The following is a 57,671-nucleotide window of genomic DNA, read 5'->3' as shown; positions in this document are numbered from 1 at the left end:
GGCTTGGGGGACTTACTTCAGGCCGAGTGCGTCGCAGGCGGCCTTGTACTTCGCGGTGCAGATCTGGGCGGCCGTGTACACGCCGTCCTTGATGACCGTGTCGTTGATGTTGTCCTTGGTCAGCGAGACGACCGGGACGAGCACGGACGGGATGCCCTTGTTGGTGGGGCTGTCCACCTTCTCCTTGGCGATGGAGTCGAGCTTCTCGCCCTTGGCGAGCGCGACGGCCATCTCGGCGGCGGCAGCGGCCTCCGGCGCGTACGGCTTGTAAACGCTCGCGTACTGCTCACCCGCGACGATCCGCTGCACACCGGCGAGCTCGGCGTCCTGGCCGGTGACCGGCGGGAGCTTCGCGAAGCCGCCGGCCTTCAGGGCGGTGATGATGCCGCCCGCCATGCCGTCGTTGGCGGAGTAGACGCCTATGATCTTGTCCTTGCCGAGGGCCGAGATCGCGGCCTCCATGTTGGCGTTGGCGTTCTCCGGCTTCCACTCCTTGGTGTCGTACTCCTTGCCGATGTTCACCTTGCCGTCGAGCTCGGCGTGCGCGCCCTTCTTGAAGAGGGCGGCGTTCGGGTCGGTGACGGCGCCGTTCATCATGACGATCTGGCCGTCCTTGGCCTTGGCACCGAGCGCGGTGAGGAGCGCCTTGCCCTGGACGTGGCCGACCTCTTCGTTGTCGAACGAGGTGTAGGCGTCGATCGGGCCCTCGGCCAGGCGGTCGAAGGCGACGACCGGGATGTTCGCCTCCTTGGCCTTCTTGACCGAGCCGGCGATGGCCTTGGAGTCCACCGCGTCCACGATCAGCGCGTCGACCTTGTTGGTGATCATGGTGTCGACCTGCTGGTTCTGCAGCGTCGCGTCCTGCTTGGCGTTGGCGTAGATGACCTCGGCCTTGCCGTTGGTCAGCTCGCTGATCTTCTTCTCGATGAGCGGCTTGTCGAACTGCTCGTAGCGCGCCGTCTGGTTCTCCGGCAGCAGCAGACCGATCTTGATCGCGTCGCCCTTGCCGGCGCCGGTCTCCTTGGTCTTGTCGCCGGACTCCTTGGCGCTGCCACACGCGGCGAGGGAAACAGCCATCGTGGTGGCTGCTACAGCAACGGCGGCACGACGCATTCGCATGTTCATCTTCGAAACCTCCCTGACGAGGCCGCGTCGTTGCGGCCGAGGTGGCTGGAAGTCAACTCGGCCCCGCTGCCAGCGTCAAGGAGTAAATCCTTAACGAGATGACAACGGTGCCATTCGTTATCTAAGTGAAGGCAGGTGCTCCGACGGGGAGCGGACTGTCCAGAAGGGTCGAATCGCCCATTTCGCTGAGTACCAGGGCCAGTGAACCCAGCACTTCGGCACGTGCTCCGAGCGCCCCAGGAAGGACGGACAGCTGACGTGCCGCGCTGGGAATCGCGTAACGCGAGACCGACTCCCGGATCGGTCCGAGAACCAATTCTCCCGCCTCCGCAAGATTTCCGCCCAGCACGACGCGACTCGGGTTGAGCAGGTTGCACAGATTGGCCACACCGCTCCCGATGTGCCGCCCCACATCGGCGACCACGCGGCGGCAGCCGGGGTCGCCCTCGCGCGCCAGCTGCACCACACGCTCCATGGTCAGATCGGGTCCATGGCTGGACTGGAGCAGCGGCAGTACGTAGCGGGCGGCGGCGAACGTCTCCAGACAGCCGCGGTTGCCGCAGCGGCAGACCGGGCCCGATTCATCCAGCGTGATGTGGCCGATCTCGCCGGCCGTGCCGCCCGGGCCGCGGTAGATCTGGCCGCCTATCACCAGACCCGCGCCGACGCCGCTGGCGACCTTGATGTACGCGAGGTCCTTGACCCCCCGGCCACTGCCCCAGACCAGCTCGCCCAAGGCGCCGAGGTTGGCGTCGTTGTCGACGTACACGGGCACGCCGAGCCGCCCGGAGAGCTCCTCGCTGGGGTTGATCCCGGTCCAGCCCGGCAGGATCGAGGTGGAGCCGAGGGTGCCGGACTCCACGTCGATCGGACCCGGTACGCCGAGACCGACGCCGATCACCTTGTCCTGGCCGATCCCGGTCGCCGCGATCAGCCGGTTGACCAGCTGTTCGGCCCGGCCGAAGCCCTGCGCGGACGAGGCGTCCACATCGAGCGGTTCGGACTCCTCGGCGAGCACCTGGTGGGCGAGGTTGCCGATGGCGACGCGCAGATGGGTGTGGCCGAAGTCGACGCCGATGACGATGCCCGCGTCGCCGCTGAGAGAGACGCTGCGGGCCCTGCGACCGCCGGCCGAGGTGGGGGTGACCTCGACGGTTCCGCCGTCTTTCAGTTCGCGAACGATATTGGAGACCGTTGCTGCGGAGAGGCCTGTGCTCCTCGCGATCTCCGCCTGCGTGAGCGAGCCCGCCATACGCACAGCGCGTACGACCCGCTCTAGGTTGGCCCGGTGCAGAGATGTCTGCGACCCCGGAGTCTCCATTGACTCATCCACTCCTGCCCCCGGTGGGCGGCACGACGGCCGCCCCCGGCCGGGGCCACCGCGAAGCGGCACCCGACGTTTCTCCAACTTGTGAACTCTAAGCTCAACTCTCGGGGCTTATCCCGTCAAGACCTTGAGTGGGGGCAACCACGGATGAGCGAGGCTGGGCGGCAGCTGGGGCAGCAGTGGACGAAGGGGTATTTTTCGGGCGCCTAGGCGCCCGCCAGCTCGGCGTTGGCCCGGGCCGTGACCAGGGTCAGCAGGCGGCCCGCGGTCGCCAGGTCGTCGGCGGGGAGGTCACCGTAGAGCCGCTCAGTGATCTCGGCGACGGCCGCCCGGATCCGCCCGTTCAGCGTCCGGCCCGCTTCCGTGAGGCGAAGGCGGGACGTGTCACCGGGCAGGGTCTCCAGCAGCTTCGACTCGGCGAGCTCGCCGATGGTCGCCAGGACCGCCGGCTCGTCGATCTTCAGGGCGCCGGTCATCCGGGCGACGAGGGCGCCGTGCTCGACGGCCTCACCGCCGTCGGCGACGGCGTTCAGCGCCACCGACTGATCGAACGTGGCACCGGCGGGAGCCAGGACTGTCTTGAGAAGGGCCCGCGTCGCATAGTGGGCCTGGCCTATGACCTGGCCGTTGAGGGTCGGCGCTGTGGACATCGTTACTCCTCGGTCGGGAAGTCGAGTGGTGCGTCGAGCAGGAGCGCCAGTTCGCGGGAGAAGACTTCGGCACGTGAACCGTGCAGTCCCCCCAAGGGCTCCAGAAGCTGATCGAGGAGCCGCTGGACGACGGCGATCGCGCGCCGGGTGACCGCACGCCCATGGGCGGTGAGCGACAGCTGGACCGCTCGCGTGTCGGCGGGGTCCGGGGCGCGCTCGACGAGACCGGCCGCCTCCAGGGCGCGGGCCAGCTTCGACACGTAAAGCGGTTCGAGGCCGGTGTGGTCGGCGAGCTGCCGCTGGCTGGGCCGGAGCCCGGAGCGCTCCATGCCGAGCAGCGATGCGACCAGTGAGTACTGCGCGTGGGTCAGGCCCAGCGGCGCGACGGCCCGGTCGACGGCGACCCGCCACTTCATCGACAGTCGCCAGACCAGGAAGCCGGGCGTGGGGCCCTCGGATGCTGCACTCATAGCAAATACAGTACATGGATACTATGTACATGGCTACTGTTATGAAACACGGAACCCCGACCCCCGCGAGGGCCGGGGTTCCGGGGTGGTGCTCCTACTTCAGCGCACCCGCGGTCAGACCGGCGACCACCTGCCGCTGGAAGATGATGTACGCCGCGAGCACCGGCAGCATCGCCATCACCAGACCGGCGAAGAGACCGGACCAGTCACCCTTGTAGCCCTGGCTGACGGCAAGTTCGACCAGGCCCTGGGAGAGCACCTTCTTCTCCGGCTCGGTGTTGAGCACGGTCGGCAGCATGTACTGGTTCCACTGCCCGAGGAAGTTGAAGATGGCGACGCTGATCAGGCCCGGCTTCGCCATCGGCAGCATCACCTGGAAGAACGTCCGGGTGTGGGAGGCCCCGTCGATCAGCGCCGCCTCGGCCACCGAGGTCGGCAGCGTACGGAAGAAGGCGGTGAGGAAGAAGACGGTGAACGGCAGGGAGTAGGCGATGTACACCAGGATCAGGCCGTGCAGCGTGTTCAGCAGGGCGACGTTGTTCAGTACGAAGAACAGCGGCACCAGCGCCAGCATGACGGGGAAGCTCATTCCTCCGATGAAGAGGAAGTAGATGAAGCGGTTCCCGGGGAAGTCGAAACGCGCGAGAACGTATGCGGCCATCGAGCCGAACAGCAGCGTGCCGACCAGCGAACCGCCCACCACCAGAACGGTGTTGAGGAAATAGTCGCTCATGTGCGCCTGGCTCCAGGCGCGCGACCAGTTCTCGAAGTGCAGCGAGTCGGGCAGTGACCACGGCGAGGTGAAGATGGCCTTGTCGGTCTTGAACGAGGTCATCACCGCCCAGAGCAGCGGCAGGACGACCATGATCGCCCAGATGACGAGCACACCGTGCGAGAAGACGTTGAGGATGCCGCCCTCGGTCCTCTTCGTCCTGGCGGGCGGGGCTGTCGTCTTCACCACCGGCGGGCGGTCCTCGGAGATGCCGGCGGGCGGGGTGTCAGTCGTCTTCATGTCAGAACTCCAGCCGCTCACGCCGGCCGAGCCGCATCACGACGGCCGCGAAGGCCAGCGTGACGACGAGCAGGGCGACACCGATCGTTGTCGCGTATGCCGCCTGGCCGTCGCGGAACGCCGTTTGGTAGACGTACAGCGTGAGCACCGTCGTCGAATAGTCGGGTCCGCCAGGGCCCACGGTCATGATCTGTACGACCGCGAAGGACTCCGCGCCCAGGGCCAGGATTCCCATGTAGACCCAGCCCGACTGCACGGTGTCCCACAGCAGGGGCAGGGTGATCCGGAAGAAGGTGGTGAACCGGTTCGCGCCGTCCAGCAGCGCCGCTTCGTAGAAGTCCCTGGGGATGGACGCCATGCCCGCGGAGAACAGCACGACGAAGAAGCCGACCGTGCTCCAGACCAGGACCGCCATGACGCACCACAGGGCGAGATCGGGGTCGCCGAGCCAGCCCGGCTGGATGCTGTCGAGGCCCACGGCCCGCAACGCTCCGTTGATCGCACCCTCGTTGGGGTTGTACGCGAACTGGAACAGCAGGGCCACGATCGCGATCGAAAGCACCTGCGGGAAGAAGTACGCGATCTTGTAGAACGACGAACCGCGCACTCCGGCGATGGCGGCGCCCTTACGGCGCCGCCCGCCGACATTGAGCATGAAGGCGAAGAACAGCGCGAGGCCGAGCGTCACCAGCGGCAGCAGCAGCGCGAACCACAGGCTGTGCTGGAGCGACTTCCAGAAGATGTCGTCGTCCAGCATTCGGCTGTAGTTGTCGAAGCCGACCATCTTGAAGTCCGGGCTCAGGCCGGTCCAGTCCGTGAAGGAGTAGTAAATGGACTGGATGAACGGCCATACGACGAAGATTGCGTACAACGCCAGTGGGGCCGCCAAGAACCCCACGATGAACCGGTACTTGCCGTGTTGCATGGTTACCGACCCCGATCTTCCGGCGAATGCCGCCGCTGGTGACGCGAGCTCACTGGTGCTTGTAGTGCTTGATGGACTGGTCCTTGGCCGCCGCGTCCGCGAAGCCCTGGATCTTCTTGATGGTCTCGGCCGGGGTCGCTCGGCCCGCCATCATCTCGCCCAGACCGGCGACGCCGATCTGCTCCTTCTGCAGCTTCACGTACCAGTCCTGCAGGCGCGGGTTGACGACGTTCTCACCGGCCTTCTTCAGCGCGTCGACACCGGACTGCATCGCCGTCGACAGTGTCAGGCCGTCGGTGCCGCCGTTGAACGCCGTCAGCGACTTCACCTGCTGGGTGAAGCTCTTCGACGAGGCCTCGCTGAGCATGATGCGTAGCTGCTCCATGCCGCCCTCGGCGTTCTTCGCCTTGGCCGGGACGACGAAGGGCTCACCGCCGGACGCCCAGATGGTTCCGAACGGCAGTTTGTCGGACTTGTCGAGGCCGGTGGGCGCGGCCACCATCATCTTGAAGTCCTTGGGCGTGGTCTTCGCTGCCTCGTTCTCCACCCACGAGCCGTTGGGGATGAAGAGCGCCTTGCCCTCGGTCCAGGCCGTCTGGGACTGGATGTGGTCGATGCCGGGCGTGCCCTTGAGGATGTAGCCCTTCTTGAAGAGCTCGTAGTACGCCTCGAAGGCGGCCTTGACGGCCGGGTGCTCCCAGGCCTTGGGCTCGAGGTTGTCGATGGCGTCGAGGACCTCACGGCCGCCGATCTTGGCGATGAAGGGGTACAGCGAGAACGGCAGGTAGTAGGGGTGCTTGCCCGCATACGTCCAGCCGGCGATGCCCTGCTTCTTCGCCTTCTCGCACAGGGCGAGCATCTCGTCCCAGGTCTCCGGGTACGCGGAGTCGAGCTTCTCCAGGGCGGTCTGGGAGTACCACACGCCGTACACGGTGTACGCGTAGTAGAGGATCCAGACCGGGTCACCGTCGAACTGGCCCATCTCGACGATGCCCGGGCGCAGCGTGTCGCGCACCTTCTTGTTCGGGTCGTCGATGGACGGCGCGTCCAGCAGCGGGGTGAGGTCTGCGAGCTGCTTCTTGCCGACCAGGACGCCCATGTCCATCTGCTGGGCACCCGAGTTGTCGATCAGGTCCGGCGGGGTGCCGCCGTTGAAGCGCGGCTGCAGCTCCGACTGGATCTTCTGCGTCGCACGGTGCTTGACCTTCGGAGCCTTCGGGAAGGCTTCCTGGTACTTCTTCTCGGCGTCCAGCGCGTACTGCTGGCCGAAACCACCGTCGAAGATGACGACCTCGAGCTGCGCCGTCTCATTGACACCGAGCGGGTTCTTGGCGGTCTTCTTGCCCTTTTCGACCTTGTTCTCGCTGCCGCCGTCGCTGCTCGCACACGCGGACAGGAAGCTCATCGTCGGAACGGTGATCAAACCGATTGCTGCGGAACGCTTGATCAGATCGCGACGGCCAAGGCCCTCATTGTTGTGGGCGGAGGTGGATCCCATGCTCAAGTCCTCGCCTTCTCCAGGACTCAGGCGGTGTACCGGTCGCCCGTCCTTCTCGCCTGAGGCGAAGGGCCCCGCCACCGCAGTCAGTTGCTGTGTCTTCCCGGGGGGAAACTCAGTGAAGCTTGGGTCGTGCACGGTCGGCAGCGGGAACGGATCTTCCGCGGACGGCAGTCGCTGTTGCAGATGCCGGTCCGCTGTCCCCCGTCCCCCCTGGCCCGCTGCCATATGTGGAACAGCTATGCGGGTGCCGACAGGTATAGTCCACTTCACATCGGGTGAGCAAGATCGAGAGCAAGGTTGGGCAGCAGTCTTTCCCGAGTTGAGACCTCGCGGACACCTGAGTCCCCTGCGCGCCCAAGTCCCGTGCGCGCCCATACGATCACAGCACTCTTCGCCGAACGGCTGAAACCGGCCGCCTCACCCCGTCAACACCCTTGACACCGTATGGCACTTACCTCCCTACTGGAGCCTGCGCATCGCGCCTGACAACGTTGTCCAACGCGACTCCACTGGAGGAAAGGCCCCGGGATGCAGCCCACCCCCAGACCTCGGCAGAGACATTTCCACGCGGCAGCCTTGGTGGCTGCCGCTTCCATGCTCGTGATGACGGCCCAGTCGGCCGCCGTCGCACTGCCCGCGCCGTCCGCCCAATCCCCCTCGGCGGACCGGGAATTCACCTCGTCCTTCGAGGCGGACGAGCCCCAGCCGGACTGGCGCAATACCGTTGACGTCGGAGCCGATGGACAGAAGCGGTCATCCGGTATCGATGGCGGATTCTCCAGCGGAATACCGGGCAATATCACCGATAAGGTGATAGAGCTGCGTGCCAGCGACGAGAACACCGGCGCCGGTGAGACCAAGGAGAACCTGGTCGATCTGCAGCCGGGTACCAAATGGCTGGGATTCCAGCCGACTGCCTGGATCGAGTTCGACACGGACGCGCCGGTCAAGGTCGTCACGTATGCGCTCACTTCGGCGAACGACCACGCCGAGCGCGACCCGAAGGACTGGACCCTCAAGGGCTCGGCCGACGGCAAGGAGTGGAAGGTCCTGGATTCCCGCGAGGGCCAGACCTTCGAGAAGCGCTTCGAGACGAAGACGTACAACATCGGCGACGGCACGAATGCGACGGCGTACGCCCACTACCGGCTGGAGATCACCAAGAACAACGGCGCCGGCGACGCCACCCAGCTCGCCGATGTGCAGTTCTCCAACGGTGACACCAGCACGCCAACCCCCGAAGACATGCGCAGCCAGGTCGACCGCGGTCCCGGCGGCTCCCCCACCGCCAAGTCGAACGTCGGATTCACCGGCAAGCGGGCGCTGAAGTACGCAGGCACCCACAAGCCGGACGGCCGGGCCTACTCGTACAACAAGGTCTTCGACGTCAATACGGCCGTGGGCCGCGACACTCAGCTGTCGTACCGGGTCTTCCCGTCCCTGCCGGAGACGGATCTCAACTATCCGGCCACGAATGTGTCGGTGGACCTCGCCTTCACCGACGGCACCTATCTGAGTGATCTTCGGGCGCTCGACTCGCACGGCGGGCTGCTGACCCCGCAGGGCCAAGGCGCGGCCAAGCGGCTCTACGTCAACCAGTGGAACCATGTCGCGTCCAGGATCGGCTCGGTCGCGGCCGGCAGGACGGTCGACCGGATCCTGGTGGCGTACGACTCCCCGAAGGGCCCGGCGAAGTTCCAGGGCTGGATCGACGACATCTCGCTGGCGCCCAAGGCTCCCGAGAAGCGGCTCGCCCATCTTTCGGACTATGCGTCGACCACCCGCGGCACCAATTCCAGCGGCTCCTTCTCGCGCGGCAACAACTTCCCCGCGACTGCCGTCCCGCACGGCTTCAACTTCTGGACGCCGGTGACCAACGCCGCGTCCAGGAGCTGGCTGTACGAGTACGCGCGCGGCAACAACGCGGACAATCTGCCGACCGTGCAGGCCTTCAGCGCCAGCCATGAGCCGAGCCCCTGGATGGGCGACCGGCAGACCTTCCAGCTGATGCCGTCCGCGGCGGCAGGCACACCGGACACCGACCGCGCCAAGCGCGCTCTGCCCTTCCGGCACGAGAAGGAGACCGCCCGCCCGCACTACTACGGGGTCACCTTCGAGAACGGCCTCAAGGCCGAGATCACCCCGGCCGACCACGCGGCGATGATGCGGTTCACCTATCCCGGTGACGACGCGAGCATCATTTTCGACAACGTCACCAAGGAGGGCGGACTGACCCTCGATCCTGCCACCCGCTCCTTCACCGGTTTCTCCGACGTCAAGAGCGGTCTGTCCACCGGCGCCACCCGGCTCTTCGTTTACGGCGTCTTCGACGCACCGGTCACCGCATCGGGCGCCGACGGAGTGAGCGGCCACCTCCGCTTCGATGCGGGCGAGGACCGCACCGTCTCTCTCCGGCTGGCCACCTCGCTCATCAGCGTCGACCAGGCGAAGAAGAACCTCGCCGACGAGATCCCGGCCGGCACGGGCTTCGAGCGGGTCAAGGACCGGGCGCAGGACGCCTGGGACGAGCTGCTCGGCAAGGTGGAGGTCGAGGGCGCGAACCACGACCAGCTCACCACGCTCTACTCCAGCCTGTACCGGCTGTACCTCTATCCCAACTCCGGTTTCGAGAACACCGGCACCACGTCCCGTCCCAAGCACCAGTACGCGAGCCCGTTCTCGCCGATGACCGGGCCGGACACCCCGACCCACACCGGCGCGAAGATCGTCGACGGCAAGGTGTACGTCAACAACGGCTTCTGGGACACCTACCGGACGACCTGGCCGGCGTACTCCTTCCTCACCCCGGAGAAGGCGGGCGAGCTGGTGGACGGCTTCGTCCAGCAGTACAAGGACGGCGGCTGGATCTCCCGCTGGTCCTCGCCCGGTTATGCCGACCTGATGACAGGCACCAGTTCGGACGTGGCCTTCGCAGACGCGTACGTCAAGGGCGTGGGCTTCGACGCCGAGGCGGCGTACGAGGCGGCGCTGAAGAACGCGACGGTGGTCCCGCCGAGTTCGGGCGTCGGCCGCAAGGGCATGGAGACCTCGCCGTTCCTCGGCTACGCCTCCACCGAGACCCATGAGGGGCTGTCCTGGTCGCTGGAGGGCTACCTCAACGACTACGGCATCGCCAAGATGGGCCAGGCCCTCTTCAAGAAGACCAAGAAGGCCCGCTATCAGGAAGAGTCCGAGTACTTCCTCAACCGGGCCCGCAACTACATCACGCTCTTCGACTCCAAGGCCGGCTTCTTCCAGGGCCGCGATCTGAAGGGCGACTGGCGGGTCGAGAGCGAGAAGTACGATCCGCGGGTGTGGGGCTACGACTACACCGAGACCAACGGCTGGGGCTATGCCTTCACGGCCCCGCAGGACAGCCGCGGCCTCGCCAATCTCTACGGCGGACGCTCCGCGCTCGGCGAGAAGCTCGACAGCTACTTCTCCACCCCGGAGACCGCCTCGCCCGAGTTCGTCGGCTCGTACGGCAGCGTCATCCATGAGATGACGGAGGCCCGTGATGTCCGGATGGGCATGTACGGCCACTCCAACCAGGTCGCCCACCACGTCACGTACATGTACAACGCCGCCTCACAGCCCTGGAAGACCCAGGAGAAGGTGCGCGAGGTGCTCTCCCGCCTCTACACCGGCAGCGAGATCGGGCAGGGCTACCACGGCGACGAGGACAACGGCGAGCAGTCGGCCTGGTATCTCTTCTCCGCGCTCGGCTTCTACCCGCTGGTGATGGGCAGTGGCGAGTACGCGATCGGTTCGCCGCTCTTCACCAAGGCGACCGTGCATCTGGACAACGGCCGCGACCTGGTGGTCAAAGCCCCGAAGAACAGCGCGAAGAACGTCTACGTCCAGGGTCTGAAGGTGAACGGCAATACCTGGAACTCCACTGCTCTGCCGCATCAGCTGATCGCGCGGGGCGGCACGCTGGAGTTCGCGATGGGCCCGAAGCCGTCCTCGTGGGGTACGGGCAAGAACGCCGCCCCGGTCTCCCTCACCCGGGACGACAAGGTGCCCTCGCCGCGCCACGATGTGATCACGGCGAGCGGTCCGCTCTTCGACAACGCCTCGGCCACGGAGGCCGCGTTCGAGACGGCGGAGCTGCCGGTGGCGTCGAAGACCCGGGCCGTGCAGTACACCCTCACCTCGTCGGCACGGGCAAAGGCCCCTGCGGGATGGGTGCTGCAGGGTTCGCAGGACGGGACGGTCTGGAAGGACCTCGACAAGCGGTCCGGCCAGTCGTTCGCCTGGGACAGGCAGACCCGCGTCTTCACGGTGGGCGCGCCGGGCACGTACGCGAAGTACCGGCTGGTGGCGACGGGTTCGGCGACGCTCGCGGAGGTCGAGCTGCTCTCCTGACGTTACGAGTTCGTCACACCACCACACAGGCCCGCATTCGGATCCTCCGGATGCGGGCCTGTTTGTTCCCTTACGGACCCCTCCCGGACCCGCTGATTCCCCTTCAAACCGATTGACTCGTAAAGATGTTGTGCAACGATCCTGATGATCCTGCGATGACCTCGTGAGGCACATCGCGTCTCATCACGCACATGGAGAAAATACGTGGCCAATCTTCCCGGCCGTAAGCGCGGACGCGTCCTCTCGCGTCTCGCCGTCGCAGCCATAGCCGCTGCCCTGGTCGGCACCTCCGCCGGGTCCGCCGTGGCCGACACCCCGGTCCCCGCGCCGCTGAAGAGCGTTGACATGGGTTCGGTCGCCGACGCTGCTCCGGAGCAGGCGACCGCGGAGGCCGACGCCGCTGCCCCGGTCAACGCGCTGTTCGCCGCGGACAAGTCCGGTGAGCTCTTCCTCTACATCCCCAACGGCACGGGAGCCTTCAGCCCGCGCCAGTCCATCGGCGGCAACTGGGACCTGTTCTGGGCCTCGGCCCAGGCGGACCACAACGCCGACGGCGAGTCCGAGGGCCTCTACGCCTGGGACAAGCTGGGCAACATGTTCTACAACGACAGTGATGGCAACAGCAGCGAGGGCCGCGGCTGGAACATCTACAACAAGGTCCTCGCCCCGGGCAACCTCGGCGGCACCCAGGCGTACGACATCCTGGCCCGCGACAAGGCCGGCGTCCTGTACGTGTACAAGGGCAACGCCAACGGCACCCTGCAGTCCCGGGTGAAGGTCGGCTCCGGCTGGAACATCTACAACCAGATCGTGGGCCAGGGCGACCTGTCCGGCGACGGCAAGGCCGACATCGTCGCCCGCGACGGCTCCGGTGTGCTGTGGCTGTACAAGGGCACCGGCAACGCCGCCGCCCCGTTCACCGCCCGCACCAAGGTCGGCTCCGGCTGGAACACCTTCAACTACCTGGTGTCCACGGGTGACCTGAACGCGGACGGCCGCACCGACCTGATCGCCCGCGACGGCGCCGGCGCCCTGTGGCGCTACAACGGGACCGGCAACGCCGCTGCCCCGTTCTCGGGCCGCGTCAAGATCGGCGCTTCCGGCTGGAACATCTACAGCATGCTGTTCTGATCGCGTAGCTGATCAGCCATACGGAAGGGCCGCATCCCCGTCACCGGGGATGCGGCCCTTCTGCCGTACTGCCTTGCTCCCGTGCTTACTTGCGGATCAGGTTCCGCAGCACGTACTGCATGATGCCGCCGTTGCGGTAGTAGTCCGCCTCACCCGGGGTGTCGATACGGACGACCGCGTCGAACTCCACACCGGTGTCGGTGGTGACCTTGACCGTGCGCGGCGTGGTGCCGTTGTTCAGCTCGGTCACGCCGGTGAAGGAGAAGGTCTCCTCGCCGGTCAGGCCGAGGGACTCGGCGGACGCGCCTTCCGGGTACTGCAGCGGCAGGACGCCCATGCCGATGAGGTTCGAGCGGTGGATGCGCTCGTACGACTCGGCGATGACGGCCTTGACGCCGAGCAGCGCGGTGCCCTTGGCGGCCCAGTCGCGGGACGAGCCCGAGCCGTACTCCTTGCCCGCCAGGATGACCAGCGGGATGCCGGCGGCCTGGTAGTTCTGCGAGGCGTCGTAGATGAAGGAGACCGGGGCGTCGTCCTGGGTGAAGTCGCGGGTGAAGCCGCCCTCCGTGCCCGGCGCGATCTGGTTGCGCAGACGGATGTTGGCGAAGGTGCCGCGGATCATCACCTCGTGGTTGCCACGGCGCGAGCCGTACGAGTTGAAGTCGCGACGCTCGACGCCGTGCTCCGTGAGGTACTGGCCGGCCGGGGTGTCGGCCTTGATCGCACCGGCCGGGGAGATGTGGTCGGTCGTGACCGAGTCGCCCAGCTTGGCGAGCACGCGGGCGTCGGCGATGTCCGAGACCGGGGTGGTCTCCATCGTCATGCCCTCGAAGTACGGGGGCTTGCGCACGTAGGTGGACTGCGGGTCCCACTCGAAGGTGTTGCCGGTCGGGATCGGCAGCGCCTGCCACTGTGCGTCGCCCGCGAAGACGTCCTGGTAGGACTTGTTGAACATGTCCTCGCCGATGGCGTTGGCCACCACGTCGTTGACCTCGGCCTCGGTGGGCCAGATGTCCTGGAGGTGGACCGGCTTGCCGTCCTGGTCGATGCCCAGCGCGTCCTTGGTGATGTCCAGCTTCATCGAGCCGGCGATGGCGTACGCGACGACCAGCGGCGGGGACGCGAGGTAGTTCATCTTGACGTCGGGGTTGATCCGGCCCTCGAAGTTACGGTTGCCGGAGAGCACCGAAGTCACGGCCAGGTCGTGGTCGTTGACGGCCTTGGAGACCTCTGCCGGCAGCGGGCCGGAGTTGCCGATGCAGGTGGTGCAGCCGTAGCCGACAAGGTTGAAGCCGAGCTTGTCGAGGTAGGGGGTGAGACCCGCCTTGTCGAAGTAGTCGGTGACGACCTTGGAGCCCGGGGCGAGCGTGGTCTTGACCCACGGCTTGCGGGTGAGGCCCTTCTCGACCGCCTTCTTGGCCACCAGCGCGGCGGCGACCATGACGTACGGGTTCGAGGTGTTGGTGCAGGAGGTGATCGCGGCGACGGTGACGGCGCCGTGGTCGATCTCGTAGGTCGAGCCGTCGGGGGCCGTGACCAGGGTCGGGCGGGTCGGCACGCCGTTGGTGGCGGCCGGGGCGTCGGAGGCCGGGAAGGACTCCTTGCCCGCCTCGTCGTCGTCCTCGACGTAGTTCCGTACGTCCTGCGAGAACTGGTACGCGGCATCGGCGAGCACGATGCGGTCCTGCGGACGCTTCGGGCCGGCGATCGACGGGACGACCGTGGAGAGGTCCAGCTCCAGCTTCTCGGAGAAGTCGGGCTCGGCGGCCGGGTCGAGCCAGAGGCCCTGCTCCTTGGCGTACGCCTCGACCAGCGCGAGCTGCTGCTCGCTGCGGCCTGTCAGCTTCAGGTACTTGATGGTCTCGTCGTCGATCGGGAAGATCGCGGCGGTGGAGCCGAACTCCGGCGACATGTTGCCGATGGTGGCGCGGTTCGCGAGCGAGGTGGCAGCGACGCCCTCACCGTAGAACTCGACGAACTTGCCGACGACGCCGTGCTTGCGCAGCATCTCGGTGATGGTGAGGACGAGGTCCGTGGCGGTGGTGCCCGGCTTGAGCTCACCGGTCAGCTTGAAGCCGACGACGCGCGGGATGAGCATGGAGACCGGCTGGCCGAGCATCGCGGCCTCGGCCTCGATGCCGCCGACGCCCCAGCCGAGCACGCCGAGGCCGTTGACCATGGTGGTGTGCGAGTCGGTGCCGACGAGGGTGTCGGGGTACGCCTGGCCACCGCGGACCATGACGGTACGGGCCAGGTGCTCGATGTTGACCTGGTGGACGATGCCGGTGCCCGGGGGGACGACCTTGAACTCGTCGAAGGCGGTCTGGCCCCAGCGCAGGAACTGGTAGCGCTCCTTGTTGCGGCCGTACTCCAGCTCGACGTTCTGCGCGAAGGCGTCGTTGGTGCCGAACTTGTCGGCGATGACGGAGTGGTCGATGACCAGCTCGGCCGGGGCGAGCGGGTTGATCTTCGCCGGGTCGCCGCCGAGCTCCTTGACGGCCTCACGCATGGTGGCGAGGTCCACGACGCAGGGCACACCGGTGAAGTCCTGCATGATCACGCGGGCCGGCGTGAACTGGATCTCCTGGCTGGGCTGCGCCTGGGAGTCCCAGCCGCCGAGCGCCCTGATGTGGTCGGCGGTGATGTTCGCGCCGTCCTCCGTGCGGAGCAGGTTCTCCAGCAGCACCTTCAGGCTGTAAGGGAGGCGCGCGGAGCCCTCGACCTTGTCCAGCTTGAAGATCTCGTACGACTCGTCGCCCACGCGCAGCGTGCTGCGGGCGTCGAAGCTGTTCGCCGACACGACAGTCTCCTTCATCAATGTGCGCGTACTACCTCAATGCTGCCGCCACGGCTTCTCGCCGATCCGCTAAGGTAAGACTTAGTTAGGTAACCCTTACCGGATGGCGGCTGCGGTACGCCTTCGGCAGATATCTCGATGTCGAGATAACTCTAGTACATGACCGCTGCCGGGTCATGCCCCGACCTCGCCCATCGCCGCTGCGTGGATGCCGAGCGGGGCCGAACTACCGCTTTTACGAGCCGCGACACCCGATTGCCCACAGCCTGTCACCCCAATGGCCTATCTCCGCGCGATCACATCTCATATCTGAGATAGCCTGCGGCCATGGCAGACGATTACCTCGTACGCATCGGCAAGCTCATCCGTGACGCCCGTCAGCATCGGGGCTGGACACAGACGCAGCTTGCCGAGGCGCTCGGCACCAGCCAGAGCGCCGTGAACCGCATCGAGCGCGGCAACCAGAACATCAGCCTTGAGATGATCGCGCGTATCGGTGAGGCGCTGGACAGTGAGATCGTCTCGCTCGGCTACGCCGGGCCCATGCACCTTCGAGTGGTCGGCGGCCGCCGGCTGTCCGGCGCGATCGACGTCAAGACCAGTAAGAACGCCTGTGTCGCGCTGCTCTGCGGTTCGCTGCTCAACAAGGGTCGTACGGTGCTGCGCCGGGTGGCCCGTATCGAAGAGGTCTTCCGGCTGCTGGAGGTGCTGAACTCCATCGGGGTGCGCACCCGCTGGATCAACGAGGGCGTCGACCTGGAGATCGTGCCGCCCGCGCACCTCGACATGGACGCCATCGACGCGGAGGCAGCCCGCCGGACCCGGTCGATCATCATGTTCCTCGGGCCGCTGCTGCACCGGATGGACACCTTCCGGCTGCCGTACGCGGGCGGCTGCGACCTCGGCACGCGGACCATCGAGCCGCACATGATCGCGCTGCGCCGCTTCGGCCTCGACATCACCGCGACCGAGGGGCTCTACCACGCGAAGGTCGAGCGCACGACCACGCCCGAACGCCCCATCGTGCTGACCGAGCGCGGCGACACGGTGACCGAGAACGCGCTGCTGGCCGCCGCCCGGCACGACGGGGTGACCGTCATCCGTAACGCCTCCTCCAACTACATGGTCCAGGACCTGTGTTTCTTCCTGGAGGCGCTGGGCGTCAAGGTCGAGGGCGTCGGGACGACGACGCTGACCGTGCACGGTGTGCCCACCATCGACGTGGACGTCGACTACTCCCCCTCCGAGGACCCGGTCGAGGCGATGAGCCTGCTGGCCGCCGCGGTGGTCACCGAGTCCGAACTCACCATCCGCCGGGTGCCGATCGAGTTCCTGGAAATCGAGCTCGCGGTGCTGGAGGAGATGGGCCTGGACCACGACCGTACGCCGGAGTACAGCGCCGACAACGGGCGTACCCGGCTGATCGATCTGACCGTGCGGCCCTCCAAGCTTGAGGCGCCGATCGACAAGATCCACCCGATGCCGTTCCCCGGCCTGAACATCGACAACGTCCCCTTCTTCGCGGCCATCGCGGCGGTCGCCCAGGGCAAGACGCTGATCCACGACTGGGTCTACGACAACCGCGCGATCTATCTGACGGACCTCAACCGGCTGGGCGGCCGCCTCCAACTCCTGGACCCCCACCGGGTCCTGGTGGAGGGCCCGACCCGCTGGCGCGCGGCGGAGATGATGTGCCCGCCGGCGCTGCGGCCCGCGGTGGTGGTGCTGCTGGCGATGATGGCGGCGGAGGGCACGTCCGTACTGCGCAATGTGTATGTCATCAACCGGGGTTACGAGGAGCTGGCGGAGCGGCTGAACTCGGTGGGCGCGCAGATCGAGATCTTCCGCGACATCTGACGCATCCCCAGGTCAGGAGACCTTTTCTCCTTCCTGGGCCGTCTGTGGGCCGTCGGCCGTGTCATCGCCTTCGCGAAAGATACCGTCGATGGCCCTTCGCGCCCGGGCCTGGCTGTTCGGCATCGAGTGCGTGTACGCGCGCAAGGTGAGCCCGGGTCGCCATGCCCGAGGTACTCGGTGGGCCGTCCGGCGTCTTCCACGGCAGGGTGACTTCGAGCGGCGGACGCTCAGTGATGTGTTCGGAGGGCGAATGCCACCGCATCGGGCAGGGGGACGTCCCGCAACTTGCCGCCCTTGGGCGGAGCGAACACCAGCTGCGCCTTGACCATCTTCACCTGGCGCACTACGTGCACAACCCCGCTCAAGAAGTCCACCTCGTCGACGGCCAAGCCGAAGATCTCCCCTTGCCGCAGCCCGCACCCTGCGCCCAGATCGACCACCTTGCGGTAGGCCGGCGGCAGAGTGTCGCGGACGGCGAAGACACGTTCCTCGGGCCAGGGCTTGAGCTTCCGGATGTCGGCCCGCTGCGGCCGTACCGAACTCGCACGGCAGGGGTTCCGGACGATGACGCCATCGTCGACCGCCGCCCTGAATACGGACGAGACGTTGGCGAAGATGACGCGCTGATACGAGGGGGCCGCCGCTGGCGCCACCCTCCCAGCGGGATGACGCTTGAGAGTGCACCGCCGCACCTCTGTGGCATTTATCGAGCACACAAATTGAAGCTCATTTAGAGGGTGTCTCACGTGGCAAGTTTCGCGAGCTTCTTGTAGCAGGTCAGGGCGGCGGCCAGGCCGAGGAAGGCGAGGAAGTGCGAGCCCTTTCGTTCGTATCGGACGGTGAGGCGGCGGTAGCCGAAGAGCCAGTGGATCGACCGTTCGATCTTCCAGCGGTGCCGACCGAGGCGTTCGCCGGACTCGATGCCGGGCCGCGCGATGCGCGCGACGAGCCCGCGCTCGCGCAGCCAGGCCAGGTGTTCGGCGGAGAAGTACGCCTTGTCCGCGCGGAGTTTGACGGGTCGGCGCCGCCGTGGTCCCCGGCGGGACCGGACGGCGGGTATGCCGCGGATGAGCGGCTTGAGGGCGAGGCTGTCGTGCATGTTCGCGCCGGACACGGCGACGGCAAGTGGGATGCCCTGGGCATCGGACAGCACGTGCAGCTTGCTGCCCTTCTTGCCGCGATCGACCGGGTTCGGCCCGGTCAGCGATCCCCCCTTTTGGCGCGAACGGAGGCCGCGTCGACGATCGCCGAGGTCCAGTCCACCTCGCCGCGGGCCCCGAGTTCGTCCAGCACCGCCCGGTGCAGCCGACGCCACAGGCCGGCCTCGGTCCATACCGTGAAGCGGCGATGCGCGGTGGCGGGCGACGTGCCGAACGTCGGCGGCAGATGCCGCCAGGCACAGCCGCTGGTCAGCGCGTACACCACTGCCGTGAACACGGCCCGCTCGTCACACGGAGCGGTCCCACCACCTTGCGGACGAGCAGCGAACGACGGCAGCAACGGGGCGGCCAGCTCCCAGAGTTCATCAGGAACCAGACGCTTCGACAGATCAGCACCCACGACCGGCAGCATGCCGCACGAACATCAAGTCACGTGAGACAACCTCTAAGCCTTGATTGGTGCGGCCGACCTGGCGGCCTGCTCGATCTTCGCGCAGTAGGCTGCACGGGCTTCCTCGTCGATCTGCTTCTCGAGTTCGGCGCGCAACCCGGTCCGGCCGTCGAGGCCCTCGCGCAGGATATCGGCGTGCCCGGCATGCCGGATGGACTCGCCGAGGACATGGACCATGATGGCGAACAGGTTCGTGTCGGCATAAGGCTCCGGCCACCACGGCACGTGGCCGGGGGCGTCGAGGGGAAGCTCGTTGATCGTCGCGTCCGAGTGTTCCCACGTGCGCCGGTAGAACCCGATGATCTGATCGCGGGTCTCGTCCTCGGTCGCCCACAGATCGCTGCCGTTGGAGTCCTGCCACCGGGGCAGCGGTTCCGGGGAAGGGCGGTCGAAGACCTCGCCGAAGTACCTGGCCTCGACGGTGGCCACGTGTTTGACCAGGCCGAGGAGGTTGGTCCCGGTCGCTGTCAAAGGCCGGCGGGCGTCGTATTCGGACAAGCCGTCGAGTTTCCAGAGCAGCGCCTTGCGGTCCCGCCGCAGTCTCCCGTGCAGGTTGTCTTTCGCGAATTCATCGATCATGCGGCATGAGCCTGCCATGGGCTGCTCGTGGTCTCAAGATCCCGTACGTGGTCCGCAACGACTGGCAGAGCCGAGGCCTGGCCATGGCCGCCGCCCTGACCTGCTACAAGAAGCTCGCGAAACTTGCCACGTGAGACACCCTCTTAGCGTCGCATCGAACACCCGCGTAATTGACCAGGCCAAATGTTGAAATAAGAAGGTTTCTATCGGTCGGGCACCGCCTGACCCCTCGTGGCCCCGGAATGGCCAACTATAAGAATGCCGAAGTAAGCGAACTTTGCCCGTGGCTCACCTAGCTAACGACGAAAACAGCTCATTGAACTAGAGATCGAGATGCGAGTACGCCTCTCTGCGCGCACGATGACAGTAGGAACACACACCTGCTATGGGAGTGGCCATGCGCTTCGTAGACTCTCGAGCGTCAAGAAGGCTACGCAACGGTTCATGCGCTGCGATTCTGAGTATCGCCCTGGTGACTATTAGTGGAGGAGCAGGGTACACCGCGCAGCCTGCCAAGATCCCTGGAGAGCTAATCGGCAGCTGGATCGCTGAAAATAAAGCCTACGGTATGGAATTCGAAGTAGACGGAACCTACGTGTTTACCCACACTGAAGAAGATTACGCTGAGAGCGGGTCCTTCGAGGTGCAGAAGCAGAAAATCCAGTACCGGCCAAAAGTGGCAATATCACAAGGTCAGCAACAAAGTCCCCCAAGCCCATACATAGAAACTTGGAAAGTTGAAACACGCAGCGACGGCCCAGACGTGCTGGAAACCGAGGGGAAAGATGCCAGCTGGTCACTCCTTGAAATGGATATCACCCAATGCGGCACATCATAGGTCGGCGCAACTAGTGGCATCAAGCTCTTTGAGCCCCTTCTCCCATTTCTCGATAAGCGGTACCGTCTTTTTGGACAGGTCGATTGCTTGCTCTAGAGTGCCAAATGACTTCAAGTGTCCAGCCACCTGATTCATGTTCCGACTCACCCGCAATCCGTCGTCGACGACTTCTTCAACCTCATCCTTAATCTTGTCAGGGCGTTCGATCGCTCTAAGCTCTCCGTTGAGCTTCCGCAGAGCGGCTGATGCCTCTTCAAAATAGGAAGCGGCATAAGCCAAGTTTTGATCGGTAAGTGAGTTCGTGCTCCAGTTTGTTTGCACGACACTCAGAGCCGCACTTGCATTCTTGGTGGCAGTACTAAAATCCCTAAATTCACGTTCACAAACAGCATTAGCGTCAGAGGTCCAATCCGCCGGCTTCAATCGCTCCGGGCGGTCCATGACTTGAATAACAACCGCCGCAATGGCTGCGAGGCCGGCCAGAACGCCGATCAAACCTACGATGCGCTTACGCAGGCTCCATCGTCGCCCCTGGGTGGGCTCGCCAGTTGAGTTGCCTCCCTGGTCCATAGGCTTGTAATTCCACAAATCCAGGCATAAATATCTTGAAGCGCGAGACTTCATCCATGCGGCGGACGATGACGGACACCGCGATACTCATGGATTGATCTTGCCAATGAAGCCGGAGCGGCTCGCCTGTCGCCCCCGAGGTCGTCAAGGAGCTCGTTACAGATCATGAGCGGGCCTTCTCGTTGACCTCGAGCAGATGAGGCTGCAGGCCAACGAGACGAACGCCTTGTGCCCACCGTCACCTGCGCGTCAGAACCCTGCTGCCCCGCGGCGCCGCCGCTGCGGGGCAGGCGGTTCCTCCAGTGCCCGTGTCATGTCTCGTGTCCATGCACCGCTGCCATCACGGGCCTGGCAAGTCAGTCTCAGGTGCAGAGAGAAGGGGAACTTGCGTTCACGAGCAAGACCTACGTAGAGGATTGCGGTGCCGCCCATAGCGATTGGCCCGATGTCCACTGAGTCGCCGCCTCTCAGTTCCTGAACGTAGTTGCCGTTGCGCCTGGTCCTCTCCCAGAAAGAGATACTCCCCGCGTAGGTGCCCTCCGCTACTGCGAGCAGATTCGACAGTCCTGCTCCGGCAGTCTGGCGCAGCTCGATCAGCGCGTAGTCATCGGGCCCCGACGGAACCAAGTCCAGGGGAGGGCGTCCGTAGTTGACGGACACTATCTCGAAGACCGGCCCCCGCCCTTCGTGCCGAGCCAGCTCCTCATCGTCTAAGGCTTGTCCCGTAACCCCTAGTCAGGGGTGAGATGATCTTGATGTGGCTGGTGTGATCACGGCGTTGGAGCCGTCTTGGATAGCCCCGTTCACCGGGATGAGCCCGCGCTGCTTCGGCAAGTTGGTGACCGCTATACAGCGCGAGCAGGCGACCAACGTGCATCGCGGACGACCATGGAGCCTGTCACTGGAGGACCGCATTCTGTTGGTCGCAGCGTACTGGCGCACGAACTTGACGATGCGCCAGCTCGCGCCGCTCTTCGGGATCTCCAAGTCGGCCGCCGACCGAATCATCGACCATCTCGGGCCGATGCTCGCCGTGCAACCACGCAGGCGGTTCCGTAAGGACACCGTCCTCATCGTCGACGGCACGCTGGTGCCTACTCGGGACCACACCGTCGCTGAGCAGTCGAAGAACTACCGCTATTCCACAGCCCACCAGGTCGTCATCGACGCCGACACTCGCCTGGTCGTGGTGGTCGGCCGGCCCGTGCCGGGCAACCGGCACGACTCCCGCGGCTGGGAAGAGTCCGGCGCCAAGGCCGCCGTCGGCAACACAATGACCATCGCTGACGGCGGCTACCAGGGCACCGGACTGGTCATTCCGCACCGTCGCCGCAAGGGCGAAGAACTCCCGGACTGGAAAGAGGAACACAACCGGTCCCACAAGCAGGTCCGCGCCCGCGTCGAGCACGTCTTCGCCCGGATGAAGACCTGGAAGATCCTTCGTGACTGCCGCCTGAAAGGCGACGGCGTTCACACCGCCATGCTCGGCATCGCCCGACTGCACAACCTCGCCCTCACGGGGTAACTCCCGCCCCATACGAGACCGGAGAGGCCCAAGAGAGGCGGCCCCCACCTCCCCACCACCCCGGCTCGGAGAATGCTCAGTCGATACAGAACTCGTTGCCCTCGATGTCCAGCATCGGGATGCACGCATCATTGCCGTCATACAGCGTTTGCACGTGTACCGCACCGAGAGGAACCAGCCGCGCGCATTCGACCTCAAGCGCGGCGAGACGCTCCTTACCCACGAGACCGGTGCCGACCCGCACATCAAGATGCACCCGGTTCTTGACGGCCTTCCCCTCGGGAACGCGCTGGAAGTACAGTCGCGGGCCCACACCTGAGGGATCTATGCAGGCGAACCATGAATCCCGCTGCTCAGGTGGCTGCGCACGCTTGAAATCGTCCCAAGTGGCAAACCCTTCCGGCGGAGGCGGTACGACGTACCCCAACGCTTCGCACCAGAAACGAGCGAGACGCTCAGGTTCTGCGCAGTCAAAGGTGACTTGGAACTTCTTGATCGCTGACATCGGCGCACCGTAGCAGGCGGACTCTGCCGCACGTCTCCCCAGGTGGATCAGCCCGCCCCCCATCGCGCCCTGGGCCGCTTTGGACACCAAGCGATCAACCCAGACAGGCCACAGAACGACGCGACTGTCGTGGAGCCCACCGGTGGTCCCCGCGATCCAGTCCTTACCAACGCCCCGGATGCTAAAGATCAGTTACGGGACAGCCCTTAGCTGCTTCTTCATCAGCGCGAGCTGTTCTTGTGCGCTACGAGCCTGCGATCCGGAGATGCCAGCGGCCAGCAAGCTCACACCCGCAGCGACGATGGCGACGACTGTCTCTGTGTCCAACTTTCCCCCTGAACCTCAGTGCTTCGCCGACTCGATACCCTGACGCGCGGTCCAGGAACCGCACTTCGTAACCCGTGCACCGTTGGTGCCCTCCGAGCGCAGCACGAGGCATCAGCCCATCTCACCGCTCTTGCGAAAGATACTGTCGACGGCCTTTCGCGCCCGAGCCTGGCTGTTCGGCTGCGGACCCTGGCGTGCTTGTGCGGGGAGAAGTTGTCCAGCACCACGTACAGCTTCTGGCTGGGCCAGCGGGCCCGCAGGGTCTTGAGGAGACCGAGGAACTCGCGCCATCGCTTGCGCGGGCGGATGCGGTAGTACAGCTTGCCGGTCGTCAGGTCGAGGGCGGCGAGCATGTGCCTCACGCCGTTGTAACGGTTGTAGGTGGCCCGCAGCCTGCGCGGACGCCGTACCGGCCCCCATGCCTTGCCCTTGCGGGGCATCAGGTTCAGCGGCCCGAACTCGTCGACGCATATCACCCGGCCGTCGGCGGGCGGGGTGTCGTACAGCGCCAGGACGCGGTGCATTTTGGCGATGAACTCCGGGTCGGTGGACGCCTTCCACGTGGTGGTGGTCTTCCAGGAGACCTTGCCGTCGGCCAGGATCCGGCGCAGGGTCTCCCGACTGATGGCCACGGTCACCTTCTGTTTGACCAGGTGCTCGGCGAGCTTGCTCAGGCTCCAGGTGGAGAACGCGGTGATCTTCCAGTCGGCAGGGGACGTCCGGGCGATCAGGCAGATGTGCTCGCGCACCTCGTCACTGATCGTCTTGGGGCGTCCCCCGCTCCATTTTGGGTCCAGCGCGTCGAACCCCCGCTCGTTGAAGGCGTGGATGACATCGCGGACGTAGTCCTCGCCGACCTGCATCAGCGTGGTCCTTGACCGTCTGGCCCTGGGCGGACATCAGAACCACGATCGCCCGGCGGAGTCTCACCGGGTCCTTCGCAGTCCGGCTGATTCGCTGCAGCCTGCGGCCCTCCTCCATGCTGACCGGCCGGACGAACACACTCGGTCGACGCCCCACAACCACCTCCAAGATCAGATCCTGGAGACAGTCTGCTGACCGAGGGGCAGCACGTCGATTACCCAGCTAAGGCTGCGTGACGAGCCACTAGCCCAGGTGGCTGGCCATGCCTACGGCACCTAGAGGCGCCAAGACCGAGGAGTCCGGCCTTCCCTGTCGAATGCGCGTCGAAGTCTTGGTGGGCAGCAGGGGTGAGGGTGCCGTTTTCCCATGTCAATAGCTATCTGTAGCAGCTGAGGCCCAGCGCCTGCTAAGCGCCTGTCCCAGCATGACGGGAAGCTCTCTGCCCTCACGGGAGCGATTGTCGGTGCCCGTCTGTACCGTCCCGCTCATGACTAAGAGACCCTCGAAGCACTGGCGCGACGGAGTGGAGGAGGAGGCCAGCAAGCTGGCTGCCGGCACGTTGAACGCTGAGGACGCGTTCATGGCAGACCTCTACCCTGTGTCGCTTCTCGACGCGACCGACGCAGCCCTGGGCGCGTTCGAGAGCGAACTGCGGACGCTCCGCAGCCCCTCCGACAATGAGGTCTTCGAAGCAGTTGAACGTGTGGTGCTCGCCCTGAACGTCATCAATGATCAGCATGACGGGGCCGCCTACGAGACCGGCGAACGCGAAGAACTCGGCGACTACATCGACCAGGCGCTCACAGAGTGCGGCGTGGACGTTCCTGCGCTCACCGCACGCCATGGGCTGGGCCGGTACGAGATCACCGACAAGTGGCGGGCCTGGTAGGCATCCGCGGCGTGCCATTGCCGTGCCAGAACACCAGGGCAGTAGCGGTCAGTCGGGGGTAGCGGCGGCGTCAGCCTGCACCCCGTGACGGCAGCCGCGCGCAGGCGGGATGAGCTGGGCGAACGTCTCAGAGCTCGGTGCCAGGCTTACAAAGCAGATGTCGGCTGTTCGAAACCGTCCTCGCCCCTGATCCGGATCTTCGCCGAACCGCTCGAGATAACGTCCCGGCTGGCCAGCTGGGGCCGTCGCGGGGCCGTGGAACGTCGCTCAACGCTGGCCAAGGACGACCGTCAAGACAGCCCCGCCGCAGGTGGGAGGGGCTGTCGTTGACGAGTCGGGAGGTCGGAAACCCTTTGCCTCAGTTCCGCGACATTTAAACGGGGAACGCCGCCATACCCAGCCTGACCAGCAAGAATGCCCACCAGGAGGGGGTGCGGCGGCACCCGTGGGACTCCCGAGCCGGACATTGACGAGATGCTCAAACAGCGGCCGGGAACGCTGGCGATAAGTGTCCCCGGCACAGGCCACGACCTGCCGCGTGCCGCGCGTTCACCCGGACGAAGTCCGGGTGAACCTAGCGACGGGCGCGTTCGAGATCGTCCCCGGCTCCGGCTCCGGCTTCCCCTGTCTGCGGACGACCCGGCGGCAGGGTTGCCCGGAGCCCGGGTGCTGGGCCATGAGGAGGCACTGCGCGCCGAGCTACAGCCGCCGTCGTCGACCACGTCCGCCCCCTGCTCGTCCGGCACCGCCCAGGCGCTTGGGCGTGCGTTCGGGCCGGCCGCGCTGGTCGACCGGCTCCAGGGTGTCGGGGTTCAGGCGACGGGTTGCGCCGAATCAGCTGCGGCCCTGGCCCGGATCGCGTCGGCCGGATCCCAGCCCTCGTGCGGTGCGGAGGCGAGGAGCAGACGGGTGTACGGGTGCTGGGGCATGCCGAGCACGCGCTCGGTCGGGCCCTGTTCAACGACGCTGCCGCGCTGCATCACCACCGTTTCGTCCGTGATGTGCTGGACCACGGCCAGGTCGTGGCTGACGAAGACGAGCGCCACGCCGGTGTCGTCCCTGATCTCACCGAGCAGTTGGAGGATCTGGGCCTGGATCGACACGTCCAAAGCGGCGACCGCCTCGTCCAGGACGAGGATCTGTGGGTCGACGGCGAGGGCCCGGGCGATGGCCAGTCGCTGGCGCTGCCCGCCCGACAGCTGGTGCGGGCGGGCGCCCGCCTCGCGGGTGCCGAGGCCGACCTGGTCCAGCAGTGACTGGATCCGGGCATCCGTCGAGGGATGTCCGTGCAGCCGCAGGGCGGTGCGCAGGCACTGGCGGGCCGTCAGGCGTGGGTCGAGCGAGACGTACGGGTCCTGGAAGACCATCTGGATCTCGCGTGCGCGCGCCAGCCGGGCGGCCGGGCGGTGCCGGCTGAGGGCCGACGGCCGCGAGGCGCGGTCTCTGCCGTTCACCGTGACCGTCCCGGCGTCCGGCTGTACCAGGCCGCCGAGCATGCGGGCCACGGTGCTCTTGCCCGATCCGGACTCGCCCACGATGCCGACCGATGCGCCGCGAGGCACGGTGAACGAGACGCGGTCAGCCGCGGTGAGGCTCGCGCCGCCCGGCAGCCGGTAGGTCTTGGTCAGGGCGTCGACCACCAACAGGGGCGCGCCGTGCGGCGGATCGAATGCGGTCACGGTGTGCTCCTCTTGGCCAGGGGCGAGGGGACGGCAGCGGGCGACGCGGACGCCTCGGCCTGGGCGTCGCCCCCGTTCGGGTCCTCGTGGCTGTTGTGGGACGGCTGTCCGGTCGGTTCCGCCGACACGTCGGACGCGTCGGACGCGTCAGGCAGGTCGGGGAGCCGTCGGCAGGCGGCGGTGCCCCCGCCCGGAACGGGGATGGGCTGCGGAATCCACGTTTCGCATGCGGACTCGGCGTACGGACAGCGTGCGCTGAAGGGACAGCCGGTGAAGCTGTCTGCCAGGGAGGGCGGGCGGCCGGGGATCGGGTGGAGCGTGCGGGTGGTGTCGCCGAGGGCGGGGGAACAGTCGAGCAGGCCCCCGGTGTACGGGTGCTGGGCATGTGCGAAGAGCCGATGCGCGCTCTGCTGTTCGACGACGCGGCCCGCGTACATCACATATACGCGGTCGCAGTACGCCGCGGCGAGGTGCAGGTCGTGGGTGATGAACAGCAGGCCCAGCTCGCGTCGTTCGCGCAGGCTGCGCAGCAGGGCGAGGATTTCCGCCTGGGTGGTGACGTCCAGTGCGCTGGTCGACTCGTCGGCGAGCAGCAACCGTGGCTCCGTGGCGAGCGCGCCGGCGATGACGACGCGCTGCAGCATTCCGCCGGACATCTCGTGGGGGCGCTGGCGGATGCGCCGTTCGGGGTCGGAGATGCCTACGGCGTCGAGAAGCTCGACGGCCTTCGTCCGCGCCGCGCGCTTGTCGCTGGTGCCGGTGCGGACGAGCCGTTCGATGAGGAAGTCGCCGATCCGGCGCACCGGGTTCAGGGCGGAGCGCGGGTCCTGATGGACCATCGCGACCGTACGCGCCCGGTGGTCTCGCAGCTGGGCATCGGTCATGGAGAGTACGTCCACGCCGTCGACCAGCACCTTCCCCTGGGCTCGCGCCACTTCCGGGAGGATGCGCAGGGCGGTCTTGGCAGTGGTGGACTTGCCGGAGCCGGATTCGCCGACGAGGCCGACGACCTCACCGGTGCGGATCTGCAGGCTCACGTCCGCGAGCAGTGGCCGCGCAGCACCCGGCAGGTGCAGGGTCAGGTTCTCGATGTCGAGCAGCATGAGCGGCTACCTCCTGGCGCCGAGCCGGTCGGCGGCCCAGACCCCGACGACGTTGAAGGCCACCACGACGGCGGCGATGGCGATACCCGGCACGAGTGCGGGGAGCAGGGCGCCCTGGACGATCGCGGACTGCCCCTCCTGAACCATCAGCCCCCAGTCGCTGCTGGGCGGCTGGGCACCGAAGCCGAGGTAGCTGAGCGTCGCCAGACTCATCAGTGCCTCGCCGAACAGGACGACGAGATAGCCGACGATCGAGCGCGCGAGGTTGGGCACGAGGTGGCGCACACATATACGCGTTCCGCCCATGCCCTGCACACGGTAGGCGTCGATGTACGGCTTCGCCCGCTCGGCCAGCGCCACGCTGCGGGTGTACTTGGCGATCGTGGGAGCGAAGGCCAGCCCGAGTCCCAGCACGGACGTGGTCATGCCGGCCCCGAACACCGCGATGATCAGCACGACGAACAGCAGGCCCGGGAAGGCGTACATCACGTCGGTGACCCGGGACAGCAGCGTGTCCACCCAACCTCCGCGCCAGGCAGCGACGGTCCCGATGGTGACGCCGAGGATCGCGGCGAGCGCCAGGAGCACGATCGGGGCGATCAGGCTCGTACGGGCCCCGAACAGCACCCGGGAGAGCAGGTCCTGCCCCGAGGCGTCGGTGCCGAGCAGATGGTCGCCACTGGTGCCGGCCAGGGAGGACGACAGATCCACGGCGTCGGGGGCGTACGGCGCGAGCAACGGGGCGAACACGGCGGCGAACACCACGAGTCCGAGGAATCCCGCCGCGACGGCCACCCCGATAGGTCGGCGGGCGCGCTCCCCGACGGGCAGCAGCGGCCCGGTGGTGACGGCGGTCGTCATGCTGAACTCCTCACGGCCTTGACGCGGGGATCGAGCAGCGGGTGCACGAGGTCCACGACGGTGGTGACGACGATGTAGCAGGTCACCATCAGCAGCAGGACCGCCTGTGCGACGGGGAAGTCGTGGCTGTTGATGGCGCCGACGAGCAGAGAGCCGATGCCGTTCAGCCCGAAGACGGTCTCGATGGCAACGGTGCCGGCAAGCATGCCCGCCGTGACCAGGCCGCACATGGTGACGATCGGCCCCCATGCGTTGCGCAGGACGTGCCGCCGAACGATCTGACGCTCGGGCAGCCCGGAAGCGCGCGCCACCTCCACATGGTCGGCGGCCCCCGCCTCGACCATCGCCTGCCGGGTCACCCGGCTGATGACGGCGAGCGCGCCGAGCGCCATGGCCACCGCGGGCAGCGTGAGGTGGTGAATCGTGCCCGCGAATCCCTCACCACTGCCCGTCACCGGGAACCAGCCGAGCTGGACACCGAACAGCGCGACGAGAGCGATGCCGCCGACGAACGAGGGCACGGACGCGGCGAGCGTGGTGCCGCCCACCACCGCCGAGTCGACCCAGCTGCCGCGGCGGACGGCGGCGAGGATGCCGGCGCCGACACCGAGGACCACGAACAGGACGGTGGCGTAACCGACCAGGGCCAGGGTGGTGGGGAAACGGCCGGCAAGCAGGTCGGAAACCTGGTCGTTGTACTGGAACGAGCGGCCGAGATCGAAGTGCAGACCGTCCCAGAGCCAGCGGCCGTACTGCACGACCAGCGGCTCGTCGAGGTGGTACTGCTCCCGGACCGCGGCCAGCCGCTCAGGGGTGAGTTTGTCGCGGCCCCCGGCGAGGAAGACGGCGGGGTCGCCCGGGGCTGCGTACACGGCGGCGAAGATGACGAAGGACGCGGCCAGCAGCGTGGCCAGCAGTCCCCCGATTCGTCGGCCGATTGCGGCGCTCATGAGTGCTCAGCCTCGCTTCGCACCGAGCGCTGCGGCCCAGGGGTAGTAGAGGTACGCCATCGAGGCGGGCGGGCCGGTCAGCTTGTCGTCGATGACGAGCGCGGTGGGCACTTGGGCGATGGGGATCCACACGGCGGCGTCGGCGAACTGCCGCTGGACGTCGACCATGAGAGCGGCGCGCTTCTTGTCATCCAGCGTACGCATCGCGTCCTTGACCTTGGAGTCGTAGGCAGGGCTCTTGAAGCCGACCCAGTTGTTGGAGCTGTCGGACAGCGCGTTGTCGTAGAAGCCGACCGGATCGCTCTTGGAGATGTACCAGTCGGCGACCAGGACATCGATCTCCGCACGGGCTTCCGCGTCGCCGTAGAACTCTCCGTACTCGGCGGGCGGCACGGTCTTGATCTGGCTCTTGAGGCCGATCTGGGTCAGTGCCGCGCGGACGGCGTTGGCGATGACCATGCGGCCCTGGCTGTTGTCGGTTCCGATGACGATCGGCTTGTCCGGAGCCGCCTTGGCGTTCTCCACCAGCTTCTTCGCCGCGGCGATGTCTTCGGCGTCCGGATGGGCCGGCGCGCCGGTGAGCTGCTTCTGGGCAGCGGCGAAGGTGGCCTTCTCGTATCCCCAGGAGCCCGAGCCGACAGGTGTGGCCCAGGGCTCGATCAGGCCGCCGTAACCGGACTTCGCGATGCCGCTGCGGTCCAGGGCGAGGGAGAGTGCTCGGCGGATGTCCGGGTCGGCCAGGCCGCCGCGTTCGGTGGGGATAAGGGAGAGGGCGGCGGTGCTCGGTCCGTAGTGCTGGTCGAGGCCCTTCTTGCCGCGCAGCGCGGCGGCGGTGCTGATCGAGTCGGCGTAGGTGCCGTCGGCTGCTCCGGTCCTCAGGGCGTTGACCATGGCGCTGTCGTCGGCCCAGCGGAAGACGACCTGCTGGGTGAGCGGCCTGGTGCCCCAATAGGTGTCGTTCCGGTCGATGACGATCGAGTCGCCGGACGTCCAGTCGGTCAGCTTGTACGGACCGGAGCAGGCGTCGGGCTGACCGGGGGTGCCGAATTCCTTGCCGGCCTTCTCGACCTGCTCACGGTTGTAGACGAGTCCCGCGTCCCCGGCGAGTGCCTTGGTGAACAGGGCGTCAGGCTGCTTGAACTTGACAGTGATCTCGAGATCGCCGCTCTTGGCCATGGTGGCGACGTTCTCGAACTCGTCGGACTGCTCCATTTCCGGCTCCGCGTGCCGCTTCAGGCTGAACAGGACATCGTCGGCGGTCATGGCGGAGCCGTCGTGGAAGGTGACGTCGTCGCGCAGCGACAGGACGAGCGTCTTGGGGTCCGGTGTGGTGGCCGTCCGGACCAGGGAGGGGCGGACCATCATGTCGGGCTGCAGTTGGTAGAGGCGCTCGCACACATTGCTGAGCACGGTGCGGCCCGCGCTGCCGCCCTGGGTGTCCAGGTCCAGGGAGTCGGGTTCGTCCTCCAGCAACCAGTTGGCGGTGGCGACTTCGCCCTTCGCCTCGGCTGTGGTCGGTGTGAGCTTCAGCGTGGCGGCGTCGGCGGTCTTGCCGCCGCCGGCCGACGGACCGGTGTCCGCGCCGCTGCACGCGGTGGTGAGGGCCATCGCCCCAGCGAGGCCGGCGGCGGCGATCGAGGTCTTGAGCTTCATTGCGGGGCTCCTGAACAGGGGACGGGAGAGAGCGAAGACTGCTTGCTCGGGGACTTGGGTGCGGGCGTGGTCCGGGGCGGGTCAGTGGGGGGCGTGGGGGCCGTCGTAGAGATTCCAGGGGAGGTGCTGGTACTCGTGATCACAGGGTGTTCCGGCCGTCACGTGGTAGTCACCGACGGTGAGGTCCACACAGGAGGAGACGAGCGTCTGCCACTGCTTGACCTGCGGCTGCCGCGGGTCGGTGTGCGTACACAGCGACTCGGGGAGCCCGAGATGGTCGGACATCGCCTGCCGGATCGCCTTGCGGGACTCGTCGGCACCGGTGGATTCGCGCAGTCGGTGCAGCCCTTCCTCGGCGCGTGGCACGCGCACGAGGGAGTCGGGGGCGAGCGGACGGTAGCCGTCGGCCAGGGCGGTGGGAATGCCCGCCTGGTAGTGGTTGCCGTGCACGAGCAGCCCGTCCGTGGGGTACATCCAGCCGTGGCCGGCGGGGGTGGTCTCCAGGTCGATGGCGAACCCCTCGCGGCAGGTGAGGAGGGCGTTGCTGGCGATGTGGGCGCGGGTGCGGCAGAGCACGCCCAGTGCGTCGGCGATGCTCGACTGGTCGAGAACGCTGCGGCGGATCACGGTCTGCGGCAGTCCGACGGCGTCGCTGAAGCGCCCGCCGAGACCGTTGGCGTTGAGGGCGATCCCCGCGGAGCTGGCGCCCTGTCGGCCGATCTGTCCGGCCTCCACCTGCATGATGAGGGTGGGCTTGGGGGGCTGGACGATACGGAGCATGACGACGGTGTCGGCGACACCCGCGCGCCAGTCCCAGTTCTGACCGGCCCAGACGTGGCCGTCACCGCTGGCCTGTCCGTACGCCGCGAAGGAGGTGCAGCCCTCGGCAGGCTCCTCCTCGTCGCGCATCTGCGCGAAGGAGTCGTCGTAAATGACTTCTCCGCGGGCGTTGAGCGCCAGGATGTCGAGGAGGTCGAGTCCGGCGCCGGTGGCGATGCCCTGCATCTCCTCCAGCAGGTGCGGCGCATAGTCGTGCACGGGCTCGAGCCAGCGTGCGGCCCGTCCGGTCACCTGCTGCCAGGTCAGGCCGGACGATTCGCCGAACGCCTCCGCGTAGTAGCCGAGCGCGGCCTCCAGCTGTGGTCCTACAGCTTCTCCGTACTGCCTGCCGCGCTCTGCGGGGGTTCCCGAGATTTCAATGACCGGAAGGCTGTGCTGCATCGCGGGACTCCTCAGGGACACACCAGTTGCTGTAACATCCGTTCCGGAAATACACGCTCTTGGAACGGGATGCTCGAGAGCGTAACGGTGATGACGTGAGAGTCAAGAGGTGTAATGAAGAATCCAGAGTCCGGCAGTGCGGGTCCCGGTGGGCTCACTCGCCTGCGGGCGACCATTCGTGATCTTTGGGATGAGCTGTCTGCCTCTGAACGGACCGTTGCGCAGTACCTCGCGAGCGCTCCGGCCGAGCAGGTGATGTTCGCCAGCGCCCAGCAGCTGGGCCTGGCCAGTGGCACCAGTAACGCCACGGTCGTGCGGGCCCTGCAACGCCTCGGCTATGCGGGACTGCCCGCGCTCAAGCGGGAGCTGGCTGCCGATTTCACCTCGGCGATCGCCCCCGAGATCCGGCTCCAGCAGCGCATCGCCCACGTCGGTCACGACCTGGAGGGCATCTGGAACGACGTCTTCGACGAGACGCAGGACCGCATCGACCAGTGCCGCCGGCTCACCGGTACCGACGCCCTCCAGCGGGCGGTCGCGGCCATGGCGGATGCCCGCGAGGTCTTCTGTTACGGCGTCGCGGCCTGCGAGCTCGCGGCCCGCCATCTTGCGCTGGCCCTCGGCCGCATCGGCCGCCGGGCCCGATTCGTCGGCGCCACCGGCTTCGCCCTCGCCGACCCCCTGCTCTCCCTCGCCCAGGGGGACGCGGTCGTCATCTTCCAGCCCGGACGCCCCCTGCACGAGTTGACGGTCCTGGTGGAGCGGGCGCGCTCGGTCGGCGCCAAGGTCGTCTTCGTCACCGATGAGCTGGGCGAGGCCTTCGAGGACCGCGTCGACGCCATCCTCACCGCACCCCACACCCCGACCGGGATCACGAACGAAGCGCTGACCGGCCTCATCGTTGCCGACGCTCTGCTGCTCGCCCTCACCGCGGTCGACGAGACGCGCGCGGTGGAGCATTCCCATCAGCTGACCGCCTTGCGCGAACAGCTCCTTGCGCACCGGGAGCCCCGCACGCGCAAGGCGTGAACGGGGCTCCCGCTCCTCGAAGGGAAGGCTCTTGCCGGTGTCGATGACGGCGAAGTGCCGTGCGGACCTGGCACGGCACATGGTCGGACCTCGCACCGGGAGCCGCTCTGCTGACAGCCCTGACCCCGAAGAAAACTGCTCTCCGCCAGCGCGACGTGGTCGTCGCAGCCATCGTCGGCAGGGGAAGTGGAGTGACTGCGGCTGGATACCAGTGGCAATCGGTTCGGTGGTCGGCCTCAACCCTCCCGAGCGGAATCCGGGTCAGTCTCCGGGGCCGTGCCTCCGCCCAGCGGGAAAGCGCGGGCAGTGCCGCGGACGCGCAGGCCGACCTCGTCCCCCACGGCTGGCGGGACCGCGGCCGGGTCGAAGATCCGGGCAGCCACCGGCGTGCCGTCCCCCAGTCGCAGAGCCAGCACCGCGTCATGGCCGTAGAAGTCGCGCCGCACGACGGTAGCGGCGACCGCGTCCGGAGCCCCGCGCACGGCGAGCGCGATCTGCTCGGGCCGTAGCATCACGCGCATCGGGCCGGTCGGCACGCCGCTGTCGGCCGGTGTGAGCGGTACGGCGCCGAGCGAGGTTCGGGCCAGGTCGCCGTCGATCACCGCGGGCAGCCATACGGCCTCGCCGACGAACCCGGCCACCCACGGATCGGACGGTGTCGCGTAGAGAAGTTCCGGCGGGCCGCTCTGGACGATCCGACCGTCCCGCATGACCGCGACGTCGTCGGCCATCGACAGGGCCTCCGACTGGTCGTGGGTGACAAGGACGGCCGTGGCGCCGTCGGCGCGCAAGGCCTGCCATACGTCCTGGCGCACCTCGGAACGCAGTGCGGCGTCGAGTGCGTTGAACGGCTCGTCGAGCAGCACGACCGGCGGTCGCGGCGCGAGTGCCCGGGCGACGGCGACGCGCTGCTGCTGTCCGCCGGAGAGGTGGTGCGGCATCCGGTCCTGGAAGCCGGAAAGGCCCACCAGGTTCAGCACGGCGGTCGCCCGGCCGGCCCGCCGGGCGGCGCGGTCGAGTCCGTAGGCGACGTTGTCGAGGACGGACAGGTGGGGGAAGAGCGCGCCTTCCTGGGGAACCACCGCGATCCGCCGCCGCTCGGGCGCCACCGCTGCGTCGGGGGTGGCGACCCGGTGGCCGTCGACACGGATCTCGCCCGCGTCCAGCACCTCGAAGCCTGCGATGCAGCGCAGCAGCGTGGTCTTGCCGCAGCCTGAGGGCCCGAGCACGGCCACCAGCGCTCCGGAGCGGACGGTCAGGTCCACCCCGGACAGGGCCTGGACGCGGCCGAAGGCTTTGCAGACGTCGGCGATTCGCAGTTCCGCCACGTCAGCCGCCTCCCCGTGTGAGGACTCCGGTGCGCGCCGACAGCCACCACGTGGGCACGGCGGCGATCAGTACCAGCAGGGCCGCGTAGGGTGCGGCGGCCGCGTACGCGGAGACCGACGTCTGTGTCCACAGTTCGGTGGCGAGCGTGTCCATCCCGGTCGGGCGCAGGAGCAAGGTAGCGGGCAGCTCCTTCATGCAGGTGAGGAAGACCAGTGCGGCCCCGGCGCCGATGCCGGGCGCGGCCAGGGGCACGGTCACCGTGCGCAGCACGTACGCCCGTCGGCGTCCGAGCGAGCGGGCGACCTCCTCCAGGCCGGGAGGAGCCTGCGCCGCGGCGGCGCTTACGGCCGCGACCGCGAGGGGCAGGAAGAGCGACGCATACGCCAGTCCGAGGAGCCACACGCTCTGGTAGAGCGGGTGCACCACGTTGATCCCGAAAAAGACCAGTGACAGCCCCATGACCAGGCCGGGCAGGGCGTGTGAGAGATAGGCCAGGCGGTCCAGGGCGACGGCGAGCAGGCCGGGTGCGCGGGCGGTGAGGAGCCCCAGCGGCAGCGCTAGGAGCATGGTGAGACCCGCGCCGGCGAGGGAGACCCACAGCGAGTTTCCCGCGGCCGCGGCGATCCCGGTCAGCGACCCGGGCCGCGAGACGCCCTCGCCGAACCACCGCATCAGGCTCGCCGCGGGGACGCCGAGAGACAGCGCCGCCACGCCGGCGAGCCCGAACGCGGCCGGCCACCGCAGTCGGCCCAGCCGCAGCCGCGCCTGTGGTCGAGGCGCCCCGCTGCCGAGCCGGGCGTAACGGGCCCCGCGTCGCCGGGTCAGCTGCTCGGCCAGCAGGATGAGCGCGGTGAGGGCGACGAGCACCGTGGCGAGTACGAGCGCGCCGGTGCGGTCGAAGCCGAGGTTGATCGAGGTGAAGATGGCCCGGGTGAAGACGTCGACCCGCACGATGGAGACGGCGCCGAAGTCGGAGAGCACGTAGAGCGCGACGAGCAGAGCGCCCGCCCCCACCGCGGGCCGTACCTGGCGCAGCGTCACGCCGCCGGCCGTGTGCCACGGGCCGCGCCCCAGCGACCGCGACACTTCCTCCTGCGCCGGGTCCACGCCGGCCAGCGCGGCCGCGACGGGCAGGTAGACATACGGGTACGAGACCAGCGTGAGCACGAGTGCGGCCGGCCAGAAGCCCTCGAAGCCCTCCACGGTGGACACCCAGGCGAAAGCGGCGACGTAGCTGGGGACAGCCAGCGGCAGCGCAGCGAGCATCCCGAACAGCCGCCGCGCCGGTACGTCGGTGCGGGTGACCAGGAACGCCGCTGCCACGCCGAGTACGGTGCACGCCGCGGTGACGACCGCCGCCAGCGCCACGCTGCGGACGACCAGCGCCCCGGTGCGCGCCGTAAACAGCTCGTCGGCGATGCGGGCCCAGCCTGCCTCGCCGGCCCGTAGCCCCAAATAGGCCAGCGGAATCAGGGCGACACCGACCGCGAGCGTCGCGGCAGCCGCCAGCGCCGGGCGGGGCACCAGCCGCCGCACCCGGCGCAGAGCGAGGGCCGACGACGACATGCTCAGGCGAGCCCCGAATCCTTGATCATTTCGACCGTCGTCTCCAGATCGTCCAGGTCGTTGAGGTCGATGTCCGGCGCGTTCAGCGACGACAGCTTCGGCAGCCCGGGGGCGCTGTCGACGTCGGCCACCAGCGGATACTCGTACGTCTCCTCGGCGAAATAGGTCTGGGCCTGCTTGCCCAGCAGATAGTCGACGAATACGCGTACGTCGGGATCCTCGTCGGCCTTCTTCAGCACGCCGACCCCGGAGACGTTGACCAGGCTGCCGATGTCTCCGTCCGGGAAGAAGTGGTTCTTCGCTTTGAGGGCGTCGACGCTGCCGCCCTCCTCCTTGGCCAGCTCGTACACGTAGTAGTGGTTGACCAGCCCGGCGGCGATCCTGCCCTTGTTGACGTCGGCGACGATGGGCGCGTTCCCTTCTCGGATCTGCGCGTCGTTCGCCTTCAGCCCCGCGAGGAACTCCTTGGTCTTCTCCTCGCCGTGCTGCACGCGCATAGCCGTGATGAATGCCTGGAACGAGCCGTTGGTCGGCGCGATGCCGACCTTGCCTTTCCATTTCGGCCCGGTCAGCTCGAACACGGACTTCGGCAGCTCGGCGACGCGAACCTGGTCCATGTTGTAGACCATCGTGCGTACGCGGCCGGTCACCCCGACCCACTCCCCGCCGTCGTCCCGGTAGGCGTTTGCCACCTTGTCCAGCACGTCGTCGCGGAGCTTGGCGAACAGACCCTGCCTGGCCACGGCTCCCAGGGCTCCAGCGTCCTGCGCGAGAAACACGTCCGCCGGGCTCCGGTCCCCTTCTTCCTGCAACTGGGCGGCCATCGCGGCGGTGTCGCCATAGCGCACGTCGACGGTGATGCCGCTGGCTTCCCGAAAGTCGTCGAGCACGGGCTTGACGAGCGACTCGCTCCGGCCGCTGTACACGGTGATCTTCTTGTCGGAGCCCGACTCGCTCTGCTCGACCTGCGCCGAGCCGCAAGCCGTGCCTCCAAGGGCCAACAGACCGCCGAGGGCCGACGCCAGCACGAGCCTCATCCGGGACGTACTCACGAACCCACTCCTCCGTTGCCGGTCGGCCGGGCCGCAGCGGGAGCCGGGCCATCCTTAGGCCAGGCTAACCTTACATATGGGGACAAGTCAGGTTTTGTGCGCGACATAAGGGTGAAACCTGCAACTGGTGCCGCACCTTTCAGGTGGAGCTCGACAGAGTCGTCGGCCGTGCTCGTGGTCGCAGTGCCGACACGGCCCTCGCGGTCAGCTCTCGGGCTGCTCGACGACCTGCGCGATATAGAGCGGCTCGCCGAGCTTCTCGATGAGATCCAGCTGTGTGTCGAGGTAGTCGATGTGGTGCTCCTCGTCGGCGAGGATCGACTCGAAGATGTTCGCCGAGGTGATGTCGCCCTTGGAGCGCATGACGTCGATGCCGCGCTTGAGCCTGTCGATCGCCTCGACCTCGACCTCACGGTCCGCCTGGAACATCTCGGTGACCGTCTGCCCCAGCCGCACATGGAAGAGCCGCTGGTAGTTGGGCAGGCCGTTGAGAAGGAGGATGCGGTCGGTCAGGACCTCCGCGTGATTCATCTCCTCGAACGACTCTTGCCGCGTGTGTGCCGCGAGCTTCGTCCAACCGAAGCTCTCCTGCATCTTGGAGTGCAGAAAGTACTGGTTGATGGCGGTCAGCTCCGCGGTGAGCTGCTCATTGAGGAACTCGAGGACCTCGGGGTCGTCCTGCATGGCAAGTCGTCCTTCCAGAGAGACCGACGCCACGCCGCGCCTCCTCGAACCACGCCTGCGGGTTGGCCGACGAATCCGATTCGGCCAGGACGCTGTCGTCGGCTCCCCCCTTCTTCGACGATAGCTCGCGGCGGATCAAGGCGCCCGACGTGTCGGACTCGGTCTGCGCCGGCGCAGGGATTCGGTGGCTGGTCCTCGTGATCAAGCTGCTTGCGGAGCCGTCGCAGCTCCGGGTGGCGGTCCGGGTGCCGGCCCACGAAGAGGCGTTGCGCGCCGAGCTGCGGGCCGCCGACGTCGACCACGTACGCTCTCTGCCGGAGGCGATAGGCCCTCAACCGCGGTGCAGCTCAAGGACCCGCGGCAGTCGGGGAAGGCGACTCACACCTTCTCGAAGACCATACGAACGACGGTGAAGCGGCCTTCCCGCATGAACCGGAGTGCGGTCTTCTGCTCCCTGATGATGTCGGACACCGCGCTCTCACCGATGAGTTCCGCGCCGCGTCTCCGGTTGGCCTCAGCCCGCTCCAACCAGCTCTCCACCGTGGACACGCCGTCGCTCGGGTCGTTTCGCGTCTCCACCATGCGGAACAGGCCGCGGCCGGCTTCGGTCAGTTCGTCCCGGGTCGGCAGGAAGCACTCCGGGAACACCTTGCGCGACGCGTGAAGACCTTCGCGTACGTTCTTGACACCGCCGTAGACGCCCTTGAGGCCGAGGCGTTCCTTGGCGACATGACTCCCGCCGTGCGGGGCCAGTTGCTGGGGAGAAAGCAGCAGGGAAGCAAGCCAGCCGCGGTCATTCCAGGCGTTGGCCTGCAACGACAGACGCCCGGCCGGCCGCAGCCAGGAATGGCAGCGCTGAAAGAACTCGCGGTATCGGGCGACACGCTTCGACCGCCACATGGTATTCCCGGCGAAATGCTCGATTGCCTCGATGGCGATGATGGCGTCATAGGACCCGCCTGGTTCATGATCGAACCAGTTCTCGAGCCGGACCTCGCAGCCCGGCCAGTGCTGGTCACGGGCCCACGCGGCCTGGGCGGGACTCATCGTGATCCCTACCGCGCGCTTGACGTGGTGGGTCTCCACCAGTCGGTGCAGGAGGCTGCCGTAGCCGCAGCCGACATCGAGCACCCGTTCCGCGCCCACGGCGTGCGCCGCTTCGGCGTGGTAGTCGAGCTTGCGCAGCTGGGCCGATTCCAGTGTGTCGCCCTCCTCCCACATTCCGTAGGAGAAGACGAGCTCGGGGCCCAGAATCAGCCGGTAGAAGTCGCCCAGGAAATCGTACTGATGAAGGATCGCCTTCGACGACGTCCCCTTATAAGAGGATCCCTTCTTGGCTCCGTGCGTCACGCTACCCACCAGTCCCTTTTCGGCGATGCAGGCCGGAAGGCCAGCCCAGGCCACCCGTTCCACATAACCGTGTTCCAGGACCAATCCGGGGTCACACACCCGGCCTCGGACCTCAGCCCGCCCGATCGGATGCAAGTCTGACCAGGGGCGGTGGGTTCGTTCTTCCCCCGAATCGCGAAGGTCCCCCTGGCCGCACCGAAGCCGGAGGCCCGCCAGGAGGAAGCTGCTGGAGTCCACAACGGGACCTCTGCTGCTGCTCGCGGACCGAGTCTGAGCCCCCGCCGCTACGGATCCGCAAGGGCGACGTCAGTGGTGCTCCACCACCGGCCTGCGGCGGATGCGGGCGGCCATGACCGCCACGTCGTCCTCCGCGTGGGCGGCGTCGAGTTCGTCGAGTACGACGTCGAGCAGTTCGTCGACGCTGCTGTCAGGGACGGCGTGTACGTCCGCGAGGCGGGCGAGCGAGGCGTCGATGTCCTCTCCGCGACGTTCGACCAGGCCGTCGGTGAACAGCAGCAGGGTGTCACCGGGTTGGAGGCCGCGCGAGATGATTTCGTATCCGCCGAGGCCGGTGCCGAGAGGTGGTCCGACGGGCACGCCTATCAGCTCCGCGGCGCCTTCCCGGCTGAATACGGCGGGCGGCAGATGGCCTGCGCTGGAGAAGGAGCCCATGCCGCGCGCCGGGTCCACGCGTACGAGCAGACAGGTGGCGGGCCGCCGGGTGACGGCCTCGGAGATGGCGTTGTCCAGCTGCCGCAGCACCCGGTGCGGTGGCAGGTCGTTGGCCGCGACCTCGCGCAGCGTGGAGCGGTAGCTGTTCATGTCGACGGCGGCCTCCACGCCGTGGCCCATCACATCGCCCATCACCAGCAGCGTCCGGCCGAAGTGCAGCCGCACGGTCTCGAACCAGTCCCCGCCCACGAGGCTGCCGGATCCCGACGGCAGGTACCGGGTGGCGACCTTGAGGTTGGGGTGTGGGAGGCCGGGGTCGGTCAGCAGGGCTCGCTGCAGCTTGAACGCGGTCCGCTCGGCCTGTTCGTACAGGCGGGCGTGTTCGATGGCGGTGGCTGCCCGCGCGGACACCGCCTGGACGCTCCGTACGTCGTCCTGAGTGAACCTGCCGTGGGTGCGGGCGACCAGCACCGCGCCGATGGCCCGGCCGTCGGCGATGAGCGGCATGGCCAGTCTTCGCTCGTCGAGGACGGGACGCCCGGCCCGCATCGCACGGACCGAGACCGGGACGGCGTCCGCGGAGGAGTGAGCGAGCAGCTCGTCCCGCCCTGACACGGCAGCGCGGTACACCCCGCGCAGCTCCTCATTGCCCAGGTCACCGGTAGTGAGGGGAGAATTGGGAAGCAGGTCGACCGCCGCCGCGTCGGCAAGACCGGGACTGAGGTAACTGACCACTTCCAGGCACGTGGTCTCCGCGTCGAGAGTCGTCCCGATGCCTTCGCCGGTCTCCGCCAGTGAGAGGTAGGACGGAGCTGCCTGCAGCTCGCCGGCCGACGCGGGCGCGGTCTCGACGATGACGCCCACGACACCGACGACTTCTCCATGGATCGTCAGACGGTGCCATGTGCAGCGGCTGAGTGCGGTCACATGCGTGCGCGACACCCCGTCGGTGAGAACCCTGGTCAGCAGCAGCGGGGAGCCGACCCTCGGCCGGGCTCCCCAGCTGACGGGGCTGCCCGCCAGCCCTTCGTGCTCCTCCCCCGCGATCCGGCAGTAGGCGGCGTCCGCGACCACGTACCTGGTATCGGTGTCGAGGACAGCCAGGCCCACGGAATCAGCCTGCGAGGAGGCGCTCTGGTACCCGCCGAGGGAGTCGGCACTCACATGATCGCCTCCTCCGGGTCCTGGCCTTTCTCCCCAGTCCCATGCGCCTCACGTCTACCCGCATTGGCACAGTTCAGCCAGGTCCTGGACCGGATTGTGGCGAGGCGGGGCCGGGGCGAGAGCCTCAGGGTCCAGGGCTGATGCCTCCCTGGAGGCGTTCCAGGTCTGCGGGACGGACCTGGATGGCCAGAAGGGCGATCACCGCGGCGATCACCGTGAAGATGGCGGCCATGATGAAAGCGGCGGAGACCCCGGAGGTGAGCACTTCGTCGCCCCAGGGCGGCGGGATTTGACCGGTGCGTTCGAAGAACAGCCGCTCCCTCGGTCCGGCCTGGGCCATGAAGCGCGGGATCTGCTCCTGGGCCTCGTTGCGGCTGGCCGTGCCGAACACCGTGACCAGGATGGACAGGCCGAGCGAGCCGCCCACCTGCTGGGTGGTGTTGAGCATGCCGGATGCGGCACCCGACTCGTGCGTGGGCACTCCGGAGACGGCCATCAGCGTCAGCGAGACGAAGTTCATGCCCATGCCGAGCCCGAAGATCAGCATCGGGCCCAGGATGCTGCCCGGATACGTGGAGTGGATGTCGGTCTGGGTCAGCCAGGACAGGCCCGTCGCGGCCAGGATCGCGCCTGTCACCATGAAGGGCTTCGGGCCGAATTTGGGCAGGAGTTGGGAGGCGATACCCGCGCCCACCGCAATGACCGCGCTCACGGGGAGGAAGGCGAGTCCGGCTTTCAGGGGGCTGAAGTCAAGCACGTTCTGTACGAAGAGCGTGAGGAAGAAGAACATGCCGAAGATCGCGGCGGCGAGGCTGAGCATGATTCCGTACGTGCCCGCGCGGTTACGGTCGGCGAACATGTGCAGCGGGGTGATCGGCTGTTTCGAGCGGCGTTCGACCAGGATGAAGGTGGTGAGGAGCAGCACAGCGGCCCCGAACGACGCGAGCGTGAACCTGTCGCGCCAGCCTTCCTGCGCGGCCCGGATGAAGCCGTAGACCAGCGCGACCATGCCGAGCGTGGAGGTCAGCGCGCCGGCCAGGTCGAAGTGGCCGGGATGGCGCTCGGACTCCTTGATGTGGCGGGGGGTCGCCAGAACGATGAGCAGGGCGATCGGCACATTGACGAAGAACACCCAGCGCCAGTCGAGCCATTCGACGAGGACGCCGCCCGCCAGCAGACCGATCGCGCCGCCGCCCGCGGAGACCGCGGCGAAGACGCCGAACGCCCGGTTGCGGGCCGGGCCTTCGGTGAACGTCGTGGCGATCAGCGCGAGCGCGGTCGGTGACGCTATGGCGCCGCCGACGCCCTGAAGGGCGCGCGCGGCCAGGAGCTGGCCGGAGTTCTGGGACAGCCCGCCGAGCAGGGAAGCGAGCGCGAACAGCAGTACTCCGAAGACGAAGACCCTGCGGCGGCCGAGGATGTCCCCGGCGCGGCCGCCGAGGAGCAGCAGACCGCCGAACGTGAGCGTATAGGCGCTGACCACCCAGGACAGGCTCGTGGTGGAGAAGTTCAGCGAGCTCTGGATGTGCGGGAGAGCGATGTTCACGATGGTGATGTCGAGAACCACCATCAACTGACAGGAGGCGATGACGAAAAGCGCGATCCCATCGCCGCTGCCGCCCTGCTTCTTCGGGGCGGTGCCTTTGGAGGTGGGCGTCGGCTGCGAGGGCGTCATGGCGGATCGCATCCCTCTTACGAGGGTCAGTAGACGATTCCGTCTACCAATCGACCGTAAGCCCGGCGCGGGACCGTGACCAGTCGATCAAGACCCGCTGACAACCGGCTCCGCAACGAAGGTGCGCAGGGCCGTGGACAGGGCCTCCGGCTGGTCCTCGGCGATGAGCGTGCAGCTGTCCTCGATCTCCAACAGCCGCCCCTGCGGCAGCAGTTCGGCCAGCCGCCTGCCGTGTTCGCGCGGCATCATCCGGTCCTGGGCCGCCCAGATGACCAGCGCGGGCCGGTCGAATTTCCGCAGTCCTTCGACCGCCTCCAGGAGTTCGGTCTTGCGTACGCCCGCGTTGTAGCGCTTGAAGTCCGCCCTGATGGCCTTGTCGGTGAGCAGGGGCCGCAGCCAGCCGTCGGCGATCTCGGGCGGTACGGGACGCTTGGTGAGCGCGCCGAGTCCGATGGGCAGTCGGCGCAGCGGCTTCAGCGCCAGGATCCGGGCCATCAGCGCGATGCCGCCCGGCACCTTGCAGACGAGGGAGATCATCTTGCCGGGTGCGCCCGGCGGGTAGTTGTCGAAGGCCTCGCAGGAGATGAGCACGAGCCGGGCGAGCCGTTCGGGATGGCGTCCTGCGACGGTCTGGGCGCGTCCGCAGTCGTTCTCGACGAGGGTCACATCGCGCAGGTCCAGGCGGTCCAGGAACTCCGCGATCAGCTCGTTGACGGAGTCGGGGGTGAGCAGGACGTCCGGGCGCATGGGGGTGCGGTGTGAGCCGTACGGCAGGGTCGGGGCGATACAGCGGTGGTCCCGCCCCAGGTCGGCGACCACCTTGCGCCAGACCGTCGCGTCATGGACCAGCCCGTGCAGCAGGACCACGACCGGGCCCGGGCCTCCGCTGTCCTCGTATGCGATCGTCCCTGCGCCGAGCTCGATCTCCGGCATGGCGTCTCCCCTCGTACGCTGACGGGCATAACGATGTTATGCCCGTCAGGGGAGTACGGCCAAGCCCTCCAGCTCCACCAGCGCTACGTCGTCCCAGAGGCGGACCACCCCGATCACCGCCATCGCTGGGTAGTCGCGGCCCGCCAACCGCCGCCAGATCCGGCCCAGTTCGGGTGCGTGCGCGCGGTAGTCAGCCACATCGGTGGCGTAGACGGTGACTCGGGCCAGGTCCTGCGGGGCGCCGCCGGCGGCCGCGAGGGCGGTGAGGAGATTGGCCAGCGCGGTCTCGAACTGCTCGGGCAGCGTCTCGCCGACGATCTTGCCCTCGGTATCGAGGGCGGTCTGCCCGGCCAGGAACACGATCCGCGTGCCGGTGGCGGTGACGGCGTGGGAGAAACCGGTGGGCGGGGAGAGCTCCGCCGGATTGTGGCGGTGCAGGCTCATGCGTACGGCTCCTTCGTGCCCTTTGCGTACGGTCCCTCGGCGTGCAGCTCGTGGGCGTGCAGCTCCTCGGCGTACAGCTCGTTGGCGTACAGCTCCTTGGCGATGATCGTGCGCTGGACCTCGGTGGCGCCCTCGTAGATCCGGGGTGCACGGACTTCACGGTACAGATGCTCCAGCAGATGCCCGCGCTGGAGCGCGCGTGCCCCGTGCAGCTGGACGGCGGCGTCCACGACATACTGCGCGGTCTCCGTGGCGAGCAGCTTCGCCATGGCGGACCGTTTCGGCACATCGGTGGCGCCTTCGTCGTACGCCTCGGCCGCCGCGTAGACGAGAAGCCGCGCGGCTTCGATACGGGTGGCCATCTCCGCGACCTGGTGGGCGACCGACTGGAGGTCCTTGAGGGGGCCGCCGAAGGCACTGCGTCGGGCGGTGTGGCCGAGCGTCGCATCCAGGGCCGCCTGGGCCATTCCGACGGCGAACGCGCCGACGCTGGGGCGGAAGAGGTTCAGGGTGTTCATCGCGACGCGGAAGCCCCGGTCCTCGTCGCCGAGCACATCGTCCCTGGTCACCGGGACATCGGTGAAGGTCAGCGCACCGATGGGATGCGGCGAGAGCATCTCCAGCGCGGCACCGGCAAGGCCCGGCCGGTCGGCGGGGACGAGGAAGGCGGTCACGCCACGGGCGCCCGCGCCCTGTGTCGTACGGGCGAAGACGGTGTAGAAGTCGGCCTCGGGGGCGTTGGAGATCCAGCGCTTCTCCCCGCTCAGTCGCCAACCCCCTTGATCCGGAACGGCTTTGAGGGCGAGAGCGGCCGCGTCCGAGCCGGCGTCAGGCTCGCTGAGCGCGAAGGCGGCGACGGCGCGGCCCGCGATTACCTCGGGGAGCCAGCGTTCCCGCTGCGCGGCCGTGCCCGCCTGGACGATGGGGTAGCTGCCCAGTCCCTGGAGGGCGAGGGCGGTCTCGGCCTCCGTGCATCCGTAGGCGAGGGACTCGCGCAGCAGGCACAGCTCGAGCGCTCTTGCTCCCGCTCCCACCCCGGCCGCGGCCCCCGCCCCCGCTCCTGCTCCCGCTGGAGAGCCCGCCGCCGCACCGAACAGCCGCTCAAGCAGCCCCAGTTCACCGAGAGCGGCCACCAAGGGTCGGTTGACCCGGCCCGGCTCCGCTTTCTCCGCGAGCGGTCGCAGCTTCTCGGCGGCCAGCGTACGCAACTGCGCACACCAGGCGGTCTGTACCGGATCGAGCGAGAATACGGGCATTCGTGCCCCCACTTCTGACGCATCTATCGCGGACCGTTGACTGTCGTCACCTTCACGATACGCTCGTTTGGCGACCCCACCACGAGAAGGGGGCGAACCATGGAGCTGTCACCCTCGGCCCACTGCGACACCTTTGCGCGCGACCATCTCCCGCCCGCCGGGCAGTGGCCGGAACTCCTCTTCGAGCTGCCCTCGCTGCGCTATCCGCAGCGGCTCAACTGCGGGGCCGAGCTGCTGGACCGTACGATCGACCGCTTCGGCGCCAACCGGCCCGTCTTCCGCACCGGGGGCGGCGAGATCTGGACGTACGCAGAGCTGCGCGACCAGGTCGACCGGATCGCCCATGTCCTCACTTCCAGCCTGGGAGTCGTCCCCGGAAACCGCGTCCTGCTGCGCGGCCCCACCACGCCCTGGCTCGCGGCCTGCTGGCTGGCAGTTATGAAGGCCGGCGCGGTGGCGGTCACCGTCCTCGCCCAGCAGCGCGCCAAGGAGCTGGCCACGGTGTGCGAGATCGCCGCCGTCAGCCACGCCCTGTGCGACATCCGCTCGCTCGACGACCTGGCGAAGGCCGAGGTGCCGGGGCTGCGCATCACGGGCTACGGCGGCGACTCCCCCGACGATCTGCTGCGGCTCGCCGCCGCCGGGACCCGTGAGCCGTACGAGGCGGTGGCGACCGCGGCCGACGATGTCGCGCTGATCGCCTTCACCTCGGGCACGACCGGCCGCCCCAAGGGGTGCATGCACTTCCACCGGGATGTGCTGGCCGTCGCGGACACCTTCTCCGCGCAGGTGCTGCGGCCACAGCCCGACGACGTCTTCGCGGGCAGCCCGCCGCTGGGCTTCACCTTCGGGCTCGGCGGTCTGGTGATCTTCCCGATGCGGGCGGGCGCGTCCGCGCTGTTGCTCGAACAGGCGGGCCCGACACAGCTGTTGCCCGCGATCGCCGCGCACCGGGTGTCGGTCCTGTTCACCGCGCCCACCGCGTACCGCGTGATGCTGGCCGGCCTCGACGGGCACGACACCGCCTCGCTGCGGCGGTGTGTGTCGGCCGGTGAGAATCTGCCCGCCGCCACCTGGCAGGCCTGGCAGGAACAGACCGGGCTGCGCATCATCAACGGCATCGGCGCGACCGAGCTGCTGCACATCTTCATCTCGGCGGCGGACGGGGCGATCAGACCGGGCACCACCGGGATTCCGGTTCCCGGCTGGCAGGCGCGGGTGGTGGACCGTTCCGGCCGGCCGGTAGCGGACGGGGAGCCGGGCCTGCTGGCCGTGCGCGGCCCGGTGGGCTGCCGCTATCTGACCGACCCCCGGCAGCTGGATTATGTGCACGACGGCTGGAATCTCACCGGTGACACGTATGTGCGTGAACCCGACGGCTACTTCCGTTACGTCGCCCGCGCCGACGACATGATCATTTCGGCCGGCTACAACGTCGCGGGGCCCGAGGTGGAGGACGCGCTGCTGCACCACCCGGATGTGGCGGAGGCCGCGGTGGTCGGCCGCCCCGATGAGCTGCGAGGGCAGATCGTGGTGGCCTACGTCGTGCTGCGTGCGGGGGTCCCGGCCTACGAGGACACCGCCGCCGCGCTCACCGACTCGGTGAAGCGGCGCCTGACACCGTACAAATGCCCGCGCGAGATCGTCTTCCTCAATGCGCTTCCGCGCACCCCCACCGGCAAGCTGCAGCGCTTCCGCCTGCGGGCCCTAGAGTGATCACGTGGCCGAGCAGCACACTCCCCGTTCCCTGATCGTCACCCTGTACGGCGCCTACGGACGCGAACGGCAGGGGCCCCTCCCCGTGGCCGAGCTCATTCGTCTGCTGGCCGTTCTCGGCGTGGATGCGCCGTCCGTGCGCTCCTCGGTCTCCCGGCTCAAACGCCGCGGCCTGCTCGTCCCCGAACGCACGCCGGACGGTGCGGCCGGCTACGCCCTGTCGCCCGCCGCCCGTCAGCTGCTCGACGACGGCGACCGGCGGATCTACGCCCGGCACGCCCCGCTGCTGTCCGACGGCTGGGTGCTCGCCGTCTTCTCGGTGCCCGAGGCCGAGCGCCACAAGCGCCATCTGCTGCGCTCGCGGCTGGGGCGGCTCGGCTTCGGGTCGGCGGCGCCCGGGGTGTGGATCGCCCCTGCATGGCTGTACGAGGAGACCCGGCACACGCTGCGCCGCCTCCAGCTCGACCCGTACGTCGAGCTGTTCCGCGGCGAGCACCTCGGCTTCGCGGCGACGGCGGAGGCGGTGGCGCGCTGGTGGGATCTGGGCGCGATCGCCAAGCAGCACGAGGAGTTCCTGGATCTGCACGAGCCGGTGCTACGGGCGTGGGAAGCGCGCGATGAGGTGCCGGCGCGGGACGCCTACCGCGACTATCTGCCGGCGCTGGACTCCTGGCGGCAGCTGCCGTACATCGATCCGGGTCTGCCGGCCGAGCTGCTGCCACAGGGCTGGCCCGGCGGACGGTCGGCGGAGGTCTTCGCTCGGCTGCACGCGCTGCTGCGGGACGCGGGCGCGGAGTTCGTGCAGCTCAGCTCAGAGTGAGCCGCGGTTTCGGGGCGTCGGTGCGGCCGGTCGGGGGCTTGCGGCTGCCCGCCCGGTAGGGATCGGGCCACAGCGCCGCCGCTCCCGCGTAGTCCTGGTCCGCTGCCGCGTGCAGGGTCCAGTGGGGGTCGTACAGATGCGGCCTGGCCAGCGCGCAGAGGTCTGCGCGGCCCGCCAGCAGGAGCGAGTTGACGTCGTCCCAGGAGGAGATCGCGCCGACCGCGATGACGGGGATGCCCAGGGCGTTGCGGATCCGGTCGGCGTACGGGGTCTGGTACGAGCGGCCGTACTCCGGCTGTTCGTCGGGGACCACCTGCCCCGTCGACACATCGATCGCGTCCGCGCCATGGGCGGCGAAGGCTCGGGCGATCTCGACCGCGTCCTCGGCTGTGGTGCCGCCGCGTGCCCAGTCGGTGGCAGAGATACGGACGGTCATGGGCCGGTCGTCGGGCCAGACGCCGCGCATCGTGTCGAAGACTTCGAGGGGGAAGCGGAGCCGGTTTTCCAGGGAGCCGCCATAGGCGTCCGTCCGCCGGTTGGTGAGCGGGGAGAGGAAGCCGGAGAGGAGGTAGCCGTGGGCGCAGTGGAGTTCGAGCAGGTCGAATCCGCAGCGGGCGGCGCGCCGGGTCGCGGCGGCGAACTGCTCGCGGATATCGGTGAGTCCGGCGCGGTCCAGGGCGTGCGGGACCTGGTTGACGCCGGGGCGGTACGGGAGCGGTGAGGCGGCGGCGAGGGGCCAGTTCCCCTCGTCCAGCGGCTTGTCGATGCCTTCCCACATCAGCTTGGTGGAGCCCTTGCGGCCGGAGTGACCGAGCTGGACGCCGATCGCCGTGCCGGGCGAGTGGTGGTGCACGAAGTCGGTGACGCGCCGCCAGGCGGCGCCCTGTTCGGGGGTGTAAAGGCCGGTGCAACCAGGGGTGATGCGGCCCTCTGCGCTCACACAGACCATCTCGGTCATCACCAGGCCGGCTCCGCCGAGGGCCCGTGCGCCGAGGTGTACGAGGTGGAAGTCGCCGGGGACGCCGTCCGCGGCGGAGTACATGTCCATGGGCGAGACGACGACCCGGTTGCGGAGGGTCAGTCCGCGCAGTCTGAAGGGGGTGAACATCGGCGGGGTGCCGGGCGGGCAGCCGAAGTCGCGCTCGACGGCGTCGGTGAACGCCGGGTCGCGCAGCCGCAGATTGTCGTGGGTGACGCGGCGGCTGCGGGTGAGGAGATTGAAGGCGAACTGCCGCGGCGGCTGGTCGAGGTACCCGGCCAGCTCCTCGAACCAGCGGAGGCTGGCCGCCGCCGCGCGCTGCGTGGACTCGACGACCGGGCGGCGCTCCGTCTCGTACGCGGCAAGTGCGGCGGGCAGGTCGGGCTGTTCCTCGACGCAGGCGGCAAGCGCGAGGGCGTCTTCGACGGCGAGCTTGGTGCCGGAGCCGATCGAGAAGTGGGCGGTGTGGGCGGCGTCGCCGAGAAGCACTGTATTGCCGTGGGACCAGCGGTCGTTGACGACGGTGCGGAAGGCGATCCAGGAGGAGCTGTTGGAGCGGAGGCCGCGGCCGCCGAGGGCTTCCGCGAAGATCTTGGAGCAGAGGTCGGTGGACTCCTGCTCGTCGGCCGTGTCGAAGCCGGCGGCCCGCCATACCTCTTCGCGCATCTCGACGATGACGGTGCTGGCATCGGGGGCGTACGGGTAGCCGTGCAGCTGCATCACTCCGTGCTCGGTCTCGGCGATCTCGAAGCGGAAGGCGTCGAAGGCGAAGTCGGCGGCGAGCCAGATGTAGCGGCAGCGGTGGGTGGTGACGCGCGGCGCGAATGTGTCGGCGTGCGCCTCGCGGGTGAGACTGTGCACCCCGTCCGCCGCGATGACCAGGTCGTACGCGGCGGCGAGTTCGGCGGCGGGCGGGGCGGGGGTGCGGAAGCGGAGGCGCACGCCGAGGGATTCGCAGCGCCCGTGCAGTATCTCCAGCAGGCGACGTCGCCCGAGGGCGGCGAAGCCGTGCCCGCCGGAGGTGAGGGTGCGGCCGCGGTGGACGATGTCGATGTCGTCCCACCGTACGAACTCGTCCTGGAGCGCGCGGTAGATGACGGGGTCGGCGTGCTCGATCCCGCCGAGGGTCTCGTCGGAGAGGACGACGCCGAAGCCGAAGGTGTCGTCGGGGGCGTTGCGCTCCCAGACGGTGATGTCGCGTTCGGGGCCGAGCCGCTTGAGCAGCGCGGCGGCATACAGCCCACCGGGCCCACCGCCGATGACCGCCACGCGGAGGGCGCGTCGGCGTGCCTCGGGCGCGGTGGCCGTCGGCCGGCCGGGCTGGGGGACCCGGACCCTCTGCTCTGCCGGGGAGCCGGAGGTCCGGGCCGACTGCGGCGCGGGGGGTTCTGCCCCATCCCGCCCTCCCCCAGAGCTTCGCCTGGGTGGGGGTGCCTCCGGCGAAGCCAGGGGGAGTACCCGCATCCCGAACTGGGGCTCCGGACGCCCGCTGGGGGTCCTTCCACGCCCGCCGGGCAATTCAAGCCCCGTCGGCGATTGAGGCGCGGGGGTCCGGGGGCGGAGCCCCCGCGCGGGGGCCGGGGCGGAGCCCCGGGGTGGGCGGCGTGGCATCGTCAGCGCCCCCGCCACTTCGGCGGGCGCTTCTCCGTGAAAGCGGCGTGGAACTCCGCGTAGTCCTCGCCGTTCATCAGCAGCGCCTGCGTCGCCGCGTCGAGTTCGACCGACGCCGCGAGCGGCATGTCGAGCTCGGCCGTGAGCAGCGCCTTGGTCTGCGCATACGCCAGGGCCGGGCCCTCCGCGAGCCGGCGGGCAAGCTCCGCGGCCCGCTCGTCCGATCGGCCCTCGTCCGTCAACTCGCTGATCAGGCCGATCCGTTCGGCCTCGGGCGCGCGGACCGGTTCGCCGAGCATCAGCAGCCGGGTGGCGTGGCCGAGGCCGACCACCCTCGGCAGCAGATACGCCGCGCCCATGTCGCCGCCCGAGAGCCCCACCTTGGTGAAGAGGAACGCGAAACGGGCCGACGGGTCCGCGATACGGAAGTCCGCGGCCAGCGCCAGCACCGCGCCGGCCCCCGCCGCGACGCCGTGCACCGCCGCGATCACCGGGAAGGGGCATTCGCGCAGCGCCCGTACGACCTGCCCGGTCATCCGGTTGAAGTCGAGGAGCTGGGCGGTGTCCATGGAGAGCGTCGCGCCGATGATCTCGTCGACGTCACCGCCGGAGCAGAACCCGCGCCCTTCCCCGCCCAGCACCAGTGCTCGTACGGACCGCTCCCGCGCCAGCTCGGCCAGCAGATCACGCAGGTCGGCGTAGGCGCCGAAGGTGAGGGCGTTGAGCTTCTCGGGACGGGCGAGGGTGACGGTCGCGACCCCGTCGTCCGTCGTGAGCCGCAGATGGCGCCACTGTCCGGTGCGCTGCGCGGAGCTGGAAAAGGGGCTCATGGAGTGTGGCCTCCTTCAGCGGGCGGGGTGCTGCCTGCCACTCGAAGCTATCACCCTTACGTGACTCCCGTCACGACTGCGCGATACGCCGATTGTACCGATGCAAAGGTCCCGTCCCAGATGTGGCACAGGTCCCATCCAAGGCGGACCCCAGCCCCTTGTCCGGCGTCTTGCGCTTCATAAGGTTGAAAGCACGACGTCGAACCTCGAATGGACCGCCCGCCTTGCTCGAACTCTCCGGCCTGCCCGTCCCCGCCTCGTGGCGCATCGCGCTGCCGCACACCGCGGCAGCCGTGCCGATCGCCCGCGCCCTGATCCGTACGGCGCTGGCGGACATCAAGGCGCCGGCGGACAGTGACACGGCCGAGCTGCTCACGGCGGAGCTCGTCGCCAACGCGGTGGAGCACACCAGTGGGGAGACCCCCATCGAGCTGGTGGTGGAACTCCTGCCGACGGGCTGTCAGGTGGAGGTCCATGACGGCGACCCCGCCCCGCCGGGCGATTGGCCCCGGCCCGGGCCCGGCCAGGCCCCCGACGCCTGGCAGGAGCACGGCCGAGGGCTGCTGCTGATCCGTGCGCTGAGCTCGGCCTGCGGGCACCGCCTCACCGACGGGGGCAAGGCGGTCTGGTTCACGCTCCCGTCGCGGAGCCGACCTCCTGCCGCATGACTATCCGGCGGAGGCGAGCGTGGCGACCATAACCGCCTTGATCGTGTGCATACGGTTCTCCGCCTCGTCGAAGACGACGGAGTGCTCCGATTCGAAGACCTCGTCGGTGACTTCGAGCTCGGTCAGGCCGTGGCTCTCATGGATCTCGCGAGCGACCTTGGTGCCCAGGTCGTGGAAGGCGGGGAGGCAGTGCAGGAACTTCACGTCCGCGTTGCCGGTGGCGCACAGCACGTCCATGGTCACGGCATACGGACCGAGCACCTTGATGCGCTCGTCCCAGATCTCCTTGGGCTCCCCCATCGACACCCAGACGTCGGTGGCGACGAAGTCCGCACCCTGGACTCCCTCGGCGATGTCCTCGGTGAGGGTGATCCGGGCGCCGCTGGTCTCGGCGGCCGCGCGGGCACGGGTCACGATCTCCTCGGCCGGCCAGTACGACCTGGGCGCGACGATCCGTACGTCCATGCCCAGCAGTGCGCCGGTGACCAGGTAGGAGTTGCCCATGTTGAAGCGGGCGTCCCCGAGGTAGGCGAAGGAGATCCGTTCGAGCGGCTTGTCACTGTGCTCGGTCATGGTGAGCACGTCGGCAAGCATCTGGGTGGGGTGCCAGTCGTCGGTGAGGCCGTTGTAGACCGGCACCCCGGCGTACGCGGCGAGCTCCTCGACGGTGGACTGGCCGTCACCGCGGAATTCGATGGCGTCGAACATGCGGCCAAGCACCCGCGCGGTGTCCTTGGCGGACTCCTTGCTGCCGATGTGCGAACCGGCCGGGTCGATATACGTCGTCGAAGCGCCCTGATCGGCGGCCGCGACCTCGAACGAGCAGCGCGTACGGGTCGACGACTTCTCGAAGATCAGCGCGATGTTCTTGCCGCGCAGCCGCTGGACCTCGGTGCCCGCTCGCTTGGCGGCCTTGAGCTCGGCGGCCAGGTCGATCAGGCCGCGGAACTCCTCGGCGGTGAAGTCCAGCTCCTTGAGGAAGTGGCGGCCTTCGAGATGTATCGCCATGGTGGCTGCTCCTGGGTCGCGAATGCGGTGACCGTGGAAGTGTATACGAGCCTCCGCATTGCTATACGGCCGCTTTGCCATACGGCCGCCTCCATGGCCGGCCGCGGGACTGGGCGGCGTACGGCACTACACGGCATCGCGTTCGAACGGACAGCTCATACAGCGAGGGCCTCCACGGCCCCGGCCCAGCTCGCTGCCGGGGATCTCGATCACTTCGATGCCCTGTTTACGCAGATGGGTGTTTGTCGTGACATTGCGCTCGTACGCCACGACGACGCCCGGCTCGACGGCGAGCACATTGCAGCCGTCGTCCCACTGCTCGCGCTCCGCCGAGTGCACGTCCTGCGTCGCCGTGAGCACCCGGATCTCCTTCAGCCCCAGCGCGGCGGCGATCGCGCTGTGCATGTGCTCGGCCGGATGATCGCTGACCTTGAGGGCCTGAGGTCCGACGGCCGGTTCGATGGTGTACGAGCGGAGCATGCCGAGCCCCGCGTACTGGGTGAAGGTGTCGCGGTCGACCATCGTCATCACGGTGTCGAGATGCATCAAGGCCCGCCGCTTGGGCATGTCCAGCGCCACGATGGTCCGGGCGGAGCCGGCCGCGAACAGCCCGCGCGCCAGCATCTCCACGGCCTGCGGAGTGGTCCGCTCACTCATCCCGATCAGCACCGCGCCATTGCCGATGACCAGGACGTCGCCGCCCTCAATGGTTGAGGGGTAGTCGTCCTGCCCCTCCGACCAGTGGTGGAACTCCCCCGCCCGCGGGCTGGTGAACAGCGGGTGGTGCTTGTAGATCGCCTCGAAGTGGACGGTCTCGCGCTGCCGGGCCGGCCAGCGCATGGCGTTGATGGAGACGCCGTCATAGATCCAGGCGGAGGTGTCGCGGGTGAAGAGGTGGTTGGGCAGCGGGCGGAGGAGAAAGTCGTCCAGGTCCATCACATGGAAGCGGACGGAGGTCGGCTCGGGATGACCGGCGAGGAACTCCCGCTTGGTCATCCCGCCGACGAGCGCCTCGACCAGGTCGGCCGTGGGCAGCTCGTCGAAGACGGATCTGAGGTGATCGGTGGCGAGCGGCCCGTACTCCTTCTCGGCGAAGACCCGGTCCAGGACGAGCTTTCTGGCCTCCGGGAGCTCCAGCGACTCGCGCAGAAGATCGCCGAAGAGGTGCACCTCCACCCCACGGTCACGCAGGACGTCCGCGAACCCGTCATGCTCCTGACGAGCGCGGCGCACCCACAGCACATCGTCGAAGAGCAGAGCGTCCTTGTTACTGGGGGTGAGGCGCTTCAGCTCCAGATCTGGCCGGTGCAGTATGACCTGGCGCAGCCGCCCGGTCTCGGAGTCGACGTGGAATCCCATGCCTCCATCCTCACCGCGCGGAGCGCCATTCACCCGGCGAATGGTCCACCAGATCCACCCGAACAGTTCACAGCCGGGGGTCGACCGGCTCCGACTCCAGTGCCAGCACGGCGAAGACCGCCTCGTGGACCCGCCACAGCGGCTCGCCGTCGGCCAGCCGGTCCAGGGCCTCGAGGCCGAGCGCGTACTCCCGCAGCGCCAGCGAGCGCTTGTGGTTCAGGAACCGGTTGCGCAGCCGCTCCAGGTTCTCCGGGCGGGTGTACTCGGGACCGTAGATGATCCGCAGGTACTCGCGGCCGCGGACCTTGATGCCCGGCTGCACGAGCCGGCCCTTCTCGTCCCTGGCGAGTGCCTGGAGCGGCTTGACGACCATGCCTTCGCCGCCCCTTCCGGTCATCTCCAGCCACCAGTCGACCCCGGCGCCGACCGATGCGTCGTCGCCGGTCTCGACGACCAGCCGCCGGGTGACCTGGAGCAGGCCCGTGGGGTCGTGCTCCACCAGCCGGTCCAGCCATACCAGTTGCTCGTCGTGCGGCACGGACGCCAGCGAACGCCCCTGCGCGGCGAGGATCTGGAACGGAGCGAGCCGCACCCCGTCAAGCCCCTCGGTCGTCCAGCAGTAACGCCGGTACGCCTCGGTGAACGCGGCGGCGTCACCGGAGCGTCCGCGCTGCTTGGCCAGCAGTCCCTCCACCTCGACGCCGCGCGCGACCGCCGCTTCGAGGGCCGCCGTGGCGCCGGGGAAGACAGCACGGGAGGCGGCGCCGACCGCCGCGTACTGCGAGCGCAGCAGCCCGGACGCCTTGAGCGACCAGGGCATCAGCTCGGCGTCCAGCAGCAGCCAGTCAGTGTCGAGTTCCTGCCAGAGACCGGCTTCGGTGACGGACGTACGCAGCCGGTCGAGGATCTCCTCGGTGACAGCTTCATCGTCGAAGAACGGTCGTCCGGTCCGGGTGTGCAACGCGCCGGTCGGCCCTCCCCCATAGCCTCCGGCATGGGAGGTACCCCCAACCCCGAATCGCTCGCGCGCGGCCTCGGCGTCACGGCAGACGAGCACCACCGCCCGCGAGCCCATGTGCTTCTCCTCGCACACGACCTTGGCGACGCCGTCCGCCCGGTACTGTGCGAAGGCCTCAGCCGGGTGCTCCAAATAGCCTGCTTCCCTCGATGTCGCGGTCGGCGACATCGTCGGCGGCAGATAGGCGAGCAGCCGCGGGTCGACGGCGAAACGGCTCATGACTTCGAGCGCCGCCGCGGCGTTCTCCTCACGTACGCCGATACGCGCCATGTGCCGGGTCTCCACGACCCGCCGCCCCTGCACATCGGCGAGGTCCAGCGGACGGCCCTCACGGCCGCCGGGCGCCTCGGTGACGAGGGGCCGCACCGGCTCGTACCAGACCTTCTCGGCCGGTACGTCGACGAGCTCGCGCTCCGGCCAGCGCAGCGCGGTCATCCGGCCGCCGAAGACCGCTCCCGTGTCCAGGCAGATGGTGTTGTTGATCCACGATGTGCTGGGCACGGGTGTGTGGCCGTAGACCACAGCGGCGCGTCCTCGGTAGTCCTCCGCCCACGGGTAGCGCACGGGCAGGCCGAACTCGTCGGTCTCGCCGGTCGTGTCGCCGTACAGCGCGTGCGAGCGGACCCGGCCGGAGGTGCGCCCGTGGTACTTCTCGGGCAGACCTGCGTGGCAGACGACCAGCTTGCCCTCGTCCAGGACGTAGTGGCTGACCAGGCCGTCGATGAATTCCCGCACCTGCTCGCGGAAGGAGTCGTCCTCCTTCTCCAGCTGCTCGATGGTCTCGGCCAGTCCGTGCGTGTGCTGGACGTTCCGGCCCTTCAGGTAGCGGCCGAGCTTGTTCTCATGGTTCCCAGGCACACACAGGGCGTTGCCCGACGCGACCATGCTCATCACCCGGCGCAGCACACCGGGGCTGTCCGGTCCCCGGTCGACGAGGTCACCGACGAAGACGGCCGTACGCCCTGCGGGGTGTGCGCCGTCCACATAACCGAGCTTGGCGAGCAGGGTCTCCAGCTCGGAGCGGCAGCCGTGGATGTCGCCGATGATGTCGAAGGGGCCCGTGAGGTGCGTGAGGTCGTTGTAGCGACGCTCAAGGACGACCTCAGCGGCCTCGACCTCCTCCACGCTGCGCAGGATGTGCACCTTGCGGAAGCCTTCGCGCTCCAGTCCGCGCAGCGAGCGGCGCAGTTCACGGCGGTGACGCTGGATGATATGGCGAGGCATCCCGGCCCGGTCGGGGCGTACCGCATTGCGCTCGGCGCACACCTCTTCCGGCAGGTCGAGGACGATTGCGATCGGCAGCACGTCGTACTGGCGCGCAAGCTGCACCAACTGCCTGCGGCTCTCCGACTGCACGCTGGTGGCGTCGACGACGGTCAGCCGCCCGGCCGCGAGCCGCTTGCCCGCGATGTAGTGCAGTACGTCGAAGGCATCGCCGCTCGCGCTCTGGTCGTTCTCGTCGTCGGCGACGAGGCCGCGGCAGAAGTCGGAGGAGATGACCTCGGTGGGCTTGAAGTGCTTGCGGGCGAAGGTGGACTTGCCGGATCCGGTGGCGCCGATGAGGACGACGAGAGACAGGTCGGTCACCGGGAGTCTGCGCCTCGCCGGCGCGGCGGTCGTGGTGGACGTACTGGTCATGCGGCCTTCGCCTCCTTCTCGGCCTCGGTCTTGCTCTTGGTCGCGGTCTTGTCAGTCTTGGTCTTGTCAGTCTTGGTCTTGTCGGTCTCGGCCTTGTCGGTCTCGGCCTTGTCGGTCCTGGTGAAGACAGCCATCTGCGTCGGCGGCCCCACCTCGGGGTCGTCGGGCCCCACGGGGACGAACTCGACGCCGTAGCCGTCCCGTTCGGCGACGCCCTCCGCCCAGGTGCGGAACTCGTCCCTCGTCCACTCGAAGCGGTGGTCCCCGTGGCGCACATGCCCGGCGGGCAGGGTCTCCCAGCGGACGTTGTACTCGACGTTCGGCGTCGTCACGATCACGGTCTGCGGCCGGGCGGATCCGAACACCGCGTACTCCAGCGCGGGCAGCCGCGGCAGATCGAGGTGCTCGATGACCTCGCTGAGCACAGCCGCGTCATAGCCGGCCAGCCGCTTGTCGGTGTAGGTGAGCGAGCCCTGCATCAGCTTGACCCGCGCGGCCTGCCGCTCCCCCATCCGGTCCAGCTTCAGCCTGC

47 protein-coding genes (1 of these 47 cut by a window edge) are annotated in these 57,671 nt (G+C 68.1%); 11 read left to right on the top strand and 36 right to left on the bottom strand.

Annotated elements, in window-relative coordinates; all coding sequences use genetic code 11:
• Nucleotides 1-12: 12 nt before the first annotated feature.
• The 7 genes from ACZ3H8_RS01135 to ngcE all read right to left on the bottom strand — a co-directional run bounded on the left by ACZ3H8_RS01135 (nt 13) and on the right by ngcE (nt 7,007).
• Entirely contained in the window at nt 13-1,125 is a 1,113-nt protein-coding gene (locus ACZ3H8_RS01135) for a substrate-binding domain-containing protein (RefSeq protein ID WP_467395994.1), read from the bottom strand.
• A gap of 121 nt (nt 1,126-1,246) precedes the next feature.
• Nucleotides 1,247-2,446 (bottom strand): ROK family transcriptional regulator, encoded by a 1,200-nt coding sequence (locus ACZ3H8_RS01130; protein WP_467395992.1) that lies wholly within the window; start codon nt 2,444-2,446, stop codon nt 1,247-1,249.
• Nucleotides 2,447-2,658: 212 nt separating this feature from the next.
• The gene (locus tag ACZ3H8_RS01125; RefSeq protein WP_467395990.1) at nt 2,659-3,102 is read right to left on the bottom strand and encodes a hypothetical protein; all 444 of its coding nucleotides are present in this window, start codon (nt 3,100-3,102) and stop codon (nt 2,659-2,661) included.
• Nucleotides 3,103-3,104: 2 nt separating this feature from the next.
• Nucleotides 3,105-3,572: a MarR family winged helix-turn-helix transcriptional regulator gene (locus tag ACZ3H8_RS01120; RefSeq protein ID WP_467395987.1), complete on the bottom strand. Its 468-nt coding sequence runs from the start codon at nt 3,570-3,572 to the stop codon at nt 3,105-3,107.
• Between the two features lie 94 nt (nt 3,573-3,666).
• Entirely contained in the window at nt 3,667-4,584 is a 918-nt protein-coding gene (locus ACZ3H8_RS01115; protein ID WP_467395985.1) for a carbohydrate ABC transporter permease, read from the bottom strand.
• A 1-nt stretch (nt 4,585) separates the two neighbouring features.
• A complete protein-coding gene (locus ACZ3H8_RS01110) occupies nt 4,586-5,509 on the bottom strand; it encodes a carbohydrate ABC transporter permease (RefSeq protein ID WP_467395983.1) in 924 nt (307 codons plus the stop codon).
• A 49-nt stretch (nt 5,510-5,558) separates the two neighbouring features.
• Nucleotides 5,559-7,007 (bottom strand): N-acetylglucosamine/diacetylchitobiose ABC transporter substrate-binding protein, encoded by a 1,449-nt coding sequence (gene ngcE, locus ACZ3H8_RS01105; RefSeq protein ID WP_467395981.1) that lies wholly within the window; start codon nt 7,005-7,007, stop codon nt 5,559-5,561.
• Between the two features lie 531 nt (nt 7,008-7,538).
• Between ngcE and ACZ3H8_RS01100 the strand changes: the two genes are divergently transcribed.
• Together ACZ3H8_RS01100 and ACZ3H8_RS01095 are read left to right on the top strand one after the other, a co-directional pair.
• A complete protein-coding gene (locus tag ACZ3H8_RS01100; RefSeq protein WP_467395979.1) occupies nt 7,539-11,378 on the top strand; it encodes a GH92 family glycosyl hydrolase in 3,840 nt (1,279 codons plus the stop codon).
• 204 nt (nt 11,379-11,582) lie between these two features.
• Nucleotides 11,583-12,509 (top strand): FG-GAP repeat domain-containing protein, encoded by a 927-nt coding sequence (locus ACZ3H8_RS01095; RefSeq protein ID WP_467395977.1) that lies wholly within the window; start codon nt 11,583-11,585, stop codon nt 12,507-12,509.
• Between the two features lie 85 nt (nt 12,510-12,594).
• Here the strand turns inward: ACZ3H8_RS01095 and acnA are convergent, their stop codons facing one another.
• Nucleotides 12,595-15,324 carry an aconitate hydratase AcnA gene (gene acnA / locus ACZ3H8_RS01090; RefSeq protein ID WP_467395975.1) on the bottom strand — a complete coding sequence of 910 codons (2,730 nt, stop codon included), beginning with the start codon at nt 15,322-15,324 and terminating at the stop codon, nt 12,595-12,597.
• Between the two features lie 309 nt (nt 15,325-15,633).
• Between acnA and ACZ3H8_RS01085 the strand changes: the two genes are divergently transcribed.
• Nucleotides 15,634-17,163 carry a helix-turn-helix domain-containing protein gene (locus ACZ3H8_RS01085; protein WP_467395973.1) on the top strand — a complete coding sequence of 510 codons (1,530 nt, stop codon included), beginning with the start codon at nt 15,634-15,636 and terminating at the stop codon, nt 17,161-17,163.
• 227 nt (nt 17,164-17,390) lie between these two features.
• Here the strand turns inward: ACZ3H8_RS01085 and ACZ3H8_RS01080 are convergent, their stop codons facing one another.
• From ACZ3H8_RS01080 to ACZ3H8_RS01070, 3 genes are all read right to left on the bottom strand, one after another.
• Nucleotides 17,391-17,816, bottom strand: a complete 426-nt coding sequence (locus ACZ3H8_RS01080) for a tyrosine-type recombinase/integrase (RefSeq protein ID WP_467395971.1) — start codon at nt 17,814-17,816, stop codon at nt 17,391-17,393.
• 89 nt (nt 17,817-17,905) lie between these two features.
• Nucleotides 17,906-18,723, bottom strand: a protein-coding gene (locus tag ACZ3H8_RS01075) for an IS5 family transposase (protein ID WP_467395969.1) whose coding sequence is annotated in 2 segments (ribosomal slippage) — nt 17,906-18,381 and nt 18,381-18,723 — 819 coding nt in all. Because the reading frame shifts where the segments join, the coding sequence is not laid out codon by codon here.
• A gap of 45 nt (nt 18,724-18,768) precedes the next feature.
• The gene (locus ACZ3H8_RS01070) at nt 18,769-19,353 is read right to left on the bottom strand and encodes a DinB family protein (protein WP_266486916.1); all 585 of its coding nucleotides are present in this window, start codon (nt 19,351-19,353) and stop codon (nt 18,769-18,771) included.
• 5 nt (nt 19,354-19,358) lie between these two features.
• Between ACZ3H8_RS01070 and ACZ3H8_RS01065 the strand changes: the two genes are divergently transcribed.
• Both ACZ3H8_RS01065 and ACZ3H8_RS01060 read left to right on the top strand, forming a co-directional pair.
• The gene (locus ACZ3H8_RS01065) at nt 19,359-19,487 is read left to right on the top strand and encodes a hypothetical protein (protein ID WP_257548903.1); all 129 of its coding nucleotides are present in this window, start codon (nt 19,359-19,361) and stop codon (nt 19,485-19,487) included.
• Nucleotides 19,488-19,750: 263 nt separating this feature from the next.
• Nucleotides 19,751-20,191: a hypothetical protein gene (locus tag ACZ3H8_RS01060; RefSeq protein WP_467395966.1), complete on the top strand. Its 441-nt coding sequence runs from the start codon at nt 19,751-19,753 to the stop codon at nt 20,189-20,191.
• On the opposite strand, the gene ACZ3H8_RS01055 is transcribed toward ACZ3H8_RS01060, so the two are convergent.
• Entirely contained in the window at nt 20,186-20,686 is a 501-nt protein-coding gene (locus tag ACZ3H8_RS01055) for a hypothetical protein (RefSeq protein WP_467395964.1), read from the bottom strand. The two genes, ACZ3H8_RS01060 and ACZ3H8_RS01055, sit on opposite strands and share 6 nt — an antisense overlap.
• Nucleotides 20,687-21,518: 832 nt before the next feature.
• On the opposite strand from ACZ3H8_RS01055, the gene ACZ3H8_RS01050 reads away from it, so the two are divergent.
• On the top strand, nt 21,519-22,286 hold the full coding sequence (locus tag ACZ3H8_RS01050; protein WP_467395962.1) for a transposase: 768 nt from the start codon (nt 21,519-21,521) through the stop codon (nt 22,284-22,286).
• A 76-nt stretch (nt 22,287-22,362) separates the two neighbouring features.
• Here ACZ3H8_RS01050 and ACZ3H8_RS01045 read toward each other — a convergent pair whose 3' ends face one another.
• Nucleotides 22,363-22,791, bottom strand: a complete 429-nt coding sequence (locus ACZ3H8_RS01045) for a VOC family protein (RefSeq protein WP_467395960.1) — start codon at nt 22,789-22,791, stop codon at nt 22,363-22,365.
• Between the two features lie 284 nt (nt 22,792-23,075).
• The gene (locus tag ACZ3H8_RS01040; protein ID WP_467395958.1) at nt 23,076-23,981 is read right to left on the bottom strand and encodes an IS630 family transposase; all 906 of its coding nucleotides are present in this window, start codon (nt 23,979-23,981) and stop codon (nt 23,076-23,078) included.
• Between the two features lie 488 nt (nt 23,982-24,469).
• Here ACZ3H8_RS01040 and ACZ3H8_RS01035 point away from each other — a divergent pair, with 488 nt between their 5' ends.
• Entirely contained in the window at nt 24,470-24,871 is a 402-nt protein-coding gene (locus ACZ3H8_RS01035; protein WP_467395956.1) for a hypothetical protein, read from the top strand.
• A gap of 812 nt (nt 24,872-25,683) precedes the next feature.
• Here the strand turns inward: ACZ3H8_RS01035 and ACZ3H8_RS01030 are convergent.
• The 6 genes from ACZ3H8_RS01030 to ACZ3H8_RS01005 form a co-directional block, all read right to left on the bottom strand.
• Nucleotides 25,684-26,550, bottom strand: coding sequence for an ABC transporter ATP-binding protein (locus ACZ3H8_RS01030; protein WP_467395954.1), 867 nt, complete (start codon nt 26,548-26,550; stop codon nt 25,684-25,686).
• On the bottom strand, nt 26,547-27,653 hold the full coding sequence (locus tag ACZ3H8_RS01025; RefSeq protein WP_467395952.1) for an ABC transporter ATP-binding protein: 1,107 nt from the start codon (nt 27,651-27,653) through the stop codon (nt 26,547-26,549). The genes ACZ3H8_RS01030 and ACZ3H8_RS01025 overlap by 4 nt, the downstream gene beginning before the upstream one ends.
• A 6-nt stretch (nt 27,654-27,659) precedes the next feature.
• On the bottom strand, nt 27,660-28,514 hold the full coding sequence (locus ACZ3H8_RS01020; protein ID WP_467395950.1) for an ABC transporter permease: 855 nt from the start codon (nt 28,512-28,514) through the stop codon (nt 27,660-27,662).
• Nucleotides 28,511-29,464 (bottom strand): ABC transporter permease, encoded by a 954-nt coding sequence (locus tag ACZ3H8_RS01015; protein ID WP_467395948.1) that lies wholly within the window; start codon nt 29,462-29,464, stop codon nt 28,511-28,513. Before ACZ3H8_RS01015 ends, ACZ3H8_RS01020 begins: the two co-directional genes overlap by 4 nt.
• A gap of 6 nt (nt 29,465-29,470) precedes the next feature.
• Entirely contained in the window at nt 29,471-31,117 is a 1,647-nt protein-coding gene (locus ACZ3H8_RS01010; protein WP_467395946.1) for an ABC transporter substrate-binding protein, read from the bottom strand.
• Between the two features lie 81 nt (nt 31,118-31,198).
• A complete protein-coding gene (locus ACZ3H8_RS01005) occupies nt 31,199-32,338 on the bottom strand; it encodes a C45 family autoproteolytic acyltransferase/hydolase (protein WP_467395944.1) in 1,140 nt (379 codons plus the stop codon).
• Nucleotides 32,339-32,452: 114 nt separating this feature from the next.
• Here ACZ3H8_RS01005 and ACZ3H8_RS01000 point away from each other — a divergent pair, with 114 nt between their 5' ends.
• The gene (locus ACZ3H8_RS01000) at nt 32,453-33,367 is read left to right on the top strand and encodes a MurR/RpiR family transcriptional regulator (RefSeq protein WP_467395942.1); all 915 of its coding nucleotides are present in this window, start codon (nt 32,453-32,455) and stop codon (nt 33,365-33,367) included.
• A gap of 236 nt (nt 33,368-33,603) precedes the next feature.
• On the opposite strand, the gene ACZ3H8_RS00995 is transcribed toward ACZ3H8_RS01000, so the two are convergent.
• The 10 genes from ACZ3H8_RS00995 to ACZ3H8_RS00950 all read right to left on the bottom strand — a co-directional run bounded on the left by ACZ3H8_RS00995 (nt 33,604) and on the right by ACZ3H8_RS00950 (nt 45,492).
• On the bottom strand, nt 33,604-34,695 hold the full coding sequence (locus ACZ3H8_RS00995; protein ID WP_467395940.1) for an ABC transporter ATP-binding protein: 1,092 nt from the start codon (nt 34,693-34,695) through the stop codon (nt 33,604-33,606).
• A gap of 1 nt (nt 34,696) precedes the next feature.
• Nucleotides 34,697-36,262: an ABC transporter permease gene (locus tag ACZ3H8_RS00990; RefSeq protein WP_467395938.1), complete on the bottom strand. Its 1,566-nt coding sequence runs from the start codon at nt 36,260-36,262 to the stop codon at nt 34,697-34,699.
• A 2-nt stretch (nt 36,263-36,264) separates the two neighbouring features.
• Nucleotides 36,265-37,314, bottom strand: coding sequence for an iron ABC transporter substrate-binding protein (locus ACZ3H8_RS00985; RefSeq protein ID WP_467395936.1), 1,050 nt, complete (start codon nt 37,312-37,314; stop codon nt 36,265-36,267).
• 204 nt (nt 37,315-37,518) lie between these two features.
• Nucleotides 37,519-37,998: a bacterioferritin gene (bfr, locus tag ACZ3H8_RS00980; RefSeq protein WP_467397874.1), complete on the bottom strand. Its 480-nt coding sequence runs from the start codon at nt 37,996-37,998 to the stop codon at nt 37,519-37,521.
• Nucleotides 37,999-38,376: 378 nt separating this feature from the next.
• Nucleotides 38,377-39,411, bottom strand: a complete 1,035-nt coding sequence (locus ACZ3H8_RS00975) for an SAM-dependent methyltransferase (protein ID WP_467395934.1) — start codon at nt 39,409-39,411, stop codon at nt 38,377-38,379.
• 243 nt (nt 39,412-39,654) lie between these two features.
• The gene (locus ACZ3H8_RS00970) at nt 39,655-41,184 is read right to left on the bottom strand and encodes a PP2C family protein-serine/threonine phosphatase (protein WP_467395932.1); all 1,530 of its coding nucleotides are present in this window, start codon (nt 41,182-41,184) and stop codon (nt 39,655-39,657) included.
• A gap of 124 nt (nt 41,185-41,308) precedes the next feature.
• Nucleotides 41,309-42,859, bottom strand: a complete 1,551-nt coding sequence (locus ACZ3H8_RS00965) for an MFS transporter (protein WP_467395930.1) — start codon at nt 42,857-42,859, stop codon at nt 41,309-41,311.
• An 87-nt stretch (nt 42,860-42,946) separates the two neighbouring features.
• A complete protein-coding gene (locus ACZ3H8_RS00960; RefSeq protein ID WP_467395928.1) occupies nt 42,947-43,792 on the bottom strand; it encodes an alpha/beta fold hydrolase in 846 nt (281 codons plus the stop codon).
• Between the two features lie 45 nt (nt 43,793-43,837).
• Complete coding sequence (locus ACZ3H8_RS00955) at nt 43,838-44,236, bottom strand: RidA family protein (protein ID WP_356223967.1); 399 nt, start codon at nt 44,234-44,236, stop codon at nt 43,838-43,840.
• Entirely contained in the window at nt 44,233-45,492 is a 1,260-nt protein-coding gene (locus ACZ3H8_RS00950) for an acyl-CoA dehydrogenase family protein (RefSeq protein WP_467395925.1), read from the bottom strand. Before ACZ3H8_RS00950 ends, ACZ3H8_RS00955 begins: the two co-directional genes overlap by 4 nt.
• Nucleotides 45,493-45,591: 99 nt before the next feature.
• On the opposite strand from ACZ3H8_RS00950, the gene ACZ3H8_RS00945 reads away from it, so the two are divergent.
• Nucleotides 45,592-47,208 (top strand): AMP-binding protein, encoded by a 1,617-nt coding sequence (locus ACZ3H8_RS00945; RefSeq protein WP_467395923.1) that lies wholly within the window; start codon nt 45,592-45,594, stop codon nt 47,206-47,208.
• A gap of 4 nt (nt 47,209-47,212) precedes the next feature.
• Nucleotides 47,213-48,028: a PaaX family transcriptional regulator gene (locus tag ACZ3H8_RS00940; RefSeq protein ID WP_467395921.1), complete on the top strand. Its 816-nt coding sequence runs from the start codon at nt 47,213-47,215 to the stop codon at nt 48,026-48,028.
• Here the strand turns inward: ACZ3H8_RS00940 and ACZ3H8_RS00935 are convergent.
• Both ACZ3H8_RS00935 and ACZ3H8_RS00930 read right to left on the bottom strand, forming a co-directional pair.
• Nucleotides 48,015-50,471 carry a bifunctional salicylyl-CoA 5-hydroxylase/oxidoreductase gene (locus tag ACZ3H8_RS00935; protein WP_467395919.1) on the bottom strand — a complete coding sequence of 819 codons (2,457 nt, stop codon included), beginning with the start codon at nt 50,469-50,471 and terminating at the stop codon, nt 48,015-48,017. The two genes, ACZ3H8_RS00940 and ACZ3H8_RS00935, sit on opposite strands and share 14 nt — an antisense overlap.
• Nucleotides 50,472-50,620: 149 nt before the next feature.
• Nucleotides 50,621-51,448 carry an enoyl-CoA hydratase family protein gene (locus ACZ3H8_RS00930; protein ID WP_467395917.1) on the bottom strand — a complete coding sequence of 276 codons (828 nt, stop codon included), beginning with the start codon at nt 51,446-51,448 and terminating at the stop codon, nt 50,621-50,623.
• Between the two features lie 224 nt (nt 51,449-51,672).
• Here ACZ3H8_RS00930 and ACZ3H8_RS00925 point away from each other — a divergent pair, with 224 nt between their 5' ends.
• Entirely contained in the window at nt 51,673-52,116 is a 444-nt protein-coding gene (locus ACZ3H8_RS00925; protein WP_467395915.1) for an ATP-binding protein, read from the top strand.
• On the opposite strand, the gene argF is transcribed toward ACZ3H8_RS00925, so the two are convergent.
• The 4 genes from argF to ACZ3H8_RS00905 all read right to left on the bottom strand — a co-directional run.
• A complete protein-coding gene (gene argF, locus ACZ3H8_RS00920) occupies nt 52,117-53,124 on the bottom strand; it encodes an ornithine carbamoyltransferase (RefSeq protein ID WP_467395913.1) in 1,008 nt (335 codons plus the stop codon).
• 126 nt (nt 53,125-53,250) lie between these two features.
• Nucleotides 53,251-54,483, bottom strand: coding sequence for an arginine deiminase (locus ACZ3H8_RS00915; RefSeq protein ID WP_467395911.1), 1,233 nt, complete (start codon nt 54,481-54,483; stop codon nt 53,251-53,253).
• 67 nt (nt 54,484-54,550) lie between these two features.
• The gene (locus tag ACZ3H8_RS00910; RefSeq protein WP_467395909.1) at nt 54,551-57,139 is read right to left on the bottom strand and encodes a polynucleotide kinase-phosphatase; all 2,589 of its coding nucleotides are present in this window, start codon (nt 57,137-57,139) and stop codon (nt 54,551-54,553) included.
• Nucleotides 57,136-57,671, bottom strand: partial view of a 3' terminal RNA ribose 2'-O-methyltransferase Hen1 gene (locus tag ACZ3H8_RS00905; RefSeq protein ID WP_467395907.1) — the 3' portion only. The gene runs 1,018 nt beyond the window's last position; only the last 536 of its 1,554 coding nucleotides appear in the window; its start codon lies beyond the right edge, outside the window; it ends in the stop codon at nt 57,136-57,138. The genes ACZ3H8_RS00910 and ACZ3H8_RS00905 overlap by 4 nt, the downstream gene beginning before the upstream one ends.

The organism is Streptomyces sp. NPDC002868, from assembly GCF_055563295.1.
Note: the sequence above shows the minus strand (reverse complement) of the source record. Positions and strands in the feature narration are given on the sequence as shown.

Bases quoted from the DNA above. Each gene is read 5' to 3' on its own strand.
- ACZ3H8_RS00930 (WP_467395917.1), bottom strand. From the start codon at position 51,448: ATGAGCCCCTTTTCCAGCTCCGCGCAGCGCACCGGACAGTGGCGCCAT.
- ACZ3H8_RS00955 (WP_356223967.1), bottom strand. From the start codon at position 44,236: ATGAGCCTGCACCGCCACAATCCGGCGGAGCTCTCCCCGCCCACCGGT.
- ACZ3H8_RS01065 (WP_257548903.1), top strand. From the start codon at position 19,359: ATGAGCCTGCCATGGGCTGCTCGTGGTCTCAAGATCCCGTACGTGGTC.
- ACZ3H8_RS00910 (WP_467395909.1), bottom strand. From the start codon at position 57,139: ATGACCAGTACGTCCACCACGACCGCCGCGCCGGCGAGGCGCAGACTC.
- ACZ3H8_RS00935 (WP_467395919.1), bottom strand. From the start codon at position 50,471: ATGCGGGTACTCCCCCTGGCTTCGCCGGAGGCACCCCCACCCAGGCGA.
- ACZ3H8_RS01070 (WP_266486916.1), bottom strand. From the start codon at position 19,353: ATGATCGATGAATTCGCGAAAGACAACCTGCACGGGAGACTGCGGCGG.
- ACZ3H8_RS00960 (WP_467395928.1), bottom strand. From the start codon at position 43,792: ATGCCGGAGATCGAGCTCGGCGCAGGGACGATCGCATACGAGGACAGC.
- ACZ3H8_RS01025 (WP_467395952.1), bottom strand. From the start codon at position 27,653: ATGCTGCTCGACATCGAGAACCTGACCCTGCACCTGCCGGGTGCTGCG.
- ACZ3H8_RS01035 (WP_467395956.1), top strand. From the start codon at position 24,470: ATGACTAAGAGACCCTCGAAGCACTGGCGCGACGGAGTGGAGGAGGAG.
- ACZ3H8_RS01125 (WP_467395990.1), bottom strand. From the start codon at position 3,102: ATGTCCACAGCGCCGACCCTCAACGGCCAGGTCATAGGCCAGGCCCAC.
- ACZ3H8_RS01110 (WP_467395983.1), bottom strand. From the start codon at position 5,509: ATGCAACACGGCAAGTACCGGTTCATCGTGGGGTTCTTGGCGGCCCCA.
- ACZ3H8_RS01135 (WP_467395994.1), bottom strand. From the start codon at position 1,125: ATGAACATGCGAATGCGTCGTGCCGCCGTTGCTGTAGCAGCCACCACG.
- ACZ3H8_RS01000 (WP_467395942.1), top strand. From the start codon at position 32,453: ATGAAGAATCCAGAGTCCGGCAGTGCGGGTCCCGGTGGGCTCACTCGC.
- ACZ3H8_RS01100 (WP_467395979.1), top strand. From the start codon at position 7,539: ATGCAGCCCACCCCCAGACCTCGGCAGAGACATTTCCACGCGGCAGCC.
- ACZ3H8_RS01040 (WP_467395958.1), bottom strand. From the start codon at position 23,981: ATGCAGGTCGGCGAGGACTACGTCCGCGATGTCATCCACGCCTTCAAC.
- ACZ3H8_RS01005 (WP_467395944.1), bottom strand. From the start codon at position 32,338: ATGCAGCACAGCCTTCCGGTCATTGAAATCTCGGGAACCCCCGCAGAG.
- ACZ3H8_RS00945 (WP_467395923.1), top strand. From the start codon at position 45,592: ATGGAGCTGTCACCCTCGGCCCACTGCGACACCTTTGCGCGCGACCAT.
- ACZ3H8_RS00915 (WP_467395911.1), bottom strand. From the start codon at position 54,483: ATGGGATTCCACGTCGACTCCGAGACCGGGCGGCTGCGCCAGGTCATA.
- ACZ3H8_RS00965 (WP_467395930.1), bottom strand. From the start codon at position 42,859: ATGACGCCCTCGCAGCCGACGCCCACCTCCAAAGGCACCGCCCCGAAG.
- acnA (WP_467395975.1), bottom strand. From the start codon at position 15,324: ATGAAGGAGACTGTCGTGTCGGCGAACAGCTTCGACGCCCGCAGCACG.
- argF (WP_467395913.1), bottom strand. From the start codon at position 53,124: ATGGCGATACATCTCGAAGGCCGCCACTTCCTCAAGGAGCTGGACTTC.
- ACZ3H8_RS01015 (WP_467395948.1), bottom strand. From the start codon at position 29,464: ATGAGCGCCGCAATCGGCCGACGAATCGGGGGACTGCTGGCCACGCTG.
- ACZ3H8_RS01020 (WP_467395950.1), bottom strand. From the start codon at position 28,514: ATGACGACCGCCGTCACCACCGGGCCGCTGCTGCCCGTCGGGGAGCGC.
- ngcE (WP_467395981.1), bottom strand. From the start codon at position 7,007: ATGGGATCCACCTCCGCCCACAACAATGAGGGCCTTGGCCGTCGCGAT.
- ACZ3H8_RS01115 (WP_467395985.1), bottom strand. From the start codon at position 4,584: ATGAAGACGACTGACACCCCGCCCGCCGGCATCTCCGAGGACCGCCCG.
- ACZ3H8_RS01045 (WP_467395960.1), bottom strand. From the start codon at position 22,791: ATGTCAGCGATCAAGAAGTTCCAAGTCACCTTTGACTGCGCAGAACCT.
- ACZ3H8_RS00990 (WP_467395938.1), bottom strand. From the start codon at position 36,262: ATGTCGTCGTCGGCCCTCGCTCTGCGCCGGGTGCGGCGGCTGGTGCCC.
- bfr (WP_467397874.1), bottom strand. From the start codon at position 37,998: ATGCAGGACGACCCCGAGGTCCTCGAGTTCCTCAATGAGCAGCTCACC.
- ACZ3H8_RS01085 (WP_467395973.1), top strand. From the start codon at position 15,634: ATGGCAGACGATTACCTCGTACGCATCGGCAAGCTCATCCGTGACGCC.
- ACZ3H8_RS01060 (WP_467395966.1), top strand. From the start codon at position 19,751: ATGCGCTTCGTAGACTCTCGAGCGTCAAGAAGGCTACGCAACGGTTCA.
- ACZ3H8_RS01130 (WP_467395992.1), bottom strand. From the start codon at position 2,446: ATGGAGACTCCGGGGTCGCAGACATCTCTGCACCGGGCCAACCTAGAG.
- ACZ3H8_RS00950 (WP_467395925.1), bottom strand. From the start codon at position 45,492: ATGCCCGTATTCTCGCTCGATCCGGTACAGACCGCCTGGTGTGCGCAG.
- ACZ3H8_RS01010 (WP_467395946.1), bottom strand. From the start codon at position 31,117: ATGAAGCTCAAGACCTCGATCGCCGCCGCCGGCCTCGCTGGGGCGATG.
- ACZ3H8_RS01120 (WP_467395987.1), bottom strand. From the start codon at position 3,572: ATGAGTGCAGCATCCGAGGGCCCCACGCCCGGCTTCCTGGTCTGGCGA.